This is a genomic window from Halomonas sp. PR-M31 (assembly GCF_001039575.1).
Classification (GTDB): domain Bacteria; phylum Pseudomonadota; class Gammaproteobacteria; order Pseudomonadales; family Halomonadaceae; genus Modicisalibacter.
On sequence record NZ_JIBT01000035.1, the window covers coordinates 56,949 to 103,099 of the forward strand.

44 protein-coding genes, 1 other RNA gene and 4 pseudogenes (1 of these 49 only partly in view) are annotated in these 46,151 nt (G+C 57.3%); 26 read left to right on the forward strand and 23 right to left on the reverse strand.

All coding sequences use genetic code 11. The features are described from left to right. The 8 genes from nuoH to CH74_RS10835 form a co-directional block, all read left to right on the forward strand. On the forward strand, positions 1 to 395 hold the end of the coding sequence (gene nuoH / locus CH74_RS10805) for an NADH-quinone oxidoreductase subunit NuoH (RefSeq protein ID WP_048307457.1). The gene continues 586 nt to the left of window position 1, outside the view; 395 of the gene's 981 nt are visible here — the last part of the coding sequence; its start codon lies beyond the left edge, outside the window; the stop codon is at positions 393 to 395. A 15-nt stretch (positions 396 to 410) separates the two neighbouring features. Next, on the forward strand, positions 411 to 950 hold the full coding sequence (gene nuoI / locus CH74_RS10810; protein ID WP_048307458.1) for an NADH-quinone oxidoreductase subunit NuoI: 540 nt from the start codon (positions 411 to 413) through the stop codon (positions 948 to 950). Between the two features lie 26 nt (positions 951 to 976). Further along, positions 977 to 1,522 carry an NADH-quinone oxidoreductase subunit J gene (gene nuoJ / locus CH74_RS10815; RefSeq protein WP_048307459.1) on the forward strand — a complete coding sequence of 182 codons (546 nt, stop codon included), beginning with the start codon at positions 977 to 979 and terminating at the stop codon, positions 1,520 to 1,522. Beyond that, the gene (gene nuoK, locus CH74_RS10820) at positions 1,519 to 1,827 is read left to right on the forward strand and encodes an NADH-quinone oxidoreductase subunit NuoK (RefSeq protein WP_048307460.1); all 309 of its coding nucleotides are present in this window, start codon (positions 1,519 to 1,521) and stop codon (positions 1,825 to 1,827) included. The genes nuoJ and nuoK overlap by 4 nt, the downstream gene beginning before the upstream one ends. 11 nt (positions 1,828 to 1,838) lie before the next feature. Then, a complete protein-coding gene (gene nuoL / locus CH74_RS10825) occupies positions 1,839 to 3,692 on the forward strand; it encodes an NADH-quinone oxidoreductase subunit L (protein ID WP_048307512.1) in 1,854 nt (617 codons plus the stop codon). A 69-nt stretch (positions 3,693 to 3,761) separates the two neighbouring features. Beyond that, complete coding sequence (gene nuoM, locus CH74_RS10830) at positions 3,762 to 5,306, forward strand: NADH-quinone oxidoreductase subunit M (protein ID WP_048307461.1); 1,545 nt, start codon at positions 3,762 to 3,764, stop codon at positions 5,304 to 5,306. Continuing rightward, positions 5,303 to 5,650, forward strand: a complete 348-nt coding sequence (locus CH74_RS19560; protein ID WP_253273036.1) for a hypothetical protein — start codon at positions 5,303 to 5,305, stop codon at positions 5,648 to 5,650. The genes nuoM and CH74_RS19560 overlap by 4 nt, the downstream gene beginning before the upstream one ends. Positions 5,651 to 5,652: 2 nt before the next feature. After that, entirely contained in the window at positions 5,653 to 6,750 is a 1,098-nt protein-coding gene (locus CH74_RS10835) for an NADH-quinone oxidoreductase subunit N (protein ID WP_253273037.1), read from the forward strand. Between the two features lie 255 nt (positions 6,751 to 7,005). Here CH74_RS10835 and CH74_RS10840 read toward each other — a convergent pair. The 5 genes and pseudogenes from CH74_RS10840 to CH74_RS10860 all read right to left on the reverse strand — a co-directional run bounded on the left by CH74_RS10840 (position 7,006) and on the right by CH74_RS10860 (position 11,324). Further along, positions 7,006 to 8,408 (reverse strand): annotated as a pseudogene (locus CH74_RS10840) (TRAP transporter large permease subunit). Then, entirely contained in the window at positions 8,408 to 8,959 is a 552-nt protein-coding gene (locus CH74_RS10845; RefSeq protein ID WP_048307462.1) for a TRAP transporter small permease subunit, read from the reverse strand. The pseudogene CH74_RS10840 and the gene CH74_RS10845 overlap by 1 nt, the downstream one beginning before the upstream one ends. 137 nt (positions 8,960 to 9,096) lie before the next feature. Continuing rightward, the gene (locus CH74_RS10850; protein ID WP_048307463.1) at positions 9,097 to 9,903 is read right to left on the reverse strand and encodes an endonuclease/exonuclease/phosphatase family protein; all 807 of its coding nucleotides are present in this window, start codon (positions 9,901 to 9,903) and stop codon (positions 9,097 to 9,099) included. A gap of 4 nt (positions 9,904 to 9,907) precedes the next feature. Beyond that, on the reverse strand, positions 9,908 to 10,558 hold the full coding sequence (locus tag CH74_RS10855; protein WP_048307464.1) for a thiol:disulfide interchange protein DsbA/DsbL: 651 nt from the start codon (positions 10,556 to 10,558) through the stop codon (positions 9,908 to 9,910). Between the two features lie 160 nt (positions 10,559 to 10,718). After that, a complete protein-coding gene (locus tag CH74_RS10860) occupies positions 10,719 to 11,324 on the reverse strand; it encodes a cytochrome c (RefSeq protein WP_048307465.1) in 606 nt (201 codons plus the stop codon). A gap of 279 nt (positions 11,325 to 11,603) precedes the next feature. Between CH74_RS10860 and yihA the strand changes: the two are divergent. Then, positions 11,604 to 12,184: pseudogene (gene yihA / locus CH74_RS18265) on the forward strand (ribosome biogenesis GTP-binding protein YihA/YsxC). Positions 12,185 to 12,189: 5 nt separating this feature from the next. Here the strand turns inward: yihA and CH74_RS10870 are convergent. From CH74_RS10870 to argH, 7 genes and pseudogenes are all read right to left on the reverse strand, one after another. Next, on the reverse strand, positions 12,190 to 12,924 hold the full coding sequence (locus CH74_RS10870) for an HAD family hydrolase (protein WP_048307467.1): 735 nt from the start codon (positions 12,922 to 12,924) through the stop codon (positions 12,190 to 12,192). Between the two features lie 4 nt (positions 12,925 to 12,928). Then, entirely contained in the window at positions 12,929 to 13,843 is a 915-nt protein-coding gene (locus CH74_RS10875) for a tyrosine recombinase XerC (protein WP_156181487.1), read from the reverse strand. A gap of 49 nt (positions 13,844 to 13,892) precedes the next feature. Continuing rightward, positions 13,893 to 14,609 (reverse strand): DUF484 family protein, encoded by a 717-nt coding sequence (locus tag CH74_RS10880; RefSeq protein WP_048307468.1) that lies wholly within the window; start codon positions 14,607 to 14,609, stop codon positions 13,893 to 13,895. 35 nt (positions 14,610 to 14,644) lie between these two features. Further along, positions 14,645 to 15,478: a diaminopimelate epimerase gene (gene dapF, locus CH74_RS10885; protein ID WP_048307469.1), complete on the reverse strand. Its 834-nt coding sequence runs from the start codon at positions 15,476 to 15,478 to the stop codon at positions 14,645 to 14,647. Then, positions 15,478 to 16,734: a diaminopimelate decarboxylase gene (gene lysA, locus CH74_RS10890; RefSeq protein WP_048307470.1), complete on the reverse strand. Its 1,257-nt coding sequence runs from the start codon at positions 16,732 to 16,734 to the stop codon at positions 15,478 to 15,480. Before lysA ends, dapF begins: the two co-directional genes overlap by 1 nt. Before the next feature lie 95 nt (positions 16,735 to 16,829). Beyond that, a pseudogene (locus tag CH74_RS20010) lies at positions 16,830 to 16,943 on the reverse strand (lipoprotein); the annotation flags it as partial. 1 nt (position 16,944) lies between these two features. Continuing rightward, on the reverse strand, positions 16,945 to 18,378 hold the full coding sequence (gene argH / locus CH74_RS10900) for an argininosuccinate lyase (RefSeq protein ID WP_048307472.1): 1,434 nt from the start codon (positions 18,376 to 18,378) through the stop codon (positions 16,945 to 16,947). A gap of 248 nt (positions 18,379 to 18,626) precedes the next feature. On the opposite strand from argH, the gene hemC reads away from it, so the two are divergent. Further along, positions 18,627 to 19,571 (forward strand): hydroxymethylbilane synthase, encoded by a 945-nt coding sequence (hemC, locus tag CH74_RS10905; protein WP_048307473.1) that lies wholly within the window; start codon positions 18,627 to 18,629, stop codon positions 19,569 to 19,571. Continuing rightward, positions 19,568 to 20,356 carry a uroporphyrinogen-III synthase gene (locus tag CH74_RS10910; protein ID WP_048307474.1) on the forward strand — a complete coding sequence of 263 codons (789 nt, stop codon included), beginning with the start codon at positions 19,568 to 19,570 and terminating at the stop codon, positions 20,354 to 20,356. Before hemC ends, CH74_RS10910 begins: the two co-directional genes overlap by 4 nt. Positions 20,357 to 20,424: 68 nt before the next feature. Here CH74_RS10910 and CH74_RS18660 read toward each other — a convergent pair whose 3' ends face one another. Beyond that, positions 20,425 to 20,922 carry a hypothetical protein gene (locus CH74_RS18660; protein WP_156181489.1) on the reverse strand — a complete coding sequence of 166 codons (498 nt, stop codon included), beginning with the start codon at positions 20,920 to 20,922 and terminating at the stop codon, positions 20,425 to 20,427. Between the two features lie 79 nt (positions 20,923 to 21,001). Between CH74_RS18660 and CH74_RS17785 the strand changes: the two genes are divergently transcribed. Then, a complete protein-coding gene (locus tag CH74_RS17785) occupies positions 21,002 to 22,096 on the forward strand; it encodes a uroporphyrinogen-III C-methyltransferase (RefSeq protein WP_082140391.1) in 1,095 nt (364 codons plus the stop codon). Then, positions 22,093 to 23,316, forward strand: coding sequence for a heme biosynthesis protein HemY (locus CH74_RS10920; RefSeq protein ID WP_048307476.1), 1,224 nt, complete (start codon positions 22,093 to 22,095; stop codon positions 23,314 to 23,316). Before CH74_RS17785 ends, CH74_RS10920 begins: the two co-directional genes overlap by 4 nt. A gap of 136 nt (positions 23,317 to 23,452) precedes the next feature. Here CH74_RS10920 and ybiO read toward each other — a convergent pair whose 3' ends face one another. After that, the gene (gene ybiO, locus CH74_RS10925) at positions 23,453 to 25,834 is read right to left on the reverse strand and encodes a mechanosensitive channel protein (RefSeq protein ID WP_048307514.1); all 2,382 of its coding nucleotides are present in this window, start codon (positions 25,832 to 25,834) and stop codon (positions 23,453 to 23,455) included. Between the two features lie 279 nt (positions 25,835 to 26,113). Here ybiO and CH74_RS10930 point away from each other — a divergent pair, with 279 nt between their 5' ends. From CH74_RS10930 to CH74_RS10950, 5 genes are all read left to right on the forward strand, one after another. Further along, positions 26,114 to 27,022 (forward strand): LysR family transcriptional regulator, encoded by a 909-nt coding sequence (locus CH74_RS10930; protein WP_048307515.1) that lies wholly within the window; start codon positions 26,114 to 26,116, stop codon positions 27,020 to 27,022. Positions 27,023 to 27,172: 150 nt separating this feature from the next. Continuing rightward, positions 27,173 to 27,772, forward strand: coding sequence for an NAD(P)H:quinone oxidoreductase (gene wrbA / locus CH74_RS10935; RefSeq protein WP_048307477.1), 600 nt, complete (start codon positions 27,173 to 27,175; stop codon positions 27,770 to 27,772). A gap of 145 nt (positions 27,773 to 27,917) precedes the next feature. After that, the gene (locus tag CH74_RS10940) at positions 27,918 to 28,922 is read left to right on the forward strand and encodes a glutathione S-transferase family protein (protein ID WP_048307478.1); all 1,005 of its coding nucleotides are present in this window, start codon (positions 27,918 to 27,920) and stop codon (positions 28,920 to 28,922) included. A 215-nt stretch (positions 28,923 to 29,137) separates the two neighbouring features. Next, the gene (locus CH74_RS10945; protein ID WP_048307479.1) at positions 29,138 to 29,584 is read left to right on the forward strand and encodes a DoxX family protein; all 447 of its coding nucleotides are present in this window, start codon (positions 29,138 to 29,140) and stop codon (positions 29,582 to 29,584) included. A 66-nt stretch (positions 29,585 to 29,650) separates the two neighbouring features. Next, the gene (locus tag CH74_RS10950) at positions 29,651 to 30,340 is read left to right on the forward strand and encodes a pirin family protein (RefSeq protein WP_048307480.1); all 690 of its coding nucleotides are present in this window, start codon (positions 29,651 to 29,653) and stop codon (positions 30,338 to 30,340) included. 99 nt (positions 30,341 to 30,439) lie between these two features. Here the strand turns inward: CH74_RS10950 and CH74_RS10955 are convergent, their stop codons facing one another. After that, positions 30,440 to 31,393, reverse strand: coding sequence for a pirin family protein (locus tag CH74_RS10955; protein ID WP_048307481.1), 954 nt, complete (start codon positions 31,391 to 31,393; stop codon positions 30,440 to 30,442). A 179-nt stretch (positions 31,394 to 31,572) separates the two neighbouring features. Further along, on the reverse strand, positions 31,573 to 32,196 hold the full coding sequence (gene ycaC / locus CH74_RS10960; RefSeq protein ID WP_048307482.1) for an isochorismate family cysteine hydrolase YcaC: 624 nt from the start codon (positions 32,194 to 32,196) through the stop codon (positions 31,573 to 31,575). A gap of 184 nt (positions 32,197 to 32,380) precedes the next feature. Between ycaC and CH74_RS10965 the strand changes: the two genes are divergently transcribed. Further along, entirely contained in the window at positions 32,381 to 33,289 is a 909-nt protein-coding gene (locus tag CH74_RS10965) for a LysR family transcriptional regulator (protein ID WP_048307483.1), read from the forward strand. Positions 33,290 to 33,305: 16 nt separating this feature from the next. On the opposite strand, the gene CH74_RS10970 is transcribed toward CH74_RS10965, so the two are convergent. The 3 genes from CH74_RS10970 to smpB form a co-directional block, all read right to left on the reverse strand. Next, positions 33,306 to 34,550 (reverse strand): sodium:proton antiporter, encoded by a 1,245-nt coding sequence (locus tag CH74_RS10970; RefSeq protein ID WP_048307484.1) that lies wholly within the window; start codon positions 34,548 to 34,550, stop codon positions 33,306 to 33,308. Positions 34,551 to 34,928: 378 nt separating this feature from the next. Then, positions 34,929 to 35,308: a transfer-messenger RNA gene (ssrA, locus tag CH74_RS18270) on the reverse strand. A 58-nt stretch (positions 35,309 to 35,366) separates the two neighbouring features. Further along, a complete protein-coding gene (gene smpB / locus CH74_RS10975; protein ID WP_048307485.1) occupies positions 35,367 to 35,846 on the reverse strand; it encodes an SsrA-binding protein SmpB in 480 nt (159 codons plus the stop codon). A 204-nt stretch (positions 35,847 to 36,050) separates the two neighbouring features. On the opposite strand from smpB, the gene CH74_RS10980 reads away from it, so the two are divergent. Beyond that, positions 36,051 to 36,488 carry a type II toxin-antitoxin system RatA family toxin gene (locus tag CH74_RS10980; RefSeq protein ID WP_048307486.1) on the forward strand — a complete coding sequence of 146 codons (438 nt, stop codon included), beginning with the start codon at positions 36,051 to 36,053 and terminating at the stop codon, positions 36,486 to 36,488. Next, positions 36,475 to 36,819, forward strand: coding sequence for an RnfH family protein (locus CH74_RS10985; protein ID WP_048307487.1), 345 nt, complete (start codon positions 36,475 to 36,477; stop codon positions 36,817 to 36,819). The genes CH74_RS10980 and CH74_RS10985 overlap by 14 nt, the downstream gene beginning before the upstream one ends. 15 nt (positions 36,820 to 36,834) lie before the next feature. Here CH74_RS10985 and CH74_RS10990 read toward each other — a convergent pair whose 3' ends face one another. Further along, on the reverse strand, positions 36,835 to 37,290 hold the full coding sequence (locus tag CH74_RS10990) for an outer membrane protein assembly factor BamE (protein WP_048307488.1): 456 nt from the start codon (positions 37,288 to 37,290) through the stop codon (positions 36,835 to 36,837). A gap of 72 nt (positions 37,291 to 37,362) precedes the next feature. Here CH74_RS10990 and fur point away from each other — a divergent pair, with 72 nt between their 5' ends. Beyond that, positions 37,363 to 37,806, forward strand: coding sequence for a ferric iron uptake transcriptional regulator (gene fur, locus CH74_RS10995; RefSeq protein ID WP_048307489.1), 444 nt, complete (start codon positions 37,363 to 37,365; stop codon positions 37,804 to 37,806). Between the two features lie 89 nt (positions 37,807 to 37,895). Here fur and recN read toward each other — a convergent pair whose 3' ends face one another. Next, positions 37,896 to 39,569 carry a DNA repair protein RecN gene (gene recN, locus CH74_RS11000; protein ID WP_048307490.1) on the reverse strand — a complete coding sequence of 558 codons (1,674 nt, stop codon included), beginning with the start codon at positions 39,567 to 39,569 and terminating at the stop codon, positions 37,896 to 37,898. A 230-nt stretch (positions 39,570 to 39,799) separates the two neighbouring features. Here recN and grpE point away from each other — a divergent pair, with 230 nt between their 5' ends. From grpE to dnaJ, 3 genes are all read left to right on the forward strand, one after another. Beyond that, positions 39,800 to 40,450: a nucleotide exchange factor GrpE gene (grpE, locus tag CH74_RS11005; protein ID WP_048307491.1), complete on the forward strand. Its 651-nt coding sequence runs from the start codon at positions 39,800 to 39,802 to the stop codon at positions 40,448 to 40,450. Positions 40,451 to 40,565: 115 nt separating this feature from the next. Then, positions 40,566 to 42,494, forward strand: a complete 1,929-nt coding sequence (gene dnaK, locus CH74_RS11010; RefSeq protein WP_048307492.1) for a molecular chaperone DnaK — start codon at positions 40,566 to 40,568, stop codon at positions 42,492 to 42,494. Positions 42,495 to 42,583: 89 nt separating this feature from the next. Beyond that, complete coding sequence (gene dnaJ, locus CH74_RS11015; RefSeq protein WP_048307493.1) at positions 42,584 to 43,729, forward strand: molecular chaperone DnaJ; 1,146 nt, start codon at positions 42,584 to 42,586, stop codon at positions 43,727 to 43,729. Positions 43,730 to 43,798: 69 nt separating this feature from the next. On the opposite strand, the pseudogene CH74_RS18275 reads toward dnaJ, so the two are convergent. Next, positions 43,799 to 43,903: pseudogene (locus tag CH74_RS18275) on the reverse strand (IS3 family transposase); the annotation flags it as partial. A gap of 151 nt (positions 43,904 to 44,054) precedes the next feature. Here CH74_RS18275 and CH74_RS11020 point away from each other — a divergent pair. Beyond that, positions 44,055 to 45,299, forward strand: a complete 1,245-nt coding sequence (locus CH74_RS11020) for an FAD-binding oxidoreductase (RefSeq protein WP_048307494.1) — start codon at positions 44,055 to 44,057, stop codon at positions 45,297 to 45,299. Positions 45,300 to 45,312: 13 nt separating this feature from the next. Here CH74_RS11020 and CH74_RS11025 read toward each other — a convergent pair. Beyond that, on the reverse strand, positions 45,313 to 46,151 hold an 839-nt coding region (locus CH74_RS11025), incomplete at its 5' end, for an esterase-like activity of phytase family protein (protein ID WP_156181491.1).

Here is a 46,151-nt window from a genome sequence, read left to right on the forward strand (position 1 = left end):
TTTGTATTTTCATCATCGCCGGCTTCGCGGTAGTGCATCGCCATCCTTTCGATCAGCCCGAGGCGGAGCAGGAGTTGGCGGACGGTTATCATGTGGAATATTCGAGCATGAAGTTCGGTATGTTCTTCATCGGCGAATATGTGGGCATGGTGCTGGTATCGGCCTTGACCGTCACTCTGTTCTTCGGCGGCTGGCATGGCCCCTTGTTGCCCCCGATCGTCTGGTTCGCGCTCAAGACCGGATTTTTCCTGATGCTGTTCATCCTGGTGCGGGCGTCACTACCCCGGCCACGCTATGACCGGGTGATGAGTTTCGGCTGGAAGATCTGTTTGCCGTTGACCCTGATCAATCTAATGGTTACCGGTGCGGTGATCCTACTGGTAAGCCCTGATTAAACGAGGAAGACCAACATGCTCATGTGGCTGTTCAAAGGCACCTGGTCGCAACTGCGAACGTTGGGTCTGGTGTTCATGCATGCTTTCCGCAAGCGGGAAACCCTCAATTATCCAGAGGAGAAGGTCTATCTGCCGCCGCGTTATCGCGGTCGAATCGTGTTGACTCGAGACCCGGACGGTGAAGAGCGCTGCGTAGCCTGTAACCTATGCGCCGTGGCCTGCCCGGTGGCGTGTATTTCATTGCAGAAGGGTGAAAAGGAAGATGGTCGCTGGTATCCCGAGTTCTTTCGCATCAATTTCTCCCGCTGCATCTACTGCGGCATGTGCGAAGAGGCGTGTCCGACTTCGGCGATTCAGCTGACTCCGGATTTCGAGATGGGCGAGTATCGGCGTCAGGAGCTGGTCTACGAAAAGGACGATCTGCTCATCAATGGTCCCGGTAAGGATCACGACTACCACTTCTATAGAGTGGCCGGTCTTGCGATTGCCGGTAAGGACAAGGGCCGTGCCCAGAACGAAGAAGAGCCGATCAACGTCACGTCGCTTCTGCCATAAGTTGGATTTACTAGCGGGAAAATAACATGGAAGTCGCCTTCTATCTGAGTGGTCTCGTTGCCGTGCTGGCAACCCTTGGGGTCATTACCAACACTAATCCGGTTCATGCGCTGCTGTATCTGATCGTATCGTTGATCGCTGTGGCCATCGTATTCTTCGCTCTTGGCGCGCCCTTCGCTGGGGCACTGGAGATCATCGTGTATGCGGGCGCGATCATGGTGCTGTTCGTTTTCGTGGTCATGATGCTCAACCTGGGCGATGCGGTGGTGGCTCAGGAAAAGGCTTGGCTCAAGCCCAAGGCCTGGCTAGGCCCATCGGTGTTGGCGGCGGTGCTGCTGCTGACGCTGATTGCCACGTTATGGCTGGGCGACATCGGCAAGGTGATCCAGGGCGATACGCTGACCGCCAAGGAGGTGGGTACGACGCTGTTTGGTCCTTGGCTGCTTATCGTCGAATTGGCGGCGATGCTGCTGCTGGCAGCCCTGGTGACGGCTTCCCACGTAGGACGATTGTCACCACCGGATAAGCCGGCGATGAATCAGGAAACCGGAGCAAGAAAGGAGCACTCATGAGCGGTGTACCGATGGAACATGGACTGGTGCTGGCGGCAATACTGTTCGCGCTGGGTCTGGCAGGGCTGATGTTTCGCCGCAACATGGTGTTCATTTTGATGAGCCTTGAGATCATGCTCAATTCCGCAGGGCTTGCCTTTATCGTCGGCGGTACGGCCTGGGGGCAACCGGAAGGACAGGCGATGTTCCTACTGGTGATTACGTTGGCGGCAGCGGAAGCCAGTGTCGGCCTGGCACTTCTGCTGCAGCTCAACCATCGCTTCAAGACGCTGGACACGGATGCGGCCAGCAGGATGCGTGGATAATGGAACTATCGATGTCGTTGCTCTTACCCCTGACATTTCTTCTGCCCCTGGTGGGCACACTCATTTTGTCCCTGTCGAATGGCCGCTTGGGCGAACGTGCCAGCGCGACGGTGGGCGTCACCTCGATGGGCTTGTCCGCCATCGTGACGGTGTTGATTGCGCTGCAGTATATCGCCGAGCCTCATGCCTATGGCGTCACTCTATGGCGTTGGATCAGCGTCGAGGATTTTCAACCAAGCATCGGGCTGGCGTTGGACGGTCTCTCCTTGACGATGCTCGGTATCATTACTGGCGTCGGTTTTCTGATCCATCTGTTCGCCGCCTGGTACATGCAAGGCGAGAAAGGCATCACTCGCTTTTACGCCTACATGAATCTGTTCGTGTTCAGCATGGTGTTGCTGGTGCTGGGAGACAACCTGCTGCTGCTGTTCTTTGGCTGGGAAGGGGTCGGGCTTTGCAGCTATCTGCTGATTGGCTACTACTATGAGCACTCCGAGAATGGCTGGGCCGCCTTCAAGGCATTCATCGTCACCCGCATCGGCGATGTCTTTCTTGCCATCGGCATGTTCTTGTTGTTCTTCGAGCTTGGTACCCTTGATATCGCCGAAATACTCAGGCGTGCGCCGGAAATGTGGGCGGAAGGCGACCCGACGGTGGAGTTGGCGGCCCTGCTGATGCTGGGGGGCGCCGTGGGCAAGTCGGCTCAACTACCGCTGCACACCTGGCTGGCGGACGCCATGGCGGGGCCGACACCGGTCTCCGCCCTGATTCATGCGGCCACCATGGTTACCGCCGGGGTCTATCTGATCGCGCGTATGAACGGGCTGTTTTTGCTTGCGCCGGATATTCTCGAATTGACCGGAATCATCGGTGCCCTGACGCTGCTGATGGCCGGCTTTGCTGCCTTGGCCCAAACCGATATCAAGCGGGTTCTGGCCTATTCCACCATGAGCCAGATCGGCTACATGTTTTTGGCCTTGGGTGCCGGCGCTTTCGATGCGGCCATCTTTCATCTCATGACCCATGCTTTCTTCAAGGCATTGTTGTTTCTCTCAGCCGGAGCGGTCATCGTCAGCTGTCATCATGAGCAGGACGTGCGCCGCCTGGGCGGTTTGTGGAAACGGTTGCCGTTGGCCTATGCAGGCTTCATCGTCGGGGGGTCTGCTCTGGCGGCGCTGCCGCTGGTCTCGGCGGGTTTCTACAGCAAGGACGAGATTCTCTGGCAAGAGCTGGTCACCGATCATGGCGGCCTATTGTTGGCGGGCATGATCGGTGCCTTCTTGACCTCCCTTTATACCGTGCGCTTGATCATCCTTACCTTCCATGGCAAGCCGAAAAGCGACAATGCGCGTAATGCCAAGGCCGGACGTGGTCTGGTGCATGGCGTGCCGCTGATCGTGCTGGCATTGCTCTCGACCTTCCTGGGGGCCTGGATCACGCCGCCGCTCGAGAATGTGTTGCCAGCCCCTGCCGAAGGCGAGGAGTTCTGGCATCTGGTGCTCGAATTCGTTGCGGCGGGCGTGGCGATCGCGGGTATTGCCATTGGTGCCTGGCTGTATTTTCGCCGTCGGGGCTGGCTTGCCCAGCACACGTCGAGTGGGTGGGGGGCCTGGCTATGGACCTTCTGGAATCATGCCTGGGGCATCGATGGACTCTATGATCGCGTGCTGGTGAAGCCCTACCGCGGTCTGGTCAGGATTCTGCGTAGCGACATCATCGACGGAACCTGCAATCTGTTTGCCAAGCTTGCCTGGTTGCTGCACCAAGGGCTTTCGAGAACCCAGACCGGCAAGCTGCGCTTTTATGCCACCTCGATGGTCGCCGGTGCGACCCTGATTCTGCTGGCATTGGCTCTGGTGCCCTGAAGGATAAAGTGCGATGCGAAATCTTCAAGGAAGTGAGTTGAGACTACACGAACAAGGAACACGACGCTTATGACCCTGGTGTGGCTGATCCTGATTCCCTTCATCGGCGGGCTCCTGTGCTGGCAGTTCGAACGGTTGGGCGAAATGGCGCCCCGTTGGATCGCGCTGGGTACCATGGGGCTCGAGCTTTTACTCACGCTATGGCTGTGGTGGAGCGGCGATTTTCAGCTGCCGCAAGTCGCCAGCTCAGAGGCGTCACAATGGGCGTTGGAATGGCGGACTCCGTGGATTCCCCGGTTCGGTATCGATATCCATCTTGCACTGGATGGCCTGTCGCTGATCTTGATTGCACTGACTGGGTTTCTCGGTGTTCTCGCAGTGGTGTGTTCCTGGAAAGAGATCATCGGACGCGTCGGCTTTTTTCATCTCAACCTGCTATGGATTCTTGGCGGAGTCGTCGGAGTGTTCCTGGCCATCGATCTGTTCCTGTTCTTCTTCTTCTGGGAACTGATGCTGGTGCCAATGTATTTCCTGATCGCACTCTGGGGACATAGTGGCTCTCAGGGCAAGACCCGCATTGGGGCCGCGACCAAGTTCTTCATTTATACCCAGGCCAGCGGTCTGCTGATGCTGGTGGCGATTCTCGGGCTGGTGTTTGCCCATCATGCGACGACCGGTGTCTACTCCTTCAGCTACGACGACCTGCGCAACGCCCCGCTGTCCCCTGAACTGGCCATGTGGTTGATGCTGGGCTTCTTCATTGCCTTCGCGGTCAAGCTGCCGGTAGTGCCTTTGCACGGCTGGCTGCCGGATGCCCATGCCCAGGCGCCTACCGCCGGCAGCGTGGATCTTGCAGGTATTCTGCTCAAGACCGCTGCCTATGGCATGCTGCGTTTTACATTGCCCTTGTTCCCCGAAGCGTCCCAGGCCTTCGCCCCGGTTGCCATGGCGCTAGGGGTGATAGGCATCTTCTACGGTGCTCTGCTCGCCTGTGGCCAGCAGGACATCAAGCGTCTGATCGCCTATACCAGTATTTCCCATATGGGGTTCGTGTTGATCGGTATCTATGCGGGCACCCAGCTGGCACTGCAGGGTGTAGTAATGCTGATGGTGGCCCATGCCTTCTCCGCGGCGGGGCTGTTCATCATGAGCGGTCAAATCTACGAGCGGGTGCATACCCGGGACATGACTCAGATGGGAGGGCTATGGGGTCGTCTGGGTAGTCTGCCCGGATTTTCTCTGTGCTTTGTCGCCGCGTCCCTGGGCATGCCGGGTACCGCGAATTTCATCGGCGAGTTCATGGTGCTGTTCGGTACCTTTCCGGTGGCGCCTTGGGTCGTGGCTATCGCCAGCGTTGGACTGGTGCTGGCAGCCATCTATTCACTGTTTTTGATGCAGCGAGTGCACTACGGTCCTGCCAAGAGCGATGAGCCGCTGGAAGGACTTGATCGCCGTGAGTACGTCATGTTGCTGGGCATATTGGCGCTGGTGCTGTTTTTCGGTCTCTATCCGCAGCCTCTACTCGAGACCAGCGGTGCCGCCATGCACGAGATCCAACGCCTTTTCACCGATCCGGCATTTACGATTACCACTCTGCCGACGAGGACTTCATGACGCTGACGACGACTCATCTGGTTGCGCTTTTGCCATTGATTCTGGTGTGCGCGACGGCCATCGTGGTGATGCTGGGTATTGCTTGGCGCCGACATCATACAGCCACCACCATCGTCACCTCTGTCGGTCTCAATCTGGCTCTGCTATCGCTGTTGATCGTTTGGCAAGTGACGCCTATCAGAACCCCGTTACTGATCATCGATGGCTTGAGCGTGTTCGCCATGGTGCTGATTCTCGTCTCGGCGTTGGCTTGCACCACCCTGGCCCATGCTTATCTGGAGTACTACAGGGGGCCTGTCGAAGAGTTCTATCTTCTCTTGCTGTGCTCCGTTGCTGGCGCCTAGTGTTGGCATCAAGTCAGCATCTGGCGACGCTGTTTTTCGGCCTGGAGCTTCTTTCCATGCCGCTCTATGGCATGTTGGCCTATGCGTTTCATGAGCGTCGCTCTTTAGAGGCGGGAATCAAGTATCTGATTCTCTCTGCCGCGGCCACCGCCTTTTTGCTCTTTGGCATGGCGCTTCTGTACGCCCAGAGCGGACGGCTGGATCTGCCGGGACTCACGGCGGGTCTTGCGAACAACGCCGATGTCTGGGCGCTGGCGGGTGCCGGCATGATGCTAGTAGGGCTCGGTTTCAAGCTATCCATCGTACCGTTTCATCTCTGGGCACCGGATGTGTATGAAGGGGGTCCTGGACCCGCGGCAATCTTTTTGGCGTCGGCAAGCAAAGTGGCTGCCTTCGTCGTTCTGTTGCGTCTGGTCATGACCACGCCAGCCTTTCAGGGTGAATGGCTGAACGAGACGCTGACGGTGCTGGCTCTATTGACCATGATCATCGGCAATCTATTGGCCTTGACCCAGTCCGACCTGAAGCGTTTGCTGGCCTATTCCTCCATCGCCCATTTTGGTTATCTGATGGTGGCACTGGTGGTCAGCAACGATCTTGCGGTGGAAACTGCCGGCGTGTATCTGCTTACCTACGTGGTAACGGTTCTGGCGGCCTTTGGCATCGTTACCCTTATCTCCAGCCCTTATGGCGGGGCAGATGCTTCGGCACTGCATCACTACCGGGGGTTGTTCTGGCGTCGTCCCTATCTCACCGCAGTGCTGACGGTGAGCATGTTGTCCTTGGCGGGCATTCCGTCCACTGCGGGGTTCATCGGCAAGTTCTATATCATCGCGCTTGGGGTGGACGCGCAGCGCTGGTGGCTGGTGGGCGGCATCATTCTGGGTAGTGCTATCGGTCTTTACTACTATCTACGGGTTATGGTCACGCTATTTCTGACGGAAGCCGGAATGCAGCGCCGGGATGCGCCTCATAACTGGGGCATGCGAGCTGGCGGTGTGGTGGTGCTTGGCCTGGCGCTATTGATGGTAGCGCTTGGCCTGTACCCTGGACCGATGGTGGAGTGGGTTAAGCTATTGGCCGCCACCCGCATAGGCTAAGCCTTGTCTAAAAAGTACCTGCACTCGTCTATACGGCGTTAAAAATTGACTCGTGCGCGAGTCCGATCAAGATGCTCATTTACACTGCGTAAACTGCGCTCTTGGACTCGCAACATCCATGTTGCTCGCTCTTCGAGCAGCAGAGCTGCCCAAATCGGCAATCCTGCCGATTAGTCACCAATTTTTGCCTTGTCTAGACTTCGCTCGCTAACTTTTTAGATCAAGGCTAGGAAATCGATATATAAATGTTTGTATTCAGAAATTGTTTGGTAGCCAGGTGGCAAGCCCCGGAAAGAAGGCCAGGGCTGCCAGCATGGCAAGCTGCAGCAGGATGAAGGGAATGACGCCGCGGTAGATGGCGGTGGTAGGCACCGAAGCGGGTGCCACGCCGCGCAGATAAAATAGCGCGAAACCAAAAGGCGGGGTTAGAAACGAGGTCTGCAGGTTGATGGCGATCATGATACCCAGCCAGATTGGATCAAGGCCCATGGCCAGCAGAATCGGACCGATAATGGGCACCACCACGAAGGTGATCTCGATGAAATCGAGAATGAACCCGAGCAGGAAGATGACCAGCATCACCACAAGCGTCGCTCCCGCCACACCTCCGGGCATGTGATCGAACAACTCCTGGATCAACTCCTCCCCACCATAGGCGCGAAACACCAGAGAAAACAGTGCGGCGCCAATCAGAATCATGAACACCATGCTGGTGACACGCGTCGTTGACGTCAGCGCGTCCTTGAGGGTGGCAAAATCCAGCTTGCGATAGGCCAGGGCCAATAGCAATGCGCCGAACGCACCGACCGCCGAAGCCTCTGTAGGGGTGGCAAGGCCCCCTAGAATCGACCCCAGCACGGCTATGATAAGAAGAATGGGGGGTATCAGCCCCTTGAGCAGCAAGGTGCCCAGGCCGCTTTTATGACCGAGCTCCCTCATCAGCTCTTCTCGATTCGCCGGGGGAGCGATCTCCGGCTTCAGCCAGGCAATGATGGCGACATAAGCGACGTAAAGCGTCACCAGTATCAAGCCCGGTACCAGGCGCCCATGAACAGATCCCCCACTGATACCGTCTTGGGACTGAAGATACCCATGGTCAGCTGCGCCTGCTGATAGGCGGAGGACAACACGTCGCCCAGCAGTACCAGGGCGATGGAGGGTGGAATGATCTGCCCTAGTGTCCCGGTGGCGCAGATGGTGCCGGTGGCCAGGGACATGCTGTAGCCGCGCTTCAACATGGTGGGCAGCGACAGCAGCCCCATGGTGACTACCGTGGCGCCGACGATGCCGGTGGAAGCCGCCAACAGCATGCCGACCAGGGTTACCGAAATACCCAATCCCCCGCGAAGTGAGCCGAACAGCAGCGCCATGGCATCGAGCAGAGTCTCTGCGACCTTGGATTTCTCCAGCAGCACGCCCATCAGTACGAATAGCGGCACGGCTAACAGTGTCTGATTGGTCATGATGCCGTAAAGACGATTGGGAAAGGCCGCCAGGAAGCTACCATCGAAATGCGCGTCGATGCCTATTGATTGCAGACCCATCCCTAGCCCTGCGAAGGCCAAGGCAGTACCCGCCAGAGACAAGGCGACTGGATAGCCAAGCATTAATACCAGACAAATCATTGCGAACAGCACGAGGGGCATGAACTCTAGCATTACACATACTCCTCGGGATGGTCGTGATCATCTTCCGATAGTGTATGCCCTCGAATGATCAAGATGTTGCGTGTGATCTCGACGAGTCCTTGCAGACTCATCAGTACGGCAAAGACAGGAATTAGCGTCTTGAGTAAAAAGACGCCGGGTAAACCGCCGGATTCCGGCGAGCCTTCAAGAATGCGCCATGACTTGTCCACATAGCCGAGACTCGCTATCACGACGAAGATCATGACGGGAAGCAGCAAGAACAGCGTGCCCAGAAGATCGACCCAGGCCTTTTTCTTCATCGACATACCGCGATAGAAGATATCGACCCGCACGTGCCCATCGTGTTTCAAGGTATAGGCTGCCGCGAGCAGGAAAACCGTCGCGTGCATGTACATCACGGATTCCTGCATCGGCGTATTGCTGACATTGAAAAGATAGCGCAGCACCACGATCAAGAATTCGGTCAGCATCATGATCAGCACCAGCCAGGTCAACGCCTTACCCAATCGCTCGGTAAAGGTATCAATCCACGCCAGGGGTGTGGGCAGGGGTGCGCGCATCAGGAAGTCCTCTCGAAGCCATGAAGGTGCTATCGGGAATGGTAGACGAGGAGATCACCACGGGTATACAGCATCGATGCAAGCGAGCGCAGAATCATGTTGTCGGCGTGAACGCCCATTCTCATCGCGACAAGCACTCAATGCCGAGAAGGAAGATGAACCGCTTGATAACAGGCTGCCGGCAAATGGATGTTCACGGTCAAGGGTAGATGATCGGAAAACAACTGATCCAGCGCCTGGGGGGCGTCCGCGGTCAGGCTAGGAGACAGCAGAATATGATCCAGCGCGCGGCGAGGTTGCCAGGCAGGGTAGCTGGGTAAGGGGCGTACCGGATGCAGCGGTAGCGACAGGCAAAAACGCGAATGAGACGTCAGCTGATCCGGGGTGCAGTTGAGATCCCCCATGACCACCACATGTTTTAAGGGCGCGATCAACTCGCTGAGATAATCGAGCTGGCGGCTGCGTCCGCGACGACTCAATGCCAAATGAGCAACAAATACATGCAGCGCCTCGGGGCCCTGGCCATAGCACGCATGAATGGCGCCGCGCCCGGGTGCCCCCGGTAGCCGATGCTCTCGAATGTACTGAGGCTGTAGCCGTGACAACAGACCATTGCTGTGCTGGGCAACCCGTCCGAGATTACGGTTGAGCTGCTGATAGTGGTAAGGAAAATCGGCGCGTTGAGCCAGGTATTCGAGCTGGTTGACATTGCTCGAGCGAAAGCTGCCGCCATCAATTTCCTGCAATCCGACGATATCGAAATTGCCCAGCACCTTGGCCATGATGTCCAGACGTCCACGGCGCTTGGGATTGGGCAACAGATGCTGCCAACTGCGCGTGAGGTAATGATGATAGGCCGACGTTTGGATGCCGACCTGAAGGTTGAATGTCAGTAAACGCAGCGTGAAATCGTGATCACCGCTTGTTGCCAGGGCTTGAGTCACGCAATCATTCCCCTTGTGCTTGTTCCGAATCGGGCCGTTCGTTGCGCTCCTGATCAATCAGCGCGCTGGCAATTTGCGGCATATTTTCAAGACTGCCTGCGCTATCGGGTGTGATGACGTAGCGTCCATCGACGACCAGCGCCGGAACACCCATCAGCTGGTAACCGCGCATCTTGGCATGTGCCTGGTTGATCTGGCTTTTCACGCCAAAAGAGTTCAAGGCTTTCTTGGCGTCTTCTTCGCTGACACCGTAGTTGCTGTAGAAAGCCGCGATGTCATTTTCATCGATCAATTTCTTGCCGTCCTGATGAATGGCATCGAAGAAATCTTCATGGGTCTTGTCGAGGATGCCGAGCTGTTTAGCAGCGAAGAAAGCTGCCGCATGGCGAATCCAGGTATCTCCCATGGTGGCTGGCAAACGTTCGAAAACCACATCGTCCGGTAGATCCGCAGCCCAGGCATTGAGCGGCTCTTCCAGATCGTAGCAGTGAGGACAGCCATACCAGAATACTTCGGTGACCTCGATTTGGCCGTTCTTGGCATTGGTCTCGACGGGTGTATCCAGCACCTGATAATCCTGACCCGCCACCGGTGCTGCCAGCGTCAATGTCGAAAGACTCAATCCAGCAATAATGGCCATACACTGTTTCAACATGTGTCAGCGCTCCTGAAAATATAGGGTAGATTCGATTCGAGAAAATAGGGCATGGGCGATCTTTGCACCCTAGAGTGTCGGACCATATTAGGCGATAAACATCATACCGGAAAATGGAAAAAGGCGGCCGAAGCCGCCTTTTATCTTGAATATCGAGTTATCAATGCAGGCCGTTGACATAGCTTGCCACGGCTTCCATGTCCGCATCGCTCATCTTGGATGCAATACCGCGCATGATGGCGTTGGGATCGTTGCTGCGCTCACCCTTGGCGTAGTCCTGGAGGGTGGAAACGATATATTCGGGATGCTGCCCCGAAAGTGCCGGGAATCTGGCAGAGCCAACGCCTACGCCAGTAGGCATGTGACACCCCATGCAGGCCGGAATACCCTTGGCCAGATCGCCGGACTTGTAGAGGCTTTTGCCTCGGTCGACGAGGGCTGGATCGGCTTGGCCAAGATTGGGCTCTTGGTTAGCGTAGAACGCAGCCAAGTCTGCAATGTCCTGTTCATCGAGATTGGCGACGATCCCCATCATTTGGGGCACCGGACGCACGCCGTCACGAATTTCGGTAATTTGCTTCACCAAATAAGCAGGATGTTGTCCTGCAATGTTGGGAAACGTGGGTGCAGCGCTGTTGCCTTGCTGGCCATGGCAGGCCGCACAGACCTGCGCTTTTTCCTTGCCAGCGGCTGGATCGCCCTCGACTGCGTGTGCTGTCGTTACGAATCCCATGATCAGTGCCAAGCCAACCAGTAACTTTCTCATCGCTATTTCACTATGCCGTTTCGTTTTATCTGGTATCGGTAACCGGCGTTCATCTGTTCAACCGGTGCGCTGTCGCTATGATACAAGGCCGTTATCGAATGCGGCGATTTTTTGCGCTGGATCGACCCGACGCGACATTGATTATCAAGGTAGTATATCGAATCCCTCCGGTCGCGGAAACGTAGCCATAATGCCGCACCCAAGGCCGGTCAAGGTTTTACCATTCTAGCCACAACGAGATTCATCGTGAGCCGTCTTCACTATAACACCGCCCGCTTCATGATCAGTGCGCCGACTCTGGCGCTGTGCCCCGCGGACCAGGGCCTGGAAGTTGCCTTCGCAGGACGTTCGAATGCAGGAAAATCCAGTGCCGTCAATGCACTGACGCAGCAGAAAGCACTGGCCCGCACGTCCAAGACCCCCGGACGGACACAGCTGATCAATTTCTTCAGTATTGGCGAGGATACCTCACGACGCCTGGTCGATCTGCCGGGGTATGGATTTGCCAAGGTACCGGAGAAGGTCAAGCTCGAATGGCAGCGCCATCTGGCCGAGTATCTGCAGCGTCGTGCATCGCTTCAAGGACTGGTGCTGGTCATGGATGTACGCCATCCGCTCAGCGAATTCGACGAAATGATGCTGGGTTGGGCGGACGACAAGGACATGGCGGTTCATATCCTCTTGACCAAGGCGGACAAGCTCAAGTCCGGCGCGGCCAAGAGCAGCCTGCTACAGGTACGCAAGCGTCTGCAGGAGTGGGAGGATCTGGTCAGCGTACAGCTGTTTTCGGCGTTGAAGCGCCAGGGCGTCGAAGAAGCCAGGCACGTCTGGATGACTGGCTTTCACCTGCCGAGGGATGAAGGGGCTATTTCAAGTGAGTCAGCAGTGCCGGCAGCTCACGGATATGAGTCAGTCGAAAAACCCCTGCGGGCATGTCGCCGCGGTGTTCATCATGCTTGTCGATCCAGGCCACCTGCATGCCCAGACGCCGTGCCGGAAGCACGTCCTCTCGCCAGGAATCACCAACGTGCATCGCTTGAGAAGGGGAGCTGCCAAGTCGCGCCAGAGCGGCAAGAAACGGCCGCGCGTCGGGTTTGGGCGCAAGCAGTTCGCCGGCAGCGATGGCAATGGGGAAATATCGCGCCAGAGGAAGGCGTGTGATCTGTACGTTGCCATTGGTGATCGCTGCCAAGGCGTAACGCTGGCTAAGCTCATCCAGTAGTGCCTCTACTTCCGGGTAGGGCGTGAGCTGATGGCGAAAAATCATGAACTGTTCCATGGCCGCGGCAGCGTAATCCTCGGCGTCCTGGGGGCGTAGTCCATACTCTCGCAGCATCTCAAAAAGGCTTTGCTGTCGAATCCAGGTGAAATCTCCTCGCCGTAGTGGATCCCGCTGAGCCACCCGTTGACGTCGTTCCTGATAGGCGCTCAAGGGAAAGCGTTCGCTCATGCGTTCACGCTGTATGTCCAGTTGAGCGATGGCGTCATCCAGCCAGTCATAGTGACCGTTTTCGGTGGCGACCATGACCCCGTGGTTGTCCCACAGAGTGTCGTCGAGATCGAAAGTCAGGGCTGTCAAGGGAGATGTGAAGGAAGTCATGGTGTCAGATCACCGGATCATCGTGAGAAGTATCGCTGCGCCTGCGCGCTCGAGGATGGGCGCTATCGTAGACGCTCGCCAGATGCTGCCAGTCGAGCCGCGTATAGACTTGGGTAGTAGACAGATTGGCATGACCCAGCAGTTCTTGCACCGCGCGCAGGTCCTGGCTGGACTCGAGCAGATGACTGGCGAAGGAATGACGCAAGCGGTGCGGATGCAGATGTTCTGGCAAACCGCGCTCGATAGCAGTCTTAGCCAAACGCAGTTGAATGGCGCGGTGACCCAAGCGCTTGCCCTTGAGCCCTACGAATAGCGCGGGTTCCTCGTTATCCGCCAGCTGTCCCCGCACCCGTTGCCAGGCATTCAGCGCCTGACGGGCCCGGCCGCCCAACGGCACCTGACGCGGCTTGCTGCCTTTCCCTACTACCCGCACACGCCGCGTATCCAGGCTATCACGATCAAGGGATGCCAGCTCCGCCAGACGCAACCCACAGGAGTAAAGCAGCTCCAGCATGGCCTGATCCCGCAAGGCCAGCGGAGACCCGTCGTGAGGCGTATCGAGAAAGCGCGAAAGCTGATCCACATCCACCGGGCGTGGTAGATGCTGGGGCTGGCGCGGCGTGCGTATCAGCTTGACCGGATTATGGGTCAGCACCTGATGATGTACGAGCTCTTCGACAAAACGCGACAGGGCGGCACGCCGGCGCGCCAGGCTGCGAGGTGCTAGGCCTCGGCTACGCTCCTGACCAAGAAAACGCTTGATAAGCCCCGCATCGAGCCTACGCCAATCAGTAATTTCCTGCTTCTCGAGATAGCTCATGAAAACCGCCAGATCGCGGCGGTAGGCATCAACGGTTGCCGGGCTTGCCTGCTGGGCCAGGGAGGCTAAGAAAGCATTGACGTGTTCTTTCATGGACATGAAATGCTCGGCGGTTTTGTCAGAAGCCTCAGCGGGCCTGTGAAACGCTTCAGCGGGACCGGCTGTGCTGCACCATCAGGCGCGCCACGACTTCGCCCAGATATTCGGTGAATAATGTGTCCAGACTGGCGCGAAAATGCTCGGTGTCGTGACTGGCCAGCACCAGATACCCCAAGGGCTCGCCCAAGGCCAGCCGCGTCAAGGCACAGGAGCCCGCCTTCTTGGGCGGCTCGATATGCGGTAGCAAAAGCTGCCAATCCTTGCGCGACAAGCGCCGGCAGCGACTGGCGCGACCATCGAGTAGCGCCCCCAAGCGCGCTCCCGCGTTGTCATCCAGCACAAAGCGCGGTGGCTGTGGTGCCATGGGCTCGACATCCGTCAGGCTAGAGGCGCACCACAGCGCCACGGACTGGGTGCGAAAATGCTCGGAGAGCTGTGTCGCCAGCGCCTGGCCCAAAGCATCATTGTTTTCCGCCTCGAGTAGTGCCAATACCAATTCACGGGTACGCCGATACTGGGATTCGTTGTGCCGCGCCGACTCGAGCAGCTGTTCCAAGCGCCCTTCGGCGCCTTCGGCGCGTCTGCGCAGGTCAAGCACGAGACGCTCGAGCAGCGATATGGCCCCTTCGGCGTCCGGATGAGGCACCTTGAGTTGTTGTAGCAGCCCCTCGCGCTCGACGAAGAAGTCGGGATGCTGGGTCAGCCATTGGGCCACGCGCTCGGGATCCAATGTCTGAGGTGTGTCCGGGGCTTGGGCTTGGGGCATGAATAATCTACCTCGTTGAAACCTGTTATACGCAATCAGCTAAGGGGAACGCGGCCATCGAAGACCTTAACGGCAGGACCGGTCATGAACATGGCGGCATCTTCGTCGGACCACTCGATGGTCAGCCGGCCGCCGGGTAAATCGACCTCAACCGGGCTTTCGAGCAGCCCCCAGCGAATACCGTTTGCCACTGCCGCACAGGCGCCCGTACCGCACGCCAGGGTTTCGCCGACACCGCGCTCGTAAACCCGTAGTCGAATCTCCTGACGCGTCACGACCTGCATGAACCCTGCGTTGACCCGCCGTGGGAACCTCGGATGCCGCTCGATAGCACTACCAAGGCGCGCCACGGGGGCGGTGTCGACATCGTCAACGCGCAACAATGCATGGGGGTTACCCATCGACACTACGCCGATTTCAAGATGTTCGCCATCGGCTTCCAGGGCGTGCAAGAGCAGATCCTGTTCCGCACTGAAGGGAACCGCCACCGGCTCGAAACGAGGCCTGCCCATGTTGACCCGCACTCGGCCGTCCTCCTCAATTTTGAGAGTGAGGGGGCCGCCCTGGGTCTCGACGCGAATCTCATGCTTGTGGGTCAAGCGTTGATCGTGAACGAAACGGGCAAAGCAGCGGGCACCGTTCCCGCAGTTTTCCACTTCACTGCCATCCGCATTGTAGATGCGATAGCGAAAGTCCATCTCCGGGTCGCGAGGCGGCTCGACGGTGAGCAGCTGATCGAAGCCGATGCCAAAATGGCGATCCGCCAACCGGCGAATCTGCTCTGTTTCCAGTCGCGCCCGCTGGGTGACCAGATCGATCATCATGAAGTCGTTGCCCAGACCTTGCATCTTGGTGAATTGCAGCAACATCACGACGTCTCCGGCAGCAGGGTTTCGCCATTCCATAGTGACTCGAGGGTTTCACGGCGGCGCACCTCATGCATCTGATCGCCATCCACCATGATCTCCGCCGGACGCACGCGACTGTTGTAGTTCGAGGCCATGACAAAGCCATAGGCACCGGCGGAGCGTACTGCCAGCAGATCGCCCTCGGTCAGAGCCAGTTCGCGATCCTTGCCCAGAAAGTCCCCGGTTTCACAGACCGGTCCGACCACGTCATAGAGCGCCCTGTTTTGGGGAGTTCGCTTATCCACCGGGATGATCGCCTGCCAGGCCTGATAGAGCGAAGGACGAATCAGATCGTTCATGCCTGCATCGATGATGGCAAAGTTTTTAGTTTCGCCGGGCTTCAAGTACTCGATCCGGGTCAACAGAATGCCCGCGTTGGCAGCGATCGAGCGGCCTGGCTCGAACAATAAGGTGAGATCGCGTCCTTCGACACGCTCGAGCAGAGCACGGGCGTAGTCAAAGGGCTGGGGGGGCTTCTCATCCTGGTAAGGCACGCCAAGGCCGCCACCCAGGTCGAGATGTGTAATGACAATACCCTGTTCGCTCAGCCGGTCCAGCAGCACCAGCAAACGGTCCAGAGCATCCAGGAACGGTTCGAGCTCGGTGAGCTGAGAGCCAATGTGGCAGTCGATACCCACCGCCTGAACGTTTTCCATGGCGGCCGCTTGGGCATAGACGTCGAGAGCCTGATCCACCGGGACCCCGAACTTGTTGGCCTTGAGCCCGGTTGAAATATAGGGGTGAGTGCGGGCATCTACGTCGGGATTGACTCGCACCGACACCGCCGCGACCTTGCCTAACCGTGCTGCTACGTCGTTGAGCCGCTCGAGTTCCGGCAAGGACTCGACGTTGAAACACTTGATGCCGACTTCCAGGGCGCGCGCCATCTCGTCTGCCTGCTTGGCCACTCCGGAAAAGACCACCTTGGCAGGATCGCCCCCGGCGACCAGTACCCGCTCAAGCTCCCCCACGGAAACGATATCAAAGCCTGCGCCCAGACGCGCCAGCACGTTGAGCACCGCCAGGTTGGAGTTGGCCTTGACCGCATAGCAGATCAGATGCGGGTAATCGCCCAGCGCTTCGCTATAGGCGCGGTAGTGGCGCTCCAGAGTGGCTCGGGAGTAGACATAGCAAGGCGTGCCGAAACGCTCGGCAATGCTGGCTACGGGCACGTCTTCGGCATGAAGGATATCGTCACGATAATCGAAATGATCCATGCTTAGCGCTCTTCTTTACTGTCGGGAAAGTCGTCGCTTTCGCGTTCGTCTTGTTCCGGACCGGGTTCTGTGTACTCATCGCCAGGATCGTACGCCTCGGCGGCTTCTTCATCGCCGGGAAGATAAAGCGGCCCCTTCTGACCACATCCGACGAGCAGCATTGAAGTCAGGAATAAGGCGATGATGCCAATACTTGATAACCTGAGCATCTCACGCATCTCCTGTGGCGGCCTGGTGGCCAGGCGTCAAGACATTTAATGCGTTGAGCGCATCCCGGGCGCGCTGGGCCGCAGCCCGCACCTGATTCGGCGCGGTGCCGCCGATATGATTGCGCGCCGCCACGGAGCCTTCCAGAGTCAGTACGTCGAAAACGTCGTCGGTGATGGTATCGGAGAACTGACGCAATTCCTCAAGGCTCATTTCAGATAAATCCTTGCCCTGTTCGATGCCGTAGGCCACGGACTGGCCCACGATCTCGTGAGCGTCACGAAACGCAACGCCCTTGCGCACCAGATAATCCGCCAGATCCGTGGCGGTTGAGAAACCGCGCCGCGCCGCTTCATACATACTATCCGTCTTGGCTTCGATGGCAGGTACCATGTCCGCGAAGGCCTTGAGACAACCCTTGACGGTGTCCAGGGTGTCAAACAGCGGCTCCTTGTCTTCCTGGTTGTCCTTGTTGTAGGCCAGCGGCTGGGACTTCATCAGGGTCAACAGGCTCATCAGATGGCCATAAACCCGCCCGGACTTGCCCCGCACCAGCTCCGGCACATCCGGGTTCTTCTTCTGGGGCATGATCGAGGAGCCGGTGCAGAAACGATCCGGCAGATCGATGAAATTAAACTGGGCACTGCTCCATAGCACCAGCTCTTCACTCATACGGGACAAGTGCATCAGCAAGAGGCTGGCAAAGCTTACGAACTCGATGGCGAAATCGCGATCGCTCACCGCATCCAGGGAATTTTCGGCGGGGCACTCGAATCCCAGTAGCTCGGCGCTCACGTGACGATCGATGGGGTAGGTGGTGCCGGCTAGCGCCGCGGCGCCCAGGGGCATCACGTTGACCCGCTTGCGACAGTCCCGCAGACGCTCCTGATCTCGGGCGATCATCTCCTGCCAGGCCAGCAGATGATGGCCAAAGGTCACGGGCTGAGCGGTCTGCAGATGGGTAAAGCCCGGCATGATAGTCTCGGCTTCGCGATCGGCAAGCTCGATCATGCCGCTGCGCAGACGCGCAAGTTCTGCATCGATGACATCGATCTCGTCACGCAAATACAGACGAATGTCCGTGGCTACCTGATCGTTGCGGGAGCGCCCGGTATGCAGTTTCTTGCCGGTCGTGCCGATCTTCTCGGTCAGCCGCGCCTCGATGTTCATGTGCACGTCTTCAAGGGCGACGGACCAGGGGAATTGACCGGCCTCGATTTCTGCTTCGACCTCGGCAAGCCCTTTCAGGATGGCCTCACATTCGTCGCTGGTCAGCACGCCTACCCGCTCAAGCATGCGGGCATGGGACTTCGAGCCGCGAATGTCGTGATGATAAAGACGACGATCAAAATCCACGGAGGCGGTGAACTTTTCGACAAAAGCATCGGTGGGCTCCGTGAAGCGGCCACCCCAGGACTGGTTGGTTTGCTGGCTCATGGTGCGAAGATGTCCCGCTCGGTCTTGGAGCCTGCTCATGATCGTGAATAGGCTCTTGATGATAGTTTGCCCAGGATTGTACCAGAGTCATCGTTTCAGGCGAGATCGGCATGGAAGACCGCTGTGGCCACGGTCATTGGATTTTACTAAACCGACGACTGCTTTATCATGAGGTGCAAATGCCGCCGTTGCGGCAGACGTCTATCGTGGTCGATGGATGAATCGACCACCCGCCGCAGGAGTTTGCCGTGTCCGCCATCACGACCCTTCGTATTGCCACCCGCAAAAGCATGCTTGCCCTATGGCAAGCCGAGCATGTGCGTGATCGCTTAATGGAATTGCATCCAGGATTGAAGGTCGAGCTGGTCGCCATGTCCACCCGGGGTGACAAAATTCTCGATACGCCCCTGGCCAAGGTTGGAGGCAAGGGGCTATTCGTCAAGGAGCTGGAAGAATCGATACTCGATGGTCGAGCGGACATCGCGGTGCATTCGATGAAGGATGTGCCTATGCATTTTCCTGAAGGACTAGGGCTGTCCGTGATCCTCGAGGGCGCCGAACCCACGGATGCTTTCGTTTCCAATCACTATGCCAGCTTCAATGATTTGCCTCAGGGCGCCAAGGTCGGCACCTCCAGTCTGCGCCGAGGGTTGCAGGTCAGCGAGGCGCGCCCGGACCTGGAAGTGTTGACCCTGCGAGGCAACGTGCAGACGCGACTGCGCAAGCTCGATGATGGCGAGTACGACGCCATCATTCTTGCCACTTCGGGATTGCGTCGGCTTGGACTCAGCGAGCGCGTCACCATGGAGTTGGCGGCGGAAATCAGCCTGCCTGCCTGTGGTCAAGGGGCGTTGGGTATCGAGTGCCGAATCAATGACCCTGAATTACTGGATTTGCTGGTGCCGCTCGATCATCTGGATACCGCGACACGGGTGCGGGCGGAGCGCGCCATGAATACACGCCTGGACGGTGGTTGTCAGGTGCCTATTGCCGGGCACGCGGTGCTCGAGGAAGGCGGAAAAACTCTATGGCTACGAGCTCTGGTTGGTATGCCGGATGGCTCGCGAGTACTGCGTGCCGAGGGTCGTGGCTCGGCGAATGAGCCGGAAATACTGGGTATTCGCGTAGCCGAGGATCTTCTCGATCAGGGCGCCGGGGAAATCCTGGCCGAGGTCTACGGCGATACCGAATGAAGGACTGCCCCAGGGTACTGATCACACGTCCTGGCGCCCGTAGCATTCCCTTGCGTCGCGCGCTCGAATCACTGGGCGTTGAGGTGGAAGGACTGGATATCATGCGGCTCGAGGCGCTCCCTGAGAGCCAGGCCATACGCCAGGTATTGCTCGATTTCGATCTTTATCATGTCGTGGTGGTGATCAGCCCCTTCGCCGCTGAATGCCTGGTGGAAGGGCTTGATCGCTACTGGCCGCAGCTTCCTTCGGGGCCCAACTTCTATGCGGTGGGAGCAGGTACCGCTCAGGTGTTGCATGAGTATCTTGATGTACGTGTACGCATTCCCGTCGCGGCCAAAGAGAATACCAGTGAAGCATTGCTGCAACTGGCATCACTACAACGACTCGATCAGCAGCGGGTATTGCTGGTAGCGGGTGAGGGAGGACGCACGCTGCTCGCTGATAGTCTCGCGCAGCGCGGAGCCCGGGTGGATCGGATCGCATTATATCGGCGTAACCTGATGACACCTGAGGGTGTGGGCGCGTTACACTTGGCTAATGGAGATTTTTCGGCGCTGCTGGTGACCAGCAGCGAAGTACTCGAACATCTGGCAGGATGGTGCATGCCCAAGGCGTTGAACCAACCGCTAATCGTTTCCAGCCAGCGTTTAGCTACACTGGCTTATACGCTGGGATTTTTGCATCCTATAGTGGCGCAAGGTGCTACACCCTCCGCCTTAGCGGTGGCTGTGGCCGACGTTTGCAACCTGGGTGGCGCCGATCATGACGATCTTGAAAAAGGCTAGCAAGAGATGAGCAAGCAAGGACACGATCAGGACAAACAACAAGGGGTACCTGTGGGTACCAACAACAGTCAGTCACCTAGTGATGCATCGCATACATCAGACATGAAACAAACGTCGGATACTAAAGAGGTGCCCTCGAGCGCTTCACCGAAACCGGCGACTCCCGCTTCGACCAGCGGCGATGGTGCGGTCGGTAGCTTTGATAAAGACGAGGCCGGCAAACGACGTTCCGCGCGACGCGGGTCGGGTAAGTCCGGCAAAGGCAAGGCACTAGGCAAGGAAACGGCAGACAAGTCCTCTGCAGACAAGTTCGCTGATGACAGGCCGGCAACGGTCAACCCTGTATCGGGTGCCAATCCTGTCTCAAGTGAAAGTACGGACACGCGCACGCAGCCCGGTACAGCGATGAGTAATACATCCAGCTCTTCCACTACATCGGGCTCTTCCACTACATCGGGCTCTTCCACTACATCTGCGACTGGCTCCCCTGGGAGTCGGTCAGGTTCTGCCACCGCATCGACAGCAAGCACGGACTCCAAGCCCGAGGCGACGCGAGCGACGAGCACCGGTACAAAAGGGGCTGCTCAGCCCGGCGCATCTTCAAGTACCTCCGCGCCCAGACCGGGGGCGGGTGGTGGCGGCGCCATGTCGGGCGCAGCGACCAGCGGTCATCATGGCGGCGGCGGCGGGCGCAGCACCGCCGCTATCGTGGCGCTGGTGCTGGTGCTGATCCTGGCAGTGGCCGGTATCGTTGCCGGCTGGTGGTTGTGGCAGCAGATGTCGGCGCAGCAACAGCGATTGGCACAACTGCCTCAGTCCTCTCAGGTCGAGAGCAATACTAGTGACATTGATCAGCTCTCATCCCAGGTCGATCAACTCGAATCCCAGACGGATCAGGTAAGCCAGCAGCGCGAACAGGCTCTTGAGGACATGAAGCAAGATCTTGACTCGCAGATGCAGCAGTACCAGGACGATGTCAATCAGACCCTGGACCGTGTGCTTGAACAGCTTTCCAGCCAGCAGCAGACCGACGAAAGCGATTGGGTTTATGCCGAAGTCGAGTATTTGCTGAAGCTTGCCAATCAGCGCCTGCAACTCGAACGAGACGTCAACGGTGCGCGCTCATTGCTGCAAACGGCCGACAAGCGTTTGACCGAAGTCGATAACCCAGCATTGACCCCGGTACGTCGTGCCATCCAGTCCGAGCTTGGTGAATTGAATTCCGTACCTGACGTCGACCGTACGGGGCTCTATCTGACGCTGATGGGAATGCAGGAGCAGGTGGCCAAGCTGCCGTTGCAGCAGGATATCGAGCAGATTGCTGCCAAGGGTGGCGATACGTCTCAGGTCGAAGGTGGCTGGCAGCAACAGCTTTCCCGCTTCGGTCAGGAGCTAAAAGAGCTTGTCGTGGTGCGCAAGCACGACCAAGCTTTGGAGGCGCTGATGACACCGCAGCAGGAGTCCTATCTGCGCCAGAACGTGCGTCTGCAACTGGAGCAGGCACAGCTGGCGGCGTTGCAGGCCAATCCCGAGCTTTATAAAGCAAGTCTTGAGAAAGCCGGTGCATTGATCGAGGGGTATTACGATCAGGATAGTGACGGTGTGAATAAAATTCTCGAACAATTGCCACAGCTATCTGAAAAAACGATACATCCTGAATTACCGGACATCAGCGAATCCTTGCAGAAACTCCGTGACTTCATGAAGCGCCGTCAGGACGGCGGGAGCGCTGACGCATGAGAAAGCTCATTCTCATCATCGTTCTCGGGCTCGCCATCGGTGCGCTATTCGGTCAGTTGATGCAGGCCGTCCCAGGTTACTGGCTCATACGGGTCGGCGACACATCCTTTCAGACCTCATTCTGGTTCGGTCTGGTATTGCTGCTGGCGCTGTTCCTCGTTCTACACTTCTTGCTAAGACTGTTGTCGCGGTTGCGTCGTCCGGTAAGTCGTCTCAAGATCTGGAACAGTCGCAACCGCAACCGTAACGCCATGCGGCGCACGGTGCGGGGCCTGGTTGCTCTGGCGGAAGGACGCTGGAAGCGGGCGGAGAAGGCCCTGACCCGGGCCGCGGACGATTCGAGTACACCGCTGGTCAACTACCTGTCTGCGGCGTTGGCTGCCCACTATCAAGGACGCTATGACCAGGCAGACGTGCTGTTGAAACGGGCCCATTACAGCACCGAAGGTTCCGATACGGCCGTTGGCATGATGCAGGCGCAGCTGATGCTCGACCGTCAGCAGTTCGAAGAAGCGCTGGCGACGCTGACGCGTCTCGAACGGCAGCTTCCCGAACACCCGCAAGTGCTCAAGCTGCTCAAGCAAGCCTATTTGAGCGTCAACGACTGGGACGGTCTGCGTCGTTTGATGCCAAGGTTGACCCGTCATCAGCTGGTGACCCAAGAAGAACGCCACGAGCTCGAAAAACGCGCCTACCGTGAATTGTTGATACAGGCGGCTCGCAATCCGAATGACATTGAACGGGTGCGCAGTCTATGGGCGGATATCCCGGATTATCTACGCACCGACATCGAGCTGGTAGGGCTCTACACCGAGGCGCTGGTACGGGGTAATGAAGAAGGGCTTGCAGAACGGCTCTTGCGCCATACGCTCAGAGAGCATTGGGATAACCGGCTGGTGCTGCGCTATGGCGTGCTCAATGTCGATGCAGGCCGTCAGCTTGCCTATGCGGAAAAATGGCTGCAGGAGCGCCCCAATGATCCTGACCTGCTACTGACGCTAGGCCGGCTCTCGCTACGCAATGCTTACTGGGGCAAGGCGCAGGAGTATTTCGAGGCCAGTCAGCGCCAGCGCCCCAGCGGCGTGGTATGTGCGGAGCTGGCGCGATTGTTCGCCAATATGGGTGAGCACAACAAGAGCCAGCTTTACTATCGCCAAAGTGTCGAACTGCTCGACAGATCGCTGCCGGCCTTACCGCAGCCAAGCGAGCAAAATCCTTGAACACAGATTCGTATTACTCTTCTGGGCGCCTCTCGGCGCCCTTTTTTATGGAATTTTCTGGCGTTTCGGTTGCATGAAAAAGGCCACCGCAATGGTGGCCTTCAGTTGGCGTCGGTTACGTAACTTCTGGAAACGATCAGGTGTTCTCGTCGTTGTCTCGATCAGGTTGGGTATGCTCCTTGGGCGGTGAAGCGGGTTCATGATGTGGTGACGACCCTTGCGTGTGTCTCGAGTGCGCTTCGTTACGGGGCTGGCCGGCGGGGCTATTATCGATGGGGAAGTCCTGTTGCATGATGCGCAGGTTGGCGGGTGGTGCCAAACCGTCCTTGTCCTGACCGAAATAGAGCGTGGTATGAGGAAAGGGCATCTCGATGCTGGCAGCATCGAAGTGCTTTTTGACCAGGCGATTATAGGCGCGTCCCACCGCCCATTGATCTCCCGGCGTGGTCTTGATGATCACTCGAATCTTGACCGAACTGTCTCCCAGACCAATCACCCCGGCAACGCTCAAGGGCTCCAGCAACTTGTGGCCGTACTCCTCGTTTGCCTTGAGTTCTTCGAAGGCGTGCTCGAGTTCAACGATGGCGTCGTCGACATTTTCACGATAAGCGATGCCGTATTCACCAACGTGATTGCCGAATCCGCGCATGTAGTTGGATACGGTATCAACGCTTGAGAAAGGCACGATGTGGTAGGTGCCAGAGAGATCGCGAATGCCGACGGAACGAATACTCAAACGCTCCGCGGTGCCGGTGATACTGCCCACGGTCACCACGTCACCGGTATTCATGGCGTTCTCGATCTGGATGAATACCCCAGTGATGATGTCCTGTACCAGTTTTTGGGCACCGAAACCGATCGCCAGACCCAGGACCCCGGCGCCGGCGATCAATGGACCGATGTTGATCCCGATTTCTGCCAGCACGATCATGCTGGTCAAGGTGACAAGCGTGATGGCCAAGGCGTTACGAAATAGGCTCAATAGCGTCTTGGCCCGGGCAGTGGGTTCGCGTCGGCCGCCGCTGTCGTTGAGACGATGCTCGATCAGGCTGGCCAGAACGATCCATGTAGCCGCCGCAACGGCAAGAATGAGAATGATGTCGATCAGCTTGCTGACCGTGTTGTAACCGGCGTCGGTGGCATACCAGGCCGCTAGATCGAATGCCCCCCAGGTATCGAGCACCAGCAATACGACACTGATCAAAATGAGTGTTCGAATCACCTTCAAGAAGGTGGGGATATAGGCGTTGAGGCGTGATTCGAGTTTGGGCATCTTGCGCCGCCAGTCCGCGGACAGCTTGATGCGTTTGCCAATGAGCTGAGTGAGCATTCCCGAGAGCAGTAGACCGATGCCAACGATGATGAGCGTTCGCAGGGTCGCCAGCATGACGTTGGGCAGCGCATCTTCTGGCCGCAGAATGCTAAGTATCAGAATGAACAGGAAATAGGCGATAGCGAGCAAGTGCCAGCACCGGGCAATCACTCGCAGCGCTAAGCTGGTCGCGCCTATCGAAGCATGGGACGCCTTTCTTTCAAGAGCATTGCGAACCTTGAGACGATCTTTCAACACGAAGGTCGTGGCGTAAACAAAAGCCATCAGCATGATGACCAGGCCAAGCGCATGTCCTAGTGCCAATGATGCGTTGGTGTTGGTCAGCGGAACGGCAACCAGCATGCCGTAGCCTACGAATCCGGTCAGTGAGGCTAGCCAGCGATTCCAGTGAGCGGCTTCCTGAGCATCGATGGGAAGCAGACGCAACCCCTCATGATGAGAAGCAAAAAGAATGCGAATGACCGCCTTGATCAATTCGATGATCACGAAGGCATTGAGGAAAAGCGAGGCCTGGGTCGACAAGGCGCCGCTTTCCCCGATCGCGAAGGTGGCGATCAGGTTGCCTCCCACATAGGCCAGAGCGACGGCGGCAACATCTATGAGTGCCGCCAATGCCACCGCAGCCGTCGTTCTCAACAGTGTGCTGCGATCATCGCCTTGCCGGGTCCAACGACTTATCCGGTTGAACAAGGGCCAGGCCAGGCGGCGTAGAACGAAAAACAGGGCGAAGGTGGCAACGATCACCAAGGCCATATTGAGCGCCAACCGGCTGATGTCTGCCATGCTGATGCGAGGCGCCAAGCTGTCGCCGGCAGGGGATATCAAGGTGCCCAGTGCGCCGGTGAGGTTCTTGAACTGACGGCTCAGGTCACTGGCAATGGCACTGGTAGTCTCGGCAAGCTGTCGCGCAAGGGAGATATCGCGTATCTCCTGCTTGTCAGGCGATTGCTTGGTATCACTGGCTTGAGGCGCCTTGGTTGACGTGCCGGAGCCTTCTTGTTGACTCGACGCCAAGGAGCGCAGCTCCTCGATCAAGCGCTGACGCGATTCCTTGTTCTCGAGTAGATCCGCCAAGGTCGAGTAGGCGGGGCTATCGTGGACAGAGCTATTGTTGGCAGAGCTATCCGGGGCAGGTTCTTGAGAAGACTCGCTCTGTTGAGCAAAAGCCGGCAGTGCGATCAGCATTAGCGCGACAGCAAGCCAGCGTCTCAAATGAACGTTCAAGCGGGTTAACGACACGCTAAAAGCCTCCTTCCAAGGCAGCAATACATCGCTATAGGACATAGCGAGTGTTTTGAATGAATGCGATTATGCTGTTATCTGATTGAAACAGGGCAACAGAATGCGCGATTCGTGACGGCGGGAGTGTACCAACCCTATTTGTATTCTGGCGACATCTGAGAATTTCTTTATCGCCGCTACGCTATGATGATCAGCCGAAGATTCCAGAAGAGTCTGCGCCAGATGACTACCAGTATTCCTCGCATCAGCCTCGAGCAGTGGGCTGTGCTGCAAGCCGTGGTTAATGAAGGCAGTTTTGCCCGCGCCGCCGAGTCGCTCAACAAGAGCCAGTCAGCCGTAAGCTATACCCTAAAAAGCATGCAGGAGCAGCTGCCGGTCGAGGTGCTTGTAGTCCGTGGGCGCAAAGCTGAACTGACCGAAGCAGGCGAGACATTGTTGCGTCGCGCCCGAGTGCTCATCGAAGAGGCCCTGAGTCTGGAACGACTGGCTGCCAATCTGGCTCAGGACTGGGAGCCGGAGATTCGACTGGCAATAGAGATGATCTTTCCCCCGGCGCTTTTGGGCGAGGCGCTGGCTGCCTTCATTCCCGAAAGTCGATCATCTCGTGTACAGCTCATCGAGTCGGTGCTCTCAGGCACCCACGAGGCACTAGCCAACGGCAAGGCTGACCTGATCGTCACCAATCGCCCGCCCCCTGGTCTTTTGGGGCAACCCCTTTTGTTCGTCGAGTTTGTAGCAGTCGCCCATCCTGAGCACCCTCTGCATCACATGGGGCGCGAATTGACCCAGCAGGATCTCCGGGCCCACCGGCAGTTCGTGGTCCGCGACACCGGCATCAAGCGCAGTCAGGACGCGGGATGGCTGGGGGCGGATGAGCGCTGGACCGTTTCCCAGCTCAAGACCTCGATTCAGTTCGTCACCCAAGGGCTCGGCTTTGCCTGGTTGCCTGTAGAGCATATTCGCAAGGAGCTGGAGGCCGAGATACTAAAACCACTGCCGCTAGCCGAAGGCGGTAGCCGGCAAGAAGAGCTGTATCTGGTCTTTGCGAACCGGGACAGCGCAGGCCCGGCAACCCAGGCACTCGCCCAGGCGCTGCAGGCGGTTTGTCGTAATGATAAGCAGATTAGGTAATAGGTGAGCGTCAACAAGACAGGTCTGTAACCCATCAGTTTTTTAGATCGTTATGTCCCGATAGTTAGAACCAACCAGCCGATCCTGAACGTTACTCTTGTGGTCAGCAATCCGGAAAACAGCAGGTTTTCACCACAAGAGGGATTCAAAATGACAAAGCTACTAGTTCTCTACTATTCCATGTACGGCCACATCGAAACCATGGCCAACACCGTGGCGGAAGGCGCGCGTGGTGTGGAGGGCGTCGAAGTCACGGTCAAGCGCGTTCCAGAAACCATGGACAGCGAAGCCTTCAAATCCGCCGGCGGCAAGACAGAGCAAGGTGCCCCGGTGGCCACACCCGCGGAACTTGCGGAATACGATGCCATTATTTTCGGCACGCCGACGCGTTTTGGCAACATGGCAGGCCAGATGCGCACCTTCCTGGATCAGACCGGCGGCCTGTGGGCGAAGGGAGGCCTGGTCGGCAAGGTGGCGAGCGTCTTTACCTCTACCGGTACCGGCGGCGGGGAAGAAATGACCATCACTTCTACCTGGACGACCCTTGCACACCACGGCATGGTGATTGTGCCGATCGGCTATGCCACTTCGGAGCTTTTTGATATCTCCCAAGTCGGCGGTGGCACACCCTATGGCGCCTCGACCATTGCCGGTGGCGACGGCTCGCGCCAACCCGACGAGCGAGAACTGACCATCGCCCGCTTCCAAGGCGAGCATGTGGCTAAAGTCGCGGCTAAGCTGAAAAACTAAGCTTCTTGATCGCCCAGGGAGGGCAGTGCCCCTCCCTTCGCCTGTCATTTCTATACGCCTATCTCTATCGAACACGTGGCTCGTGGCGCTGAATCAGCGCGGCGCACTTGAATGCATAGGCAACTTTCAAACGGAGAGGATGGTTATGGGACTATTAATCAACGGCGAGTGGCACGATCAGTGGTACGACACCAAGAAGCACGGCGGTGAGTTCGTGCGCGAATCCGCCCAGCTGCGCGACTGGGTGACGGCGGACAGTGAGCCAACTTCTGATGGCCAAAAGAGTGTGCCCGCCGAAGCGGATCGCTTTCATCTTTATGTGTCGCTAGCCTGCCCTTGGGCGCACCGCACCCTGATCATGCGCAAGCTCAAGGGTCTGGAGTCGCTGATGGGCGCCTCCCATGTCAGCCCGCTGATGCTGGGTGAAGGCTGGACGTACAAGGTCGATGAGGGCTCAAGCGGTGATCCTGTCAACGGGGCGGAATATCATCGTCAGCTTTATACCTTGACGAACCCTGAATACACCGGGCGCGTCACGGTGCCGGTGCTGTGGGACAAGCAGGACAAGCGCATCCTCAACAATGAGTCCGCCGATCTAGTGCGGATTTTCAATGACGCCTTTGACGGAATAACCGGTAATCGTCTCGATTTTTACCCTGAGGATCTGCGCGAGACCATCGATGACGTCAACGCCGATGTCTACGATCACATCAACAACGGTGTGTACAAGACTGGCTTTGCCACGGAACAGGACGTTTACGAAAAGCATTTTGTTAACGTGTTCGAGGCGCTGGATCGCATGGAAGCGCGCTTGGAAAAGCAGCGCTACCTGGCCGGTGAGTGGATGACCGAAGCGGATATCCGGCTGTTTACCACCCTGGTGCGCTTCGATGCGGTTTATCACGGCCACTTCAAATGCAACCTGCGCCGCATCGAGGATTACCCCAATCTCTCGAATTACCTGCGTGAGCTGTACCAGTGGCCGGGGGTCAAGGAGACCGTCAACCTGGATCACATCAAGCGTCACTACTACTACAGCCACGACACCATCAACCCGACACGCATCGTTCCCAAAGGGCCTGCGCTGGATTTTGACCGGCCCCACGATCGGGAGCGCTTAACCGGAAAGGGTGTACGGGAGAAGTCCTGATCAAGCACGCTCAGTACTGATAGCTCGACTTTATACAAGCACCTTGAATCGCCCCTTTTCAGGGGCGATTCAGTTCCTGGTTATACCAACTTTCCAGCGGATGACTTATGGGGTAACTCATCGAATTATTGGTTGTTCATGACCCAATAATTGCGTCCTTCCATTCGCGCAGCATGGCTATCCTGTCTTCATCGCAAAACACACGGAGACACGACATGCAGACATCACTGGTCAATAGAATACTTTCCACAAGTGAAAGCTTTGCGCCTTTGGCCTTGCGCGTACCAGCCGGAATCATCTTCATGGCCCACGGCGCCCAGAAGCTATTTGGCTGGTTTGGCGGCAACGGTCTGGAAGCCACTGCACAAGGAATGGCGTCGATGGGCCTCGAGCCGGGTTACCTGATGGCCTTGCTGGCCGGCGGCGGCGAGTTTTTCGGCGGTCTTGCCCTGCTGCTAGGGCTGCTGGTTCGCCCGGCCGGTGTCGTGCTGTCCATTGCCATGCTGGTGGCCATCTTTGCGGTGCATATCGGCAATGGCCTGTTCATGAGCAACAACGGTTACGAATTCGCTCTTTCCTTGCTGGCCATCTCGGTATCGCTGGTCATCAGCGGCGCGGGCAAGGTGTCAATCGATAGCATCCTGGCCCGCAAGACCCAGTAGTCGCTCGGGATTGAAGCGATCCCACTGAGTTCACCAACGTTTACAGCAATATCTTGGAGGGAACACATGCTTGTTCGTTCTAGTGATGCCCGGGGCTATGCCAATCATGGTTGGCTACGCTCTTTTCACACTTTCTCCTTCGCGAACTACTACGATCCCGAGTACATGGGCTTTCGCAAGCTGCGGGTGATCAATGAGGACCGTGTCGAAGGTGGCCAAGGCTTTGGTGCGCATTCCCACCGCGACATGGAAATCATTTCCTACGTGCTGGAAGGCGAACTGGCCCACAAGGACAGCATGGGGCATGTAGAGGTCATTCGCCCCGGCGATGTCCAGCGCATGTCAGCCGGCACCGGCGTGACGCATAGCGAGTTCAATAACGCCAAGGACAAGCTCGTTCATTTCCTGCAGATCTGGATCGAGCCGGATCAGCGCGGCATCAAGCCCAGCTACGAGCAAAAGCACTTTTCCGTTGATGAGCGCCAAGGAAGTTGGCGGCTTGTGGCTTCCCAGGAGGGCCGTGAAGGCTCCGTGAGTATCAATCAGGACGTCAATCTCTATGCGGGTCTGTTCGATGCGGGCCAGAGTGCGACCCTGCCGACGACGCGCTATGCCTGGCTGCATGTTGCCCGGGGAAGTGCCGAGGTCAACGGGCAAGTGCTGGAAGCCGGTGATGCCGCAGCATTTGCACCGGATGAGACGATAGAGCTAACCGGCCGCAGCGCCTCGGAGATATTGCTATTCGATCTGGCCTAAAGTGCTCGTGAATAGCGTCGGCTTCACCCAGCCGATGCAGAAAAGATTGCGCCGACCAATGTGTTCCTTACGACGGCGCAAATTCTCGAGGTTACGCGATCAAGCATCAGGCTCGATGCGCCATGGGATGGGTGGCGGCATCATCCGGTCGCCGTCAAACGCCGGAACATTGCCAAATCGCGCATCGCCGGCCTCCCATTCTTTCTGCGCCTTCGCAATCTCGGCCTTGCTGTGTCCCACGAAGTTCCACCAGATGAAGATCTCTTCGTTCAGCGGCTCGCCACCCAGCAGCAGCACGCGGGTGTTGGCGTCGAGTTCCAGTGCGATGTCATCAAGCCCGCAGCCCAGATAGGCAAGCTCGTTTGGTGCGAAGGTGTCCTGATCGATGCGCAGGCTACCTTCGAGCACGAGCACGCCGTATTCGAAGTAATTGTGCAGGTTCAGGTGAACGGTGGTCGCGGCGTCGGCGAGCATATCCGCACCCACCAACGGCGAGAATGCGAGAGTGGGCGCTTCGCGACCGTTCAGCGCGCCGGTAAGCAACGTGATATCGACGCCCTGCTCCTGCCAACGTGGCAGGTCGGGATAATGATCGAAGCGTGGCTCGGTATGCCGGTGGGCATGGGGCAGCGCGATCCAAAGCTGGGCCGCGTGCAGCTGGGATTCGCTCGAAAGCGATTCTTCGGTGTGCGAGATACCACGACCGGCGGTCATCAAATTGACCTCGCCAGGGCGAATCACCTGTTCGCTCCCCAGACTGTCCCGATGCAAGATGTCCCCAGCCAGCATCCAGGTGAAGGTCTGCAAGCTGGTATGCGGATGCGGGCCGACGCGCATGCCCTGGCTGTCCACGGAAAATACCGCAGGCCCTGCATGATCCAGAAAGCACCACGCCCCGATCATGCGCCTTTTGCGTTGGGGCAGAACCCGATTGATGGGAATGCCGCCCACTTCGGCGGTACGCGATGAGAGGTGCTGAATAAGCCGGTGACCATCAACGATGGGGCACTCGAATGATTCGAACAGTGCAGGATTTGATTCGGTATTGCTCATGGCATCAGTGTCCTGGATAGATCCATATTTTTCAGTGAATGGCCAACGTCCATAGGATAGCGAGTCCGAAAGTTCACTGGCCGAACCAGGACCGACAGTGCCCTATATGCGGCCAAGCCGCATGCTGTCGACATACGTGACGCGGGGCATACCGGACGAAGGGTGATTCAACTGCGTCGTTAGCCGTTCTCTGCTGCAGTCCGGCTCTGGATCAAGTTGGCGTAGGCCGGCAGATGATTGACCAGAATGGCGCCGAAGCCGTCGATGTCGTTGCGCCAGTCACGGTGCAATTCGCAGCCGACCGCAAACCAGTTCATCAATTGCACACCAGCCTGGGACATGCGGTTCCAGGCGGCATCTCGCACGGCGGTATTGAAGGTGCCGGAAGCATCGGTGATCGCAAACACTTCATAGCCTTCTTCCAAGGCCGACAGCGCCGGGAAAGCGACGCATACATCGGTGACGACGCCGGCGATGAGCAACTGCTTCTTGCCGGTATCCTTGACCGCCTGGACGAATTCTTCGTTGTCCCAGGCATTGATCTGGCCGGGCCGGGCGATCAAGGGCGCGTCGGGGAACTTTTCTTTCAGCTCGGGCACGATCGGGCCGTTGGGGCCGTCCGCGAAGCTGGTGGTCAGGATGGTAGGCAGGTTGAAGAACTTGGCGATATCGGCAACCGCCAGGACGTTGTTTTTGAATTCGTCCATGTTGTAGTCGCGTACCAAGGACAGCAGGCCCGCCTGGTGATCGACCATCAACACTGCCACATCGTCTTTATTGAGCCGGTTGTAGGTAAAGGACATCAAACATCTCCTGGGTTTGCAGTTGGGTGATAAACCACCGTGGAAAATGGTTCACCTAAGAACAAGATGCGGTTTCCATTTCCTCGCTGACTAATGGCATCATCGTGAATCCGATCTAAAATAAATACAATGCGTAATTTCAATGACATACTGTCATTATTTTAGCGACAATTAGAGGCTAAAAATGGATCGCTTTGCCGGTATCCGCGCATTTACCCGGGTTGTAGAGGCCGGTGGTTTTGCCGCCGCAGCGCGCGAGATGAACCTGTCCCGGTCGGTAGTCAACAAGGCCGTCATCAATCTCGAGCAGGAGCTCGGCATACAGTTGCTGCGGCGCAGTACGCGGCAGGTCACTCCTACGGATACCGGCATGGCGTTCTACGATCGCTGCCGGCAAATTCTTGGCGATCTGGACGACGCAATTTCATCCGTCACGTCGCTGCAAGGTGAGCCAACCGGCAATCTGCGCGTCAACGCCCCCATGTCTTTTGGCACCCATCATCTATCCCGAGTGATCGCCGAATATATGGCGCTGTATCCCAAGGTTCATGTGGAGCTGGTACTCAATGACCGCGTTATCGACCCGATCGAGGAAGGATTCGATGTAACGATACGGATTGGAACTCCGCAAGCGACTACCAGTCTTGTGACTCGGGAGCTGGTGATCGCCCGGCGGGTGCTTTGCGCATCGCCGGACTATCTACAGCGCTGGGGGATACCATCGAAGCCCGCTGAACTTAGCGCGCACCGCTGTTTGCACTATGGCTATCTGGATTCCGGTAGCAGATGGCGCTTACGAGGGCCGGAAGGCGAGCAAAGCTATGCAATCAACTGCGTCATGTGGGCAAACAACGCCGAGCCTCTGCGTGACGCCGCGATAAATCATCAAGGTATTGCCATGCTGCCAACCTTTATTGCCGGCGAGGCTCTACAGAGCGGGCAACTACGCACGCTTCTTGATGACTACCCACCATCCGATATCACGCTGAGTGCGCTATATCCCCGACACCGGCATCTGTCCACCAAGGTGAGCATGCTGGTCGACTTGTTGTCCTTGCGTTTTAGTGCTCAACCCTATTGGGATTGGGGGTAGTGAGGCAATCGCGAGATCAATCTTTATTCAACCGGTCCAGTGCCCAGCCGACGCTGAAACCGTGCAAGATCGTCGATAGAAGAATAACCAGGCCAACGAGCGACCAAAGCTGAATCTCGTTGATGAACTCTAAATGGTTCCCCGCGTAGCACAAATAATAAATTGAGCCGATGCCCCGCACTCCGTACACCGAAACCACAGCCCTGCTGCGAAGATCAAGATCGGTTCTCAGTAGCGCAACCCATCCCGAGACAGGGCGGATGACCATGAGCAGTACAATGGTTACGACGAAATGCGTCCAGCTCAGATCCGCCAACAAAAGCGGAAGGACACTGCCCAGGGCAACAAGTAGTAGCGCGGTAAGCGCGTCCTCGATGGATTCACAGAAATCGTGCAGGCGACGGTGAAAGTGATGCTCCTCTTCTATCCGCCGCAAGGTCAGCCCAAGGATCGCAACAGCGATAAAGCCATACCCTTCGACTATTTCGGTCAAGCCATAGCACATCAGTACTGCTGCAAATGCGATCACGCCTGAACCGGTTTCGGCTAAAAGAGCGTCTTTGGGCACGGTAAAAAGAATGTACCCAAGCGCCTTGCCGCTGATCCAGCCCATGACAACGCCCAGAACGATGCGATAGAAGACATCCCATAAAATCCAGTCCAACCCCCAGGCAGCGGGGTTCAAGCCTTCCGCAGCTACAATCAGTCCCAAATACACAAATGGAAATGCCAGCCCGTCGTTCAGGCCGGCTTCTGTGCTCAAAGTAAAGCGAACGGGATGTTCCGAGCCCTCATGTGGCGGACCAACTTGCACGTCCGATGCCAAAACCGGATCGGTTGGAGCCAGCACAGCGCCGAGAAGAATCGCACCCGCCACCGTCAGTCCCGCCAACCCGACTCCCAGCAAAGTTACTGTGAAAATGGTCAATGGCATCGCGATAGCCAGCATCCGCAGTGTCGGCGTCCATTTTTTCCATGGCTGCAAGCTGTCGATACGCATACCTGCAGCAAATAGTGCAACGATGATGGTCAGCTCGCTCATCAGCTCCCAAGGCAGGGGCGTTTGGCGCGGATCGGGTAGCACCGGCAAACCCGGCAGCAATAATGTGGCGCCTGCACCAAAAAGGATCATGAGCGGGGCCGCCACAGGTTCACGCTTGGATATCAGACGCGGTAGCCAACGCGCCACGATCACAATTGCGCCGACGACCGCTAGAGCAACATGATAAGAACTCAGAGTGAAAAACGCTTCGTGCTGCATGTTCTAGTAATCCTGTTCCAGGACAAGTCGTTATACGCAATTTGATGCGGTGTCGCGACTCATGGTCTGCGGCCTCGCTTGCCAGCGCAAATCATCATACTCATGGAAAGAACGCTGCTTCTGGCTTTGGGTCAGTCATTAGATAGAAGACTGACTTGTATTTGTAGAAGTTGTTGAAAGGTATTTCTGGTCATTCGGTAGGAAAAGAATTGGTAGCCTCGACTGAATAACGTCCGGCACACATTATGCCGCCGTATATGCCCCTTGAGCGGGGGCGAGTCAAGGAATGCTATAAAATGTCCAGACACAAGAAAGGGGCCCTGAGGCCCCTGTTCATGCGGTTTCTGGTGTTTCTTAGTGTGTCCTGAAACCCTTGTTTGGTGGAGGCGGGGGGAATTGAACCCCCGTCCGCCGATACTCGCTCTTCGGCTCTACATGCTTAGGTCCGTCTTTTGATTTAACGCTGTGGACTCCGACGAGCAGGATTCCACACCGCGATTCTTCTTTAGTTTAGCGATTGACGTGAAGACACCGCCAATCACGATCCTGTCAGCTTTAGCTCGTATCCCCTTAGCCATGAACAGGCACATCGCCTTGGGGCCAGGCTAACAACTAGCAGTTTTTACGCTGCCAGTGCACCTTGAGCATAGTTTTCGTCGTTTGCGACTATTTAGTCGTGATGTTGAATTTACGAGATACATCACGCTCTCGGCATGCACCTAGGAGGTTGCCATCGACGTCGAAGCCATGTCGCCCCCAGATAAGTGGCTATTCTAACAGGTGGGGATGGACCAACGCCAGCTCAAGCCCCTCGCGCTATTTGTTTTCCCGCATGATACGGGCTTTTTGGCGATCCCAGTCCCGCGCCTTCTCAGTGGCACGCTTGTCGTGCAGCTTCTTGCCGGTCACCAGGGCAAGCTCACACTTGATCAGGTTTTTCTTCCAGTACAGCTTGAGCGGTACGCAAGTGTGCCCCTTATCTTGGGTACGCGAGAAAATCCGGGCAATTTCCTTGCGATGCAACAGTAGTTTACGTGTGCGAGTCGGATCGGCGATTACATGAGTGCTGGCGGTGTTCAGTGGCATAATATGGCTACCCAGCAACCAGGCTTCGGCTTCCTTGATGAGAATGTAGGTGTCGGTGAGCTGCGCTTTCCCGGCGCGCATGCTTTTGACTTCCCACCCCGCCAGCGCAAGCCCAGCTTCGAAGGTCTCTTCGATATGATATTCAAAGCGCGCCTTCTTGTTCAGTGCGATGACATTGCTGCCTGCCTTCTTGGCTTTTTTCGTGGCCATGAGTCCTCTTGTCCTGATATGCCATATCCGCCAGCCCTTCGATATGGGGCAAAGCGTGATACCATTCAAGGTCTTGGCGTGATAATGATCATGGTACGCCTTGGCGTGCGTTCGCAATAGTGCATAAATATGTGTATTGCATAGACACATGAATCAGGCATACGAGTAAAATGCGTCAGCATAGTGACTTCAGCGGAGAGGTATATGCCTACGGTCAATCGATCTGCTTTGGTGCGGCATTCCCCGCAAGCCATGTTCGACTTGGTCAACGATTTCGAACGCTACCCTGAATTTTTGCCTGGCTGTCGTCGCACGCGCTTGATCGAGCGCGACGAAGACCACCTCATTGGCGAGCTGACGTTGGGTAAGGCCGGCGTCGAGCAGAGTTTTACTACGCGCAACGATCTTTATGAGCCCGAGCGCATCGAGCTTTCTTTGGTCAATGGCCCCTTCAAGCATATGCGTGGGCGCTGGCTGTTCATGCCTATGGGGCAAGAAGCCTGCAAGGTTAGCCTCGAGATGAATTTCGAGTTCTCCAATCGATTGTTGGGCATGGCGTTTGGTAAATTATTCAACCAGATGGCCAAGCAGCAGGTCGAGGCGTTTACCCGGCGCGCCGATGTCGTCTATGGAAAAAAATGACGATGTCGGTACCGCCGTGTCAGCTGGCGGTGAGCCGCTAATCGTGGAGGTTGCCTTTGCTCTTCCTGAGTCTCAAAAGATAGTCGTCTTGACCGTTTCGCCGGGCACTACTGCTCGACAAGCGGTCGCGATGGCGCAGATGCCGCAGTATTTCCCCGCTTTACCCCTAGAAACGTTCACACAGGGCGCGCTAGGAATTTTCGGCAAGCTGCTGCGCGACCCTGACCAACATGTGCTGCGAGCCGGCGATCGTGTCGAAATCTACCGACCTCTACACATTGATCCCAAACAAGCGCGGGCGAAACGTGCAACACGCAACGCCCGAGGTTAAAAATGACGATATGGGCTAGATTCGCTCCCCGCGACTATCCGGTTCTTCCCCCGGAGCGGGTACTGGCGAGCTGCCAGGTATCGGCTCGACGCCGCCAGGATCCAGGGCCGGGCCCAGATCGGAATCTGGCGACAGCTCCATGTTGGCATCCATATCTCCCGACGTCTTGATATCGACCAACTGGTTGTTGGCGAAGGTCAAGGTCACTCGACGCTGCTTTACTCCGGCATAGGCTTCATCCAGTCGAGACACATATTCCCATTGATTTTCATCGAAGGGTGTTCTCAAAAGCGGCATGCCCATGACATAGGCGACCTGTTCGCGGCTCATGCCCGGCTTTAGCTGGGTGACCATGTCTTGAGTGAACAGATTGCCCTGGGGCAAATCGCGCTTGTAGACGCTAAAATAACTGCAGCCACCCATCAGGGAGAGAGCAATGGAAAAGGTGGCTATTTTGATAAGATTTTGCATTTGGCTCCATTCTTCACTATCGTTTCTTGGGCCGATCATACCCGACCCATCACAATACTGCGAAGAGCTATCATGGCCGATCAGAACCACGAACTACGCAGGGCGGGACTCAAGGTTACACTGCCTCGTGTCAAGATCCTGCAAATCCTTGAAAGTTCCACGGGTGATCATCTTAGCGCCGAAGATGTTTACAAGGCGTTGTTGGATGCCGGTGAGGACGTGGGCTTGGCAACCGTTTATCGCGTGCTGACGCAGTTTGAGACCGCGGGCCTCGTGGTGCGTCATAATTTCGACGGCGGGCATGCGGTCTTTGAAATGTCCCACGAGGAACATCATGATCACATGGTGTGCCTGGAAAGTGGCCAGATCATTGAGTTCTTCGATGATCAGATTGAGCGTCGCCAGCAGGAAATCGTCGAAGAACACGGCTACGAGCTCGTCGACCATGCCTTGGTGTTATATGTGCGGCCCAAGGGCTCTCGGGCGACTCGCCAGGAAGGCGTCAAGAAGTCCTAGCACTGCAGTATGTGTGCTCTGCCAAGTTAAAAAACGCCAGCTTTTGAGGCTGGCGTTTTCAATTGTTGGAATGTGTCTGGCTGGACGCATCAATGATGAGCCCGTTGGCTGGCATCCAGCATCTCTCGGGCATGAGCCAGGGTTCTATCCGATAGATGGATGCCGCCGAGCATACGCGCCAGTTCCTTGACGCGACCGGCCTCATCGAGCAGCGCCATCTGCGTTAGTGTCACGTCCTCAGCGGCTTGTTTCTCGATATGCAGATGTTGATGCGCCTGAGCGGCCACCTGGGGCAGGTGAGTGACGGTCATAACCTGACCGGACTGACCCAAGCGTCGCAAGAGCTGTCCCACGATCTCGGCGGTGGCACCTGATACCCCTACGTCTACCTCATCAAAGACCAGCGTTGCGATGGTGCTGTGACTTGCCGCGACAACCTGAATGGCCAGACTGATGCGGGATAGCTCGCCCCCGGAGGCAACTTTGGCCAACGGGCGTGCCGGCTGACCGGGATTGGCACTGATCAAGAAGCGCACTGAATCCAGACCGTTGGGCTGCGGCGTGTCTCGAGAGGCAATGTCAACCTCGAAACGCGCCTTGCCCATGGCAAGAAAGCCCAGCTGATCCTGCACTTCCTTGCCAAAGGCGACTGCCGCCTTATGGCGCTTCTTACTGATGCTACGAGCAGCCTTGCGATAAATCTCTCGAATGGTTTCGACGTTAGCCGTCAATGCTTCCAGGTCGTGTTCGCCGCCTTCTAAAGAATCTAGTTCGTCGCGCAGTCGCTGCTGCAGTTCGATCAATTCTTCCGGCATCACATGATGCTTGCGCGCGACGCGATGAATCTCTGCAAGGCGTTCCTCTACCTGAGCCAGGCGTTCCGGATCGAGTTCCGTGTGATCGATGAAACAGTGCAGCTCTCGCGCTGCCTCCTCGATCTGTATCTGGGCGTCGCCAAGCATGCTGCGGGCTTCGGCAAGTGGACCATGCTCGGCGCCGGGCAAGTTGCCAATACGCGTCAATGCCTGATGGAGCAGCGTTAGCGCCCCGCCTTCATCATGATCGCAACAATCCACCGCAAGCTGCGTTTCCCGTAACGTCTCTTCCGCATGGGCCAGTAGAACTTGCTCCTGCTCCAGCGCCTCGAGTTCGCTATCGGCCAGCGCCAGTTGGTCAAGCTCTTCTACCTGATAGCGCAGCAGCTGGCGACGAGCCTGAATCTCATCACCGCTATCTGACAGATGCTTCAATCGACGGCGTGCTTCCTGCCATTGGCGAAAGGTGACGCCCAGTTCGTTGACAGCATCGCTCTGGTCGGCGAAATCGTCGAGCAGGCGTAAGTGGGTGTCTTCTTGTAGCAGCGCCTGGTGGGCATGCTGTCCGTGAATCTCGATCAGGTGCTCGCCTAGCGCCTTGAGATCGCTTACCGTGCAGGGTTGGCCGTTGATCCAGGCCTTGGAGCGACCGTTGGCAGTCACGACTCTGCGCAGCAGACAATCTTCCGTGGGCAACTCCCGGGCCTCGAGCCATGCCTTTGCGACAGGCAATCGCTCAATATCGAAGCGAGCGCTGAGATCCGCGCGTTTGGCTCCATGGCGGACACTGGCGGCGTCGGCTCGTTCACCAAGACACAGCCCTAAAGCACCCAGTAGAACCGATTTGCCGGCGCCGGTTTCACCGGTAATAGCGGTCATGCCGTCATGCAGATCGAGATCAAGACGCTCGACGATGGCAAAGTCACGAACCGCAAGCTGGACGAGCATGATCACCTCCAGTGTAGTGAATAAAGAATCATCGAATCCGATCTGTGTGTTTATACAGTACCCGATGTCCTTTCTTCAATCCCTCATGCCAATGCAACGTCACAACGTAAAAGCATGCCTTGAGATCTCTCACGACAACCCCATATAGGGAGCAAATCAATGACCTTCGCGGCTTTGGGCCGCTCATTTCATTTAACTTCGTTTAAGTTCAGTGATGTCAGGAGAGCGACATGGCTAGAGATCCACAAGTACCAAGTGATGAACCAATCAGTGAAGAAATGCAGCGCGCCGAGCGTGATGCAGAGCCTCAGGCCGAGCCCATCGAAGGTCAGCTTGATGATGCGGATGCGGGCGAAAGGGCCCTGGCGGAGGACGATGCGCTGTTCAATGCGGAAGCCATCGAAGACCCTGAGGCCGATGTGTTGGCCGCCAGGGTCGAAGAGCTCGAGCAGGCCCTGGGCGAGGCCAAGGATCAAGCGCTGCGTGCTGCCGCCGAGAGTCAGAATGTGCGCCGGCGTGCCGAGCAGGATGTAGAAAAAGCACGCAAATTCGCCCTTGAGAAGTTCGTCAAGGAGCTTTTGCCAGTCGTCGATAGCCTGGAGAAAGCATTTGACGCCATGGGAGATGGTGCCAGCGACGCACACCGGGAAGGGGTCTCGATGACCTTGAAGCTGCAGCTCGATGTGTTGGCCAAGTTCGGCGTCGAGCCTGTCGATCCTCAGGGCGAGCCATTTGACCCTCAGTATCACGAAGCCATGACCATGGTGCCCAACGGCGATCTCGATCCCAACACCGTGATGGACGTGATCCAAAAAGGCTACGTGCTCAATGGACGATTGGTGCGTCCAGCCATGGTAGTGGTCAGCAAATCCGCACAATGAATTGACGGCTTGATAGGACGCCCCCCTTGAAAGGTGCATTCAAGCCCCCAAATAGACGTCAAAGACACAACGCAAGTCGTTACAAACAGTCAAGCAATAATTTTGAGGTATTTATATGGGTCGCATAATTGGTATTGATTTAGGAACCACCAACTCTTGTGTCGCCGTACTCGATGGTGACAAGCCCAAGGTCATCGAAAACGCTGAAGGCACGCGTACGACGCCTTCCATCATCGCCTACACCGATGATGGCGAAACCTTGGTAGGCCAAGCCGCCAAGCGTCAGGCAGTGACCAACCCGACCAACACCTTGTACGCCATCAAGCGTCTGATTGGCCGCCGTTTCCAGGATGATGTCGTGCAAAAAGACATCAAGATGGTGCCCTACACCATCGCCAGTGCCGACAACGGCGATGCCTGGGTCGAGGTCAAGGGCAAGAAGATGGCGCCTCCCCAGGTCAGCGCCGAAGTGCTGAAGAAGATGAAGAAGACCGCCGAGGATTATCTGGGCGAATCCGTTACGGAAGCCGTCATCACCGTGCCGGCCTACTTCAACGACTCACAGCGTCAGGCCACCAAAGACGCCGGTCGTATCGCCGGCCTCGAGGTCAAGCGCATCATCAACGAGCCGACCGCGGCGGCGCTTGCCTATGGCATGGACAAAGCTCGCGGTGACAAGACCATCGCGGTCTACGACCTGGGTGGTGGTACCTTTGATATCTCGATCATCGAAGTAGCCGACGTTGATGGCGAAACCCAGTTTGAAGTGTTGGCCACCAATGGCGATACCTTCCTGGGCGGTGAGGATTTCGACCTCAAGCTGATCAACTACCTGGTGGATCAGTTCAAGTCCGATAGCGGCATCGATCTGTCCGGTGACAATCTGGCCATGCAGCGTCTCAAAGAAGCCGCCGAGAAGGCCAAGATTGAGCTGTCAAGTGCCCAGCAGACCGACGTCAACCTGCCTTACATTACGGCAGACAACACCGGTCCCAAGCACTTGAACGTCAAGATCACCCGCGCCAAGCTCGAATCCTTGGTCGAAGATCTGGTCAAGCGCTCGCTTGGACCGTGTAAAACCGCGCTGGCAGACGCCGGGCTTTCCAATTCCGAAATCGACGATGTCATTCTCGTGGGTGGCCAGACACGCATGCCACTGGTTCAGGCCAAGGCTGCGGAGTTCTTCGGTAAGGAAGCACGCAAAGACGTCAACCCGGACGAGGCTGTGGCCGTGGGTGCCGCAATCCAGGGCGGCGTGCTGGGCGGTGATGTCAAGGACGTGCTGCTGCTCGACGTGACGCCACTGACCCTGGGTATCGAGACTCTGGGTGGTGTGATGACGCCGCTGATCGAGAAGAACACCACCATTCCGACCAAGAAGACCCAGACCTTCTCGACCGCGGACGACAATCAAACGGCTGTGACCATCCATGTGCTGCAGGGTGAGCGCAAGCAGTCCGGACAGAACAAGTCGCTAGGTCGTTTCGATCTTGCTGACATTCCGCCGGCACCGCGAGGCGTGCCCCAGATCGAAGTTGCCTTCGATCTCGATGCCAACGGTATCTTGAACGTCTCTGCCAAGGACAAAGCCACCGGCAAGGAGCAGTCCATCGTCATCAAGGCCTCAAGCGGTCTGAGCGATGACGAGATCGAGCAGATGGTTCAGGATGCCGAGGCGCATGCCGACGAGGACAAGAAGTTCGAGGAGCTGGTGCAGCTTCGCAATCAGGCGGATGGCATGATTCACGCATCGCGCAAGACTCTCGACGAAGCCGGCGACAAGGCCTCCGAGGAGGATAAGCAGAAGATCGAGACGGCTATCTCCGAGCTGGAAGAAGCGCTCAAGGGTGACGATCCGCAGGCTATCCAGACCAAGCTGGATGCGCTGACCGAAGCCTCCGGCAGCCTGGCTCAAAAGATGTACGCCGAGCAGGCCGAGACGCCCCAGGATGGCGCCCAAGCTGAAGGCACCCAGCAGAAGAAAGAAGATGACGTGGTTGACGCCGAGTATGAAGAAGTCAATGACGACCAGAAGAAGCAATAACCACGACGTCTGACACGGACGACGGCGGCGCGGGGGCATGACTCCCGCGCTGTCGTTTCCGTCTATTCGACACGGAGGCGGACAGATCCATGTCCAAGCGTGACTACTATGAAGTGCTGGGCGTCGAGCGCGAAGCCGATCAGAAAGAGATCAAGAAGGCGTATCGTCGCTTGGCCCAGAAGTACCATCCGGATCGCAACCCGGATGACGATTCCGCGGCAGAGAAATTCCGCGAAATATCCGAGGCTTATGAAATCCTCGCCGACAGCGAGAAGCGTGCGGCCTACGATCAGTTCGGTCACGCCGGTGTCGACGGCCAGGCCGGCGGCTTTGGCGGTGGCGGCTTCGGTGGCGCGGGAGCCGGCGGGTTCAGCGATATCTTCGGCGATGTGTTCGGGGATATCTTCGGCGGTGGCGGTGGTCGGCGTAACCCCAATGCGCCTCAGCGAGGCTCCGATCTGCGCTATAACCTGGAGCTCGATCTCGAGGACGCAGTAGCCGGCACCACCGTGGACATTCGCGTGCCGCGCCACGTGCCTTGCGATCACTGCGACGGAAACGGCGCCGAGCCGGGCTCCAGCAAGGAAACCTGCCCCACCTGTCACGGTATGGGACAGGTACGCATGCAGCAGGGCTTCTTTGCTGTGCAGCAAACCTGCCCGACCTGTCATGGTAGCGGTGAATCCATTAAGGTGCCCTGCCGTGAATGTCGCGGCGAAGGCCGGGTGCGCGAGACCCGCACACTGTCGGTGAAGATTCCTTCCGGCGTGGACACCGGCGATCGTATTCGTCTTAACAACGAAGGCGAAAGTGGAATCAATAGTGGCCCGCCAGGAGATCTTTACGTACAGGTCGCCATCAAACCGCACCCGATCTTCGAGCGAGATGGTCGTCATTTGCATTGCGAAATGCCGATCAACTTCATCGATGCGGCACTGGGCGGTGAGCTGGAAGTACCTACCCTGGAAGGCCGGGTCAAGCTAAAGATCCCTGCCGAGACCCAGACCGGCAAACTGTTCCGATTGCGTGGTAAAGGCGTCAAGCCGGTGCGCGGTGGTCCCGCGGGTGATCTGCTGTGTAAGGTGGTGGTAGAGACTCCAGTGCATCTGACCGAGCATCAGAAGGGTCTGCTACGGGAGTTCCAGGATAGCCTGGGCAACAGCAACCATCATTCACCGAAGAAGGATGGCTGGTTCGATGGCGTTAAGCGTTTCTTCGAAGATATGAAGTCCTAGGATCGGTTAGCTTCAAGAGCAAAAAGTCGCGTCACTGAGAAGTGAACTGATCTTCAATAGTTGGACGGTTCATTCAGCCGGCGCCAAGGCCTGAGTCCTGTATTGCACGGGGCTCAGGCCTATTAGTTTCGGCTTGATACGCTCGTGATTGTAGTAGTGCATGTAATGATCAAGCGCGTATGAGGTTTCAAAACGACTTTGATAATGAACAAGTTGCCTTGAGCTTGGCGAGCATCAGCCTACATGCCGTAGACTGTAACGTACTTTATCGCTGTCTGAAGCGACTCGGACGGATCGCAATATCGTTACTCAAGAGAGGTCAGGAATGTCACGCGAGACCATTGTTCTGGGCGCCGGCATGGTCGGTGTCTGTATTGCCTATCATCTGGCCAAGCGGGGGCGCTCGGTGGTGCTGGTGGATCGCAAAGCGCCGGGGCGAGAAACCTCCTTCGGCAATGCGGGCTTGATTCAGCGAGAAGCGGTACGACCGCATCCCTTTCCTCGAGATTTGCCGAGCCTGTGGCGCTTGATCCCCAATCGCAGTATCGATATCCGCTATCGTCTGCGCGGCATGCTGGCCGCCTCTGGGCCGCTGTTGCAGTTCTGGCGGCACTCTGCGCCCAGTAATTATGCCCGCATCGTGCCGGAATACGCCTCCTTGATCATGCACTGCACCGACGAGCACGCCAAGATGATCGACGCGGCGGGTGCGCAAGACTTGATCAAGAAGAATGGCTGGTTCGAGGGGTTCCGTACGCGCCAAGTGCTGGATGAGCAGCTGGCGATCGCCCATGAGATGAGAGAGCGTTTCGGGGTGGAGTTTGAAACTCTTGATCAGACGGCGCTCAGAGCTCAAGAACCCTTTGTTTCCAATGCGCTGGCCGGGGCCATTCATTGGACCAATGCCTGGTCGGTGATTGATCCCGGCGCCCTTGTGCAGGCCTATGCCAAAGCCTTCGAGGCGCTGGGCGGGCGCATTGAGCAGGCCGAGGCGAAGAGTTTTTCCCAGACCGGTGCCAGCTGGAATCTGGCCACCAGCAAAGGCAATCTGGAGGCGGAAGAGCTGGTGGTAGCCATGGGACCCTGGTCGGCCAAATGGTTGCAGCAGCTGGATTATCGGTTGCCGCTGTTCCCCATGCGCGGCTATCACATGCACTACGCCACTCAAGGCGAAGCCAAGCTCAATCACTGGCTGATGGATTTTGAGACCGGGTATTTGTTGACGCCCATGCGCGCTGGAATTCGCCTGACCACCGGTGCGGAAATGGACATTCTCGACGCGCCACCGCATTCAGGGCAGCTCGAGGATGCAGAAGCGGTGGCCCGCAAACTGTTCCCCTTGGGTGAGCGGCTCGATGAGGCGCCATGGAAAGGCGCGCGGCCCTGTATGCCGGACATGAAGCCTGTCATCGGCCCGGCGCCGAATCATTCCGGGCTGTGGCTCGCCTTCGGTCACGGTCATCAGGGCTTCACCCTGGGGCCGACCACTGGCCGCCTGCTGGGCGAAATGATGGACGGTGAAGAACCCCTGGTCGACATGCAGCCGTTTCGCGCCGATCGATTCCGCTGACGTCCACGCCGGATTAATTATCTTCCGGCGCAGGTAGCTCGAAGCAGCTCAACAGCGTTTCTTGCACCATGCGAAAGTTGTCGTCGCTGACCATCAGGTAGCGGTTGCCGCCAAGATGGGTCAGACCTTCGAAATTGTCCAGTCGCCATCCATCACCGCTGGAAAGCTGTGCCAGGGTATCGACATCGATCTGGCCGTCGCTACCCAGGCGTACCCGGCGCAAGCTAATGACCAGCGGCGCTGGTGGTGCGAAAGCGCGTTCCAGAGCCAATAAATCGCTGCCGTAGGTTTCCAGGGCAGTCAGGGCGTTACCGGACTCATTAAGCAGGGGATAGACCCATTCGGCCTCGCTGCCTAGAGAAAATAGCCGGGTGCTACTCTTGCCGGAGCTACTGGCCTTATCGGAGCCGCTGGGAGCATTTTCCAACCCGACGATAATTCCTTCCCGAGGATGACGGCCCATGGCCTCAGCGCCTGTATTGAAGGCTATGTCGCGTAGCCACTTGGGCTTGAGGGGTTTGCCCACGGATTTGCCATTAGGGTAAAAACGCTGAATGCGGTGGTTGCGTTCAAAGCCGACCAGCAGCATGGTGTCGCCGCGAACGCCGTTATTGCCCCGCTGCACGATCATGGACTCTGCATCCGCTGCGTCCTCGTTCAATGCTCGTCCCTGACGATCGCGCAGCACATAGGTCTTCAGAGGATCGAGGCCAACCAGTTCGTCGCCGGAAAAACGCAGCCGCACCCGGTGTAGCCAGCCGCGGTCCGAGATCATGTAAAGCAGGGATTCATCTTCATCCCAGGCCAGGTCGGAGAGTCCGCCCACGGGCGAGTCATCCTGCCATTTGCCGG

What these genes read in the sequence shown, in the direction of transcription:
- fur (WP_048307489.1), top strand. Translation starts at nt 37,363, where the DNA reads ATGGCCGATCAGAACCACGAACTACGCAGGGCGGGACTCAAGGTTACA.
- CH74_RS10910 (WP_048307474.1), top strand. Translation starts at nt 19,568, where the DNA reads ATGAAGGACTGCCCCAGGGTACTGATCACACGTCCTGGCGCCCGTAGC.
- nuoI (WP_048307458.1), top strand. Translation starts at nt 411, where the DNA reads ATGCTCATGTGGCTGTTCAAAGGCACCTGGTCGCAACTGCGAACGTTG.
- CH74_RS10970 (WP_048307484.1), bottom strand. Translation starts at nt 34,550, where the DNA reads ATGCAGCACGAAGCGTTTTTCACTCTGAGTTCTTATCATGTTGCTCTA.
- CH74_RS10875 (WP_156181487.1), bottom strand. Translation starts at nt 13,843, where the DNA reads ATGTCCATGAAAGAACACGTCAATGCTTTCTTAGCCTCCCTGGCCCAG.
- CH74_RS10930 (WP_048307515.1), top strand. Translation starts at nt 26,114, where the DNA reads ATGACTACCAGTATTCCTCGCATCAGCCTCGAGCAGTGGGCTGTGCTG.
- argH (WP_048307472.1), bottom strand. Translation starts at nt 18,378, where the DNA reads ATGAGCCAGCAAACCAACCAGTCCTGGGGTGGCCGCTTCACGGAGCCC.
- CH74_RS10955 (WP_048307481.1), bottom strand. Translation starts at nt 31,393, where the DNA reads ATGAGCAATACCGAATCAAATCCTGCACTGTTCGAATCATTCGAGTGC.
- dnaJ (WP_048307493.1), top strand. Translation starts at nt 42,584, where the DNA reads ATGTCCAAGCGTGACTACTATGAAGTGCTGGGCGTCGAGCGCGAAGCC.
- ycaC (WP_048307482.1), bottom strand. Translation starts at nt 32,196, where the DNA reads ATGTCCTTTACCTACAACCGGCTCAATAAAGACGATGTGGCAGTGTTG.
- nuoK (WP_048307460.1), top strand. Translation starts at nt 1,519, where the DNA reads ATGAGCGGTGTACCGATGGAACATGGACTGGTGCTGGCGGCAATACTG.
- CH74_RS10855 (WP_048307464.1), bottom strand. Translation starts at nt 10,558, where the DNA reads ATGTTGAAACAGTGTATGGCCATTATTGCTGGATTGAGTCTTTCGACA.
- CH74_RS10845 (WP_048307462.1), bottom strand. Translation starts at nt 8,959, where the DNA reads ATGCGCGCACCCCTGCCCACACCCCTGGCGTGGATTGATACCTTTACC.
- dnaK (WP_048307492.1), top strand. Translation starts at nt 40,566, where the DNA reads ATGGGTCGCATAATTGGTATTGATTTAGGAACCACCAACTCTTGTGTC.
- dapF (WP_048307469.1), bottom strand. Translation starts at nt 15,478, where the DNA reads ATGTTGCTGCAATTCACCAAGATGCAAGGTCTGGGCAACGACTTCATG.
- CH74_RS17785 (WP_082140391.1), top strand. Translation starts at nt 21,002, where the DNA reads ATGTCGGGCGCAGCGACCAGCGGTCATCATGGCGGCGGCGGCGGGCGC.
- smpB (WP_048307485.1), bottom strand. Translation starts at nt 35,846, where the DNA reads ATGGCCACGAAAAAAGCCAAGAAGGCAGGCAGCAATGTCATCGCACTG.
- CH74_RS10965 (WP_048307483.1), top strand. Translation starts at nt 32,381, where the DNA reads ATGGATCGCTTTGCCGGTATCCGCGCATTTACCCGGGTTGTAGAGGCC.
- grpE (WP_048307491.1), top strand. Translation starts at nt 39,800, where the DNA reads ATGGCTAGAGATCCACAAGTACCAAGTGATGAACCAATCAGTGAAGAA.
- CH74_RS10985 (WP_048307487.1), top strand. Translation starts at nt 36,475, where the DNA reads ATGGAAAAAAATGACGATGTCGGTACCGCCGTGTCAGCTGGCGGTGAG.
- CH74_RS10945 (WP_048307479.1), top strand. Translation starts at nt 29,138, where the DNA reads ATGCAGACATCACTGGTCAATAGAATACTTTCCACAAGTGAAAGCTTT.
- wrbA (WP_048307477.1), top strand. Translation starts at nt 27,173, where the DNA reads ATGACAAAGCTACTAGTTCTCTACTATTCCATGTACGGCCACATCGAA.
- ybiO (WP_048307514.1), bottom strand. Translation starts at nt 25,834, where the DNA reads ATGCTGATCGCACTGCCGGCTTTTGCTCAACAGAGCGAGTCTTCTCAA.
- CH74_RS10990 (WP_048307488.1), bottom strand. Translation starts at nt 37,290, where the DNA reads ATGCAAAATCTTATCAAAATAGCCACCTTTTCCATTGCTCTCTCCCTG.
- nuoL (WP_048307512.1), top strand. Translation starts at nt 1,839, where the DNA reads ATGTCGTTGCTCTTACCCCTGACATTTCTTCTGCCCCTGGTGGGCACA.
- lysA (WP_048307470.1), bottom strand. Translation starts at nt 16,734, where the DNA reads ATGGATCATTTCGATTATCGTGACGATATCCTTCATGCCGAAGACGTG.
- CH74_RS10950 (WP_048307480.1), top strand. Translation starts at nt 29,651, where the DNA reads ATGCTTGTTCGTTCTAGTGATGCCCGGGGCTATGCCAATCATGGTTGG.
- CH74_RS10870 (WP_048307467.1), bottom strand. Translation starts at nt 12,924, where the DNA reads ATGACTTCCTTCACATCTCCCTTGACAGCCCTGACTTTCGATCTCGAC.
- CH74_RS10920 (WP_048307476.1), top strand. Translation starts at nt 22,093, where the DNA reads ATGAGAAAGCTCATTCTCATCATCGTTCTCGGGCTCGCCATCGGTGCG.
- CH74_RS10940 (WP_048307478.1), top strand. Translation starts at nt 27,918, where the DNA reads ATGGGACTATTAATCAACGGCGAGTGGCACGATCAGTGGTACGACACC.
- CH74_RS10860 (WP_048307465.1), bottom strand. Translation starts at nt 11,324, where the DNA reads ATGAGAAAGTTACTGGTTGGCTTGGCACTGATCATGGGATTCGTAACG.
- nuoM (WP_048307461.1), top strand. Translation starts at nt 3,762, where the DNA reads ATGACCCTGGTGTGGCTGATCCTGATTCCCTTCATCGGCGGGCTCCTG.
- CH74_RS19560 (WP_253273036.1), top strand. Translation starts at nt 5,303, where the DNA reads ATGACGCTGACGACGACTCATCTGGTTGCGCTTTTGCCATTGATTCTG.
- CH74_RS11020 (WP_048307494.1), top strand. Translation starts at nt 44,055, where the DNA reads ATGTCACGCGAGACCATTGTTCTGGGCGCCGGCATGGTCGGTGTCTGT.
- CH74_RS10980 (WP_048307486.1), top strand. Translation starts at nt 36,051, where the DNA reads ATGCCTACGGTCAATCGATCTGCTTTGGTGCGGCATTCCCCGCAAGCC.
- CH74_RS10880 (WP_048307468.1), bottom strand. Translation starts at nt 14,609, where the DNA reads ATGCCCCAAGCCCAAGCCCCGGACACACCTCAGACATTGGATCCCGAG.
- recN (WP_048307490.1), bottom strand. Translation starts at nt 39,569, where the DNA reads ATGCTCGTCCAGCTTGCGGTTCGTGACTTTGCCATCGTCGAGCGTCTT.
- nuoJ (WP_048307459.1), top strand. Translation starts at nt 977, where the DNA reads ATGGAAGTCGCCTTCTATCTGAGTGGTCTCGTTGCCGTGCTGGCAACC.